The organism is Anaerotaenia torta (assembly GCF_050433395.1).
Taxonomy (GTDB): domain Bacteria; phylum Bacillota; class Clostridia; order Lachnospirales; family Lachnospiraceae; genus Mobilitalea; species Mobilitalea torta.
In genome coordinates this window covers 1-57,671 of sequence record NZ_JBNPXH010000017.1, presented here as the reverse complement: position 1 = coordinate 57,671, position 57,671 = coordinate 1, and the positions used below count along the sequence as shown (strand labels likewise).

Here is a 57,671-nt window from a genome sequence, read left to right as displayed (position 1 = left end):
TTACCAGGGCTTCCAGGACTTTTACAGCATGGAGGACTTAAACCAGGATGAGATGATTGGCATGGGTATCTCGGATAAGTCTATGTTCGGGCAGCTGGTACCGATACTTCGGCAGCAGACTTCCAGATTCTTTACCTTTGCCATTACCCTGTCGAATCACCATCCCTTTGATATTGATGAGCAGTATCGTACGCTGACCTTGGCGGAAGAGGACGAGAACACCAAGTTCGGGGACTATCTGCAGTCCGTGCATTATACGGATGAGGCTATCGGTCAGCTGATTGCGGATCTGAAAGAGGCCGGACTGTACGAGGACACGATAATTGCCTTATACGGAGACCATCATGGTCTGAATTGCGGAATGGATGAGGTTACGGCGCAGATGAATGCTTTCCTTGGCCGTACCTATGATTATGATGAGATGCTTAATGTACCTCTGATTATACACGTGCCCGGCAGCGGAGTGCGGGAGACCATCCATACGACAGGCGGTCAGGTGGATTTCATGCCGACAATGGCCAATATTATGGGACTGTCCCTGGATGATACCTTCATTGTAGGACAGGATCTGTCCAATGCCAAAGAGGGCTTTGTTGCTTTCACCAGCTATCTTCTTGAAGGGTCCTTTGCCACCAATGATATTATATTTGAGATTTCCAGGGGAGGGATTTTCGAAGGAAGCCGTGCCTGGAAAATCGGCACCAATGAGGAGGTTGATGCGTCCCTCTACCGGGAGCAGTACGAGAGGGCTATCCTGCTCAAGACCACTTCGAAGGAGATATTGGGGCAGAATTTAATGGCCAACTTTATTACCAATGAGGTGACGGAAACAGAAGATGAGGCACCGGAGGCTGTGAAGGAAGAGGAGTAATTCTGCTTCTGTGAATAAAGATGAAGATAAGAGCTTGTATTCAAGGCCCGGGCAGGGTGTTGGATGCAGGCTCTCATATTTTTCTTGACAAATCATGAAACTTGGAATAATGTATAAATAAACATTTAAAAGTATAAATATAAGGAGGATCATATGAATTTAAAAGGACGGAGCTTACTCACATTAAAGGATTTTACACCGGAGGAGATCGAATACCTCATTGATCTGGCGGGAGAATTAAAGGAGCAGAAGAAGCAGGGAATTACGGGAGATCGCTTGAAGGGTAAGAACATTGCCCTGATTTTTGAGAAGCCCTCCACAAGAACCCGCTGTGCTTTTACGGTGGGCTGTGTGGATGAAGGAGGCCATCCGGAATATTTGGGCAAGTCAGATATCCAGCTGGGCCATAAGGAGAGTGTGGAGGATACCGCCAGGGTTCTTGGCAGGATGTTTGACGGAATTGAATTTCGGGGCTTTCAGCAGGAGACTGTGGAAAAGCTGGCAAAGTACAGCGGCGTTCCCGTGTGGAACGGCCTTACGGATGAAGACCATCCCACACAAATTCTTGCGGACTTCTTGACTTTGAAAGAGCAGTTTGGTAAGCTAAAAGGGTTAAAGCTGGTGTATGTCGGTGACGGACGCAACAATATGGCCAACAGCCTTATGATCGGTTCTTCCAAGCTGGGAATTGATTTTACCATATTATCTCCGAAGGAGCTGTGGCCGGAAGAAGCGTTAACCGCTGTCTGCCAGGAATATGCCAAGGTCTCCGGCAGCAGGATCGATATATCGGACCAGCTCACTGCGGTGGAGGGAGCAGACGCAATCTATACCGATGTCTGGTGCTCCATGGGCGAAGAAGACAAGGCAGCTGAGCGGGTTGCTCTTTTGAGGCCTTATCAGGTAAATGATGAATTGTTCAGCCTGACAGGGAAGAAGGATACCATATTCCTGCACTGTCTGCCGGCAGTAAAGGGGAATGAGGTGACCGCAGAGCTGTTTGAGCGGTTTGCCGAGGTGGTATTTGATGAGGCGGAGAACCGTATGCATACCATTAAGGCGGTTATGGTGGCTACATTAGGAAATAGATAAACTGAGGTGAAAAGTGTGGGCAAGCTGAAGGCGCAATGGAAGAGATTCATGTCAAAAGACAATGCATCCAACCGGATGGATTTGTTTAATACGCTGGCGGGAATCGCTTTGATTGTTTCACTGGTTCTGGTGTTCTATAACCCAAGCAACCGTTATGCCATTCTCTCCATCTGTCTGTTCGGCGGTCTGGTTAATATTTTAAACGGATTAAAGAATTGGAAGAATCCGAAACGAAAGACGATGGGGATGACTTTCTTTATGATGGGAATCATTGTGATCGTGTTAGGATTTATTATTATGGACATGCTATAAAAGCTTAACAGGGAAGGAAGACGGATATGGAGCAAGAGCAGGCTGTGCTATGTGCCAGCAGCGCCTATGAGAAGAAATTCTGGTTTAATCATGAGTTTGATGCCCTGCCGGAGCAGATCAAGCAGGAGCTGAAGATAATGTGCGTATTGTTTACGGAGGAAATCGGCGGAATACTATCGCTGGAGTTTGAAGAGGACGGTACGCTGATGATGCGGGTGGATTCCCGGGAGGATGATTTCTTTTATGATGAAATCGGCAGCGCACTGAAGATGAAACAGCTTCAGAGGGACAAGGAGGAGCTGCTGGAGGCTTTAGAATTGTATTACAAGGTGTTTTTTCTTGGGGAAAATGCCTCGGAGCTTTTATAACACAGCACAAAGTCAGCGCCGTATACCGGCGTCTGGTACGATGGTTTTACGGAGGGGTTAAATATGTTATTAGTGATTGATGTTGGAAATACCAATATAACCTTAGGGGTATTTGAAGAAATGAATTTGAAGGCCAGCTTCCGCCTGACCACCAGTACAATCCGCACCTCGGATGAATATGGCCTGGTGCTGTATGATCTGCTGAAGGCAAAGCAGATCCAGATGGAAGAGATTACGGCAGTTGCCATTGCCAGCGTGGTGCCGAAGCTGATGCACTCCCTTACCTCCGGGATTATTAAGTACCTGGGCCTAACCCCCCTGATCGTGGGAATCGGAACCAAGACCGGCATTAAGATCGGAGCGGTAAATCCCAAGGAGGTGGGGGCTGACCGTGTGGTGGATGCGGTGGCTGCTTATGAGATCTATGGCGGACCGGTCCTGGTCATTGATTTCGGAACGGCCATTACCTATGATCTGATTACAGAGGATGGAACCTTTATTGCTGCGGTAACCAGCCCTGGCCTACGCCTCTGTGCTGACGCATTGTGGAACGGAACAGCCAGGCTTCCGGAGATCGAGATTGCCATGCCGGATACTATCCTGGCGAAGGATACGGTGACCAGCATGCAGGCGGGTCTGGTTTTCGGCTGCATCGGTCAGACGGAGTATATTATTAAAAGGATGCTGAAGGAAGCAGGAATTGAGAAATGCAGGGTGGTTGCAACCGGAGGTCTGGGAAAGATCATATCCGAGGCGACGGATGCCATTGAGATATATGATCCCAATCTGACGCTTAAGGGATTGAAGATCATCAATGATAAAAATAAAGCACGCTAGGTTTTGCTTGTATGCTGCGGTTTGGCCTGCTTTGCCGGACGGCCTGCAGCCGCTATATATCTGCGCGCCTGGATGTTGGTTCAGGAGCAGCAGGAAGGAAGATATTGGTATGAGCATATGCTGAATGCCAATATCTTTATTTATCGTATTGGTTATTAGGATGAATGACAGGAAGGACATGGAGATTTCATGAGTTTGCAGATAGGTAACGTGAAGCTGAAGGGAATATTGTGCCTGGGGCCCATGGCAGGAGTGACAGACCTGCCTTTTCGCATATTATGCAAGGAACAGGGAGCGGATCTTGTATATACGGAAATGATCAGTGCCAAGGGGGTTCAGTATAATAATAAGAATACGGAAAGCCTTCTCCAGATAGCGGAGGAGGAACGTCCGGCGGCCCTTCAGCTCTTCGGGGAGGATCCCGGCATACTGAGAGAGACAGCCAGAAGGCTGGAGCACCGTAATTTTGATATTCTGGACATTAATATGGGCTGCCCGGTTCCCAAGGTGGTCAACAACGGAGAGGGTTCCGCCCTTATGAAGAAGCCGGAACGGATCGGCGAGATTGTCCGCGAGGTGGTCAGGGGCTATAGCAAGCCGGTAACCGTAAAGATACGCAAGGGCTTCAATGAAGAGAGCGTTAATGCGGTGGAGGTGGCAAAGATAGCCCAGGAGAATGGCGCGGCGGCAATTGCCGTACATGCCAGAACCAGGGAGCAGTACTACAGCGGCAAGGCGGACTGGGAGATTATACGTCAGGTGAAGGAAGCGGTGTCAATCCCCGTTATTGGAAGCGGAGATATTTTTACTCCCCAGGATGCCGGGAATATGCTTCGGCAGACAGGCTGCGACGGACTCATGATGGCAAGGGGAACCCGGGGGAATCCCTGGCTGTTTGCTGAGATAAAGGCTTACCTGGAACAGGGTATCCTGCTCCCCAGACCTGAGTTTCGAGAGGTCAGGGAGATGATTCTTCGCCACGCGGCCATGTCGGTGGATTATAAGGGAGAATTCACCGGAATTCGGGAGATGCGCAAGCATGTGGCCTGGTATACCACAGGTTATCCCGGTTCTGCCAGACTGCGAAGCCGGGTCAATGAAATTGAAACCATGGACGATCTTCAGCGGTTGCTGGAGGAATACGAAAAAAATAACCAAACAGAGGAACCTGCCGGGAATTAACTTATATAATAGTAACAAATCTTCGGATTTCTGAGAAAAAGTGTTGATTTTTTTGAAAATTAGTATATAGTATATTTACAGCGAAGACAAATGTATGTCGTACGAGAACAAAGGGAGGAAGTATAGAATGGGCAAATTAAGAGTAGGTATCCTTGGAGGAACCGGTATGGTGGGACAGCGGTTTATTTCCCTGTTGGAGAACCATCCCTGGTTTGAGGTGGTTACGGTGGCAGCCAGCCCCAGAAGTGCAGGGAAGACTTACGAGGAGGCAGTGGGCGGACGCTGGAAGATGCAGACTCCGATGCCGGAGAGCGTAAAGAAGTTAATTGTAATGGATGTAAATGATGTTGAAAAAGTGAGTGCCGGTGTTGATTTTGTCTTCAGTGCGGTAGATATGACCAAGGAAGAGATCAAAGCCATAGAGGAAGCTTATGCCAGGGCAGAGGTTCCGGTGGTATCCAATAACAGCGCCCATCGATGGACTCCCGATGTTCCCATGGTAGTTCCGGAGATCAATCCGGAGCATCTGGATGTGATTGCCGCACAAAAGAAGAGACTGGGAACCGAGAGAGGCTTTATTGTCGTGAAGCCTAACTGCTCCATTCAGAGCTACACGCCTGCCCTTCATGCCCTGCGCCAGTACGGGCCGAAGCTGGTAGTGGCTACTACCTACCAGGCAATTTCAGGAGCAGGCAAGAACTTTGCTGATTGGCCGGAGATGGTGGACAATGTAATTCCCTATATCGGCGGAGAAGAAGAGAAGAGCGAGCAGGAGCCGCTGCGTATATGGGGTAAGGTAGCGGACGGACAGATCGTGAAGGCGGATGGCCCTGTGATCACCACCCAATGCATCCGTGTTCCGGTAACGGACGGACATACAGCCGCGGTATTTGTGAATTTTGAAAAGAAGCCGGAGAAGGAAGAGATACTCAAGGCTTGGGCGGAATACAGGGGACTTCCCCAGGAGCTGGAGCTGCCCAGCGCCCCGAAGCAGTTTATCAAATATTTTGAAGAAGATAACCGTCCCCAGGCAAAGCTGGACCGGGACTATGAGAACGGCATGGGAGTCTGCTGCGGAAGACTTCGGGAAGATTCGGTTTTTGATTATAAGTTTGTGGGCTTGTCTCATAACACAGTCCGCGGTGCCGCCGGCGGTGCGGTTCTCACTGCGGAGTTGCTAAAAGCGCTGGGACATATCACAGCAAAATAAAAGGGAAAACCCAATGAGCATGAAGATAAGAAAATTGTATCTGTATGGTCAGCGGGAGTGAGCATTCATGAGCGAAGTGCCGCAGCATAAATATTTGTGTTTATGTTGCGGCATTTCGTATATATGCTACTAATAACTGAATGATGCAACAAAATAATATTCCTTAAAATCATCGGTCTTTACATAAACTATAGTATTTGTTACGATGCAATACTCTCCGAAAGGAAGTGCTCCATACAAATAATGTCCAATCATAATCCATTGTTTTAGCATCACTGTCTCCTATAGGATATCCTTCGTCAGCAACGATATATTTTCGGGAATCAGAGGAAGGGTATATCACTTTTCCACTTTTCGCTAGTTGTTTATTTTATCGATTGCTGTAGCAATTTTTATATGATAAAATTATAGTAAAGTTATTAGGGAACATGTCTGAAACTTAGACATATTTCTCAAATAAGGAGGTAATATTATGAAGAAAATTATGGATCTGTTTAAAGGAGCAGTAACAATTTTGCTCATATTGTCCCTTATTAATATACCAATGCAAGTGGCGAGAGCTGGGGATAATGTGGATGTAATAGGTAATGAGTATGGTGAAATGTTCTATACCCATGAAACAGAAGAGTATAAGGCAAATCCTACTGACAGTTTATTGATTTATAAAGCCTTATTATATTTTGGAGATTCTACCGATATGGTTTCTGTAACAGGTAGTTATGTATTTGATAAAAAAGGTAATGTGGATGAAAGTTCATGTGCTGAAAATGTGGTAATACCAGAGACTGTGACATGGAATGGAAAAACTTATAAGGTAGTAGCTACTAATGAAACTTTCAAAGGCAAACGAATGTTAAAAAAGGTGAGTTTACCAAATAGTATTATAAAGATTAGAACAGCAACATTTTCAATGACAGGAATTTTTGAAATTTATATTCCTAAGAATGTTACACTAATTTATGACACAGCTTTTTTATGTTGTACTGAACTAAAAAAGATTGCTGTTAGTGAAGAAAATTTGCACTTTAAAACTGATTCAAAAGCACTTTATTCCAAAGATGGAAAAGACTTGTTATTTACTATCAATTTGAACCGCAAGACCATAACTATACAAGAAGGTGTAGAAAATGTGTACTCTTGTGCATTAAGTACTAATATGTATTTTGAAGGTACTCATGAATATGGTGATTATGTTGAAAAAGTTATATTTCCTTCAACAATTAAACTTATTGGTTCTGGAGCCCTTCCAATTTCTACAAAAATTGTAGAATTTAAAGGGAAAACTCTTCCAAAAGTAGGATGTGATTTATCTTATGCTATAATTAAAGTTCCAAAGGGTTACGAGAAAATATACAAAAAACTCTCCCATTCAGCCGGAAAACTTGAATCTTCTCAAGTTATATCATCAATAAAAAATCTTTCGGCAAATGAAAAGGTTATTAATGCTTTAGTAGCTAAAGAAGATTTCAAGGCAATTAAACCTACCGATCTTACAAATAAACAGTGGAAGGAAATGAAAAACTTAGCAGAAAAATTGACAAAGGATTGCAAAACACAAGAGGATAAAGCACTAGCTATTTATAGATGGGGAATGGAAAATATAGTACTTAATGAAGATCTATTTAAATATGGTTTTGGTAATCCTAAATATGCTAGTGATTATGGGCGTCTTTAAGTACAGAATTGGAACATTCAATGGTATCGCAAACTTTATGATGACTATGTTAACAGCTGTTGATATAGAATGCTATAAAATCATGTATACTAAAGATGAAAAGCGATCTCAAGAATACATGATTAATATTGCAATAGTTGATAATAAAGCAATAATTATGGATTTGGCCGCTGAATCAATTTGTAGTCCTATTATGAAAGATAAAGATCTAAAACTAGATTTAGATATCAAAAAATTTGAATATTACGATATATCTCTTGACGTTGCATCATTAGATAAAAAATTTTTAAACTAGTTTAAAATTATGATAAACAACATACCAGCAAATTGCGGTTCTATAATAAATGCTGGTTCAGAGTCAATAGTTGGGTTGTATAATTCTAAAAATTGTTAGAACTGAAAGAATAGGAATGAATTTTAATTTGGATCTTTATCAAGTAATGGAGCGGGATTCTATGAATGATATTATTTGTAACAACATAATATCACGCCACTTTTTATTAGTTGTTTAATATTGATTTTGTAAAAATTTTTATATAATAAAATTATAGCGAAGTTATTAGTTGAAGAGTCTGAAACTTGGACATTATCCAAATAAGGAGATTATATTATGAAAAAAATTATGGGGCGGCTCAAAGGAATAGTAGCGATTTTACTTGTATTATCCCTTATTAATATACCAATGCAAGTGGCGAGGGCTGGGGATGATATAGATGTAATTGGTAATGAGTACGGTGAATCTTTTGACAAGGATGGACTAACTTACAGACCTTTACTTGATTTCGGTGACCCTACCGATATGGCTGTAGTAAATGGTAGTTATAGCATCGATAAAAAAGGTAAAATTGACAGAGAATCTTGTGATGAAGAAGTAAGCGTACCTGCAACAATAACATATGAAGGAAAAACCTATAAGGTAGTGGCCATTGATTGGGCCTTCGAAGGCAAAAAGATGTTAAAAAAAGTAATACTGTCTGATAACATTATAAAAATTAGATGGAATGCTTTTGCTTATTCTGGTATAGTAGAAATCTATATTTCTAAAAATGTAAGTGTTATTTATGATAATGCATTTGCATACTGTGAATTCTTAGAAAAAATCACTGTGGACATTTTTAATCCTTACTTTAAAACTAGTGAAGAAGGTAAAATTCTTTATACAAAGGATGGAAAGGAACTAATAATTGCACTTGTATCAAGTAATTCTTTTGTTGTAGAAGAAGGTGTTGAAATTATTCGTGCTTCTGCATTTTCATGTAATTATTTTTCCATTAACTCTATAAGCAATGGCTATTATATCTCTAAACTTACACTGCCACAAACCATTAAGCGCCTATCTTCTATCCCAAAAACTTTAGACATAATAGAATTTAAAAGTAAGAATCCTCCTATAATTGATTGTGTAGTTTTATCAAATCCGGTTGTGGTTCCAAAAGGTTCTGAAAAAGCTTATAGTAAAATATCATACAACTTACAAGACATTTTACCATCTATTGTAAGCTCTGTTAAGACATTAAAGTACAATGAAGATTTCATTAATAAAATTTCACAAAAAGACTTTAATAACAGTTTAAAAAGAACTGTTTCAAAAGATGTAAAAAAAGTCGCACAATCCATAATGAAAATGTACAAGACAGATAAAGAGCGTTACATAGCTATACACCGTTATATAGTAGAAAACTTAACTGAAGATCCATCCATGTACCTTTATGGCTATGGTGATTCTAAATATTCGACTGCATCAAAAGTTTTAAAATACAAAATATTTACAATAGAAGGTGTTGAAGATTTAAGAGCACAATTACTCATAGCATGCAATATAAAGAACTTAGTTATTCCATATTCTAAAGATGGACGTACGGATAAACAATATTTATTAAATATTGCTATTATCGATGGTAAACGTGTACTTTCAGATGTAACTTTTGAAAATGCTTGTTTAAGTTCATTCAAGGATAAGAAACAGAATCTTGACTTAAGTTATATAAACGTCTATAAAGGTTGTTTTGTAACTCCAGAGTTTATAACTTTAATGAATTATAAACTAGGCAAGTAAGAATATAAATTTTCTTGCCACAAGAGGGGCAGAAACGGCTTTTGCAGTGAAAAGCAACATATTTAAGGTCACCATAAAGAGGGCAGCCCCAGAAGACGCCGTCATAGGAAGGGTCTCCGCAATGGATCATCTTATCAACATTTTCAAGAACGGAAGACCTGGGATGAAGTTGGTAGAGGATATGTTCATAATAATCGGAAAAAATCTCTTGAAGTATGTTCATAGGAGTATTTTACAATAGAGTAGCACAAAAAGAAAGCCCCTTCCCCTCATGATTGAGGGGTCAGGGGAGTTGAGAGTGCCGAAGGCACTTCGTTAGCTCTTTATACTGATGTGTCCATCATTTCCTATAGAAAAACCGATTACTCATTAAAAAGCATACGCAGAAATTCTGCCGCATTATCCTTATGCTCCGCATTGGCCACGATTCCCAGGAGATATGGCTCGGGACTGACGGAATTCTCCGAGAAGAGCTTTGTGCTGGTCAGATAGATGCCGTAGACACTCTGCCGGTCGGGCTCTGCTTCCGTGTCGGACTGGAACATGTATTCCGCCAGGCTGGCATAGAGATCCGTAGGTATACGGTCTGTCAATTTGTCCATATAACCGCTGTAAGTGAGAGACTTAAAGCGGGACTCCGGAGCAATGATTACATCTATCTCACGTGCGGCAACACGTGCGGCAAACACCTGCTGCATATTCATCGCATATTCGCCGTCGCTGCTCAGGTAGAAGGAGGAATTCAACTGTATCTCCTGAAGTTCGGGATTCAGATCCAGATATTCTTCAAACTGGGCCCGGTACTGTTCCCACACTTCATCGCTGACGGGGCTGTCTATGATTGCCGCCTGGAAGAGGGTCTCGATATCGGGTGTCACAATCTCATAGATAATATAGGCTATCAGTGCGATGGCGGCAATAGCAGCCAGGGCATGGATACGGTAATATTCCCATAGATATGCCAGCTTTTCCTGATTGGACATATCTTTTAGTTTTTGCTTCTCTGTTAGTTCTTGCCTCTGCTGATAGATTACCGCGTCATCAGCAAGTCTGGTTTCCTTCGGCATGTTTAAAACCTCGCTTTATATCATACTGGTTCCTGTGTCATATAGTCTATCATATTTACAAGGATAAAAAAAGAAATTAATTATAAAATATCTCTTAAAAATGAGGTTGGTTATAACAAATCAGCCGACGGCAGGGAGCACCATGCCCTCCTCCCTGCCGCCGGCTGATCTGTTACGGTTTTTGTTGAAATGGGGGCGGAGGTATAATATAATGTGGGAGGAGAGTATAAGCTGCAATGCAAAATAGTTATAAGGAGGTATTATCTATGCAATTTGGATATTTTGACGATTCCAGGAAGGAGTACGTAATCACCACACCCACGACTCCCTATCCATGGATCAATTACCTGGGCTCTCAGGAGTTTTTCTCCCTGATCTCGAATACGGCGGGGGGCTACAGCTTCTATAAGGATGCCAAGCTCAGAAGAATAACCCGTTACCGGTATAATAATGTGCCCCTGGATCTTGGAGGCGGACGCTATTATTATATCAATGACGGGGGTGACGTGTGGTCACCGGGATGGGCTCCGGTGAAAAAGGAGCTGGATCATTATGAATGCAGGCATGGTATGGGGTACACCAGGATTACCGGCGCGCGGGGAGGCGTGGAAACAGAGGTAACCTTTTTTGTTCCCATGGATACCAATGCGGAGGTTCATAAGGTGACGATCCGGAACACCTCGGATCAAAGGAAGCAGGTGAAGCTGTTCTCCTTCCTCGAGTGGTGTTTGTGGAATGCCCAGGATGATATGACCAATTTCCAGAGGAATTATAATACAGGTGAGGTAGAGATCAAGGGTTCTGTAATCTACCACAAGACGGAATACAAGGAGAGAAGGAATCACTATGCCTTTTTCTCTGTCAATGCTCCCATTGCCGGTTTTGATTCTGACCGTGAGAGCTTTCTGGGAACCTATGAGGGCTTTGAGCGCCCGCAGGCAGTGTTGGCGGGGAAGAGCGGTAATTCCGTTGCCGACGGCTGGCATCCCATCGCCTCCCATTGCCTGGAGGTGAATCTGGAGCCGGGTGAGAGCAGGGATTATGTATTTGTATTAGGATATATCGAGAATGCTTTTGAAGAGAAGTTTGAATACAACCTTACTGGTGATGTGACTGGCAAGAATGTAATCAATAAGAAAAAGGCGGAAGAGATGATTGCCAGATTTTCTGATGCTGAGGCGGTGGACAGGGCGCTGGAAGAGCTTGGCGCGTACTGGGATCAGCTGTTATCCAGATATAAGGTCATTTCCTCCGATGAGAAGCTGAACCGCCAGGTAAATATATGGAGCCAGTATCAGTGCATGGTCACCTTCAATCTATCCAGAAGCGCCTCCTATTTTGAATCCGGTATTGGACGGGGAATGGGCTTCCGGGATTCCAACCAGGATATCCTGGGCTTTGTGCATCAGATTCCGGACCGTGCAAGGGAAAGAATTATTGATCTGGCCTCCACCCAGCTTCCGGACGGCGGCGCCTACCATCAGTATCAGCCCTTAACCAAGAAGGGAAATGATGAGATCGGAGGCAATTTCAACGACGATCCGCTATGGCTGGTGCTTGCGGTTACCTCCTACATAAAGGAAACCGGTGATTTCTCCATCCTGGAGGTTATGACTCCCTTTGATAATGATGAGACCACCAGCACGCCTCTGGCTGACCATCTGAAGCGTTCCATGGATCATGTGCTGAACAATCTGGGACCCCACGGACTTCCGCTGATCGGAAGGGCGGACTGGAATGACTGCCTTAACCTGAATTGCTTCTCCACTGAACCGGGAGAATCTTTCCAGACCACTACCAGCAAGGACGGCAAGGTTGCCGAATCGGTGATGATTGCCGGTATGTTCTGTTATATTGGCGATGAATACGCGGCTTTGATGAAGAAGACCGGCAATGAGGCGGAGGCGGAGCGCATACAGAAGGAAACCGGAAAGATGCGCGAGGTTATCATGAAGGATGGCTGGGATGGCTCCTGGTTTATCCGCGCCTATGATGATTTTGGAAGAAAGGTCGGCAGCGAAGAGAATGAAGAAGGCAAGATCTTTATTGAATCCCAGGGCTTATGCATTATGGGTAATTGCGGTATGGAGGACGGCAGAGCTATTCAGGCACTGGACGCGGTGGAGGAACGGCTCGGAACGAAGTATGGCCTGGTTCTTCAGAATCCTGCCTATACAAAATATTATGTGGAATACGGCGAAATCTCTACTTATCCGGCGGGTTATAAGGAGAATGCCGGGATCTTCTGCCACAACAACGCCTGGATTATGATTGCGGAGGCACTGGTGGGCAGAGGGGATAAGGCCTTTGATTATTACACCCGGATTGCTCCGGCCTATACGGAGGAATATTCGGAGATCCATCGTATGGAGCCCTATGTATATTCTCAGATGGTGGCCGGCAAGGATGCAAAGCGCCATGGTGAGGCGAAGAACTCCTGGCTGACGGGAACGGCATCCTGGAACTTCGTGGCAATCTCCCAGGCGATTCTGGGAATTAAGCCGGATTATGACGGCTTGCAGATAGATCCTTCCATCCCCGGAGCATGGGATGAGTATAGGGTAATCCGTGAATTCCGGGGGAGACAATATCATATCACAGTGAAGAACCCGAATCATGTATCAAAGGGTGTGGTTAAAATGACAGTGGATGGCAAGGAAGTGAAAGGGAATCTTATTCCGTTGGAAAATGCAGCGTCCCTTGCAGGAAATAAAACGATTCATGAGGTAGAGGTTGTACTTGGCTGATCAGGGCATTTGGGATTCTGATGGAGTTCTGATACGCCGTTGGAGCTTGTAATACCGATTTTGATATTGAAATCGGAACAAGAGGTCGTTGTAAAATGGATTTTTTGAATCCCATTGTACAGCGGCCTTTTTTTGTTTCTTTTCGCTCATGCAAATGCGGGTTATATAAAAAAAGAAAGGGAGATACTATGGAGGTGAGAAAAATATATTATAAATCAAATATAAAAAAGCAATATAGAGAAATCTTTTGATGCAATTCTAACAAGATTGAAGTAGAATTGTTTTTTTTGTATTGTTAAGATAAGATATCGAAGGTGACGAACGGATACCTGTATAGGAAAGACAAGATAGTTTGAGAAAGGGCATGGTCATTATTATGAAAGTGATTATTTTAGGAGCAGGCGGACGCGGAAGAAACTATACACGATTTTGCAGACAATACAATGCGGATATCGTTGCTGTAGCAGACCCTGATAGAAAGAAATTAAATAAACTGGCGAAGGATTTTAAAATCCCGGAAGAAAGATTATATAGCGATTGGACACAGGTCCTGTCAAAAGAAAAATTTGCGGATGCGGTTATTAACGCGACTCCCGACAAGGTGCATTATTCATCAACAATAGCCGCCCTGGACAAAGGATATCATGTACTGGTGGAAAAGCCAATGTCTGATTCAGAGCAGGAATGCATTGATATGGTGGAAAAGGCGGAGGAAAAGAAGTTAATTCTCATGGTATGCCATGTATTGCGTTATGCTCCTTTTTTTGAAAAGCTGAAAGAGCTCTTGGAGGAGGAAAGAATAGGCCGTCTGGTGAATATGGAAATGACGGAAAATTGCGCTCACTGGCATTTTGTTCATTCCTATGTAAGGGGAGTTTTCAGGAATGAGACCATTTCCAGCCCGTTTATACTGGCAAAATCATGTCATGATCTGGATCTGATCGGTTATCTGACAGGAAAGAAGTGCTTATCCGTAGTTTCGGAAGGAGGTCTCACCTACTACAAGGAAGAGAATGCTCCGGAAGGCGCACCGGCTTTCTGTCTGGAAGGATGTCCTTATGAAACCTCCTGTCCCTATTTTGCGCCCAGACTTTATTTGAATCAGATCACCCAGGTGGGATGGCCTACGGAAAGCATCTCTGCGGATACCTCCTTTGCCGCCCGGTATGAGGTGTTGAAAAACGGTCAATATGGACGCTGCGTGTTTCACTGTGATAATGATGTCTGTGATCATCAAAGCGCGATCTTTGCCATGGAGGATGGCTTGACCGTATCCTTCAATATGACGGGCTTTTCCAGTGAGAACACCAGAACCATGCGTATCTTCGGCACAAAGGGAGACATCAGAGGACATCTGGACCGCGGCGAGATTGAAGTATACGATTTCCTGACGAAGGAAAAGAAGCAGATTTCCATCCAATCCGAAACAATTGTTTCCAGCCATGGAGGCGGAGACGCCAGACTGCTGAAAGATTTTTTGGATGCGGCCGGCGGGAAGGGCGGTAATAGGAAGACACTGGCCCGTCTGTCCCTGCAAAGCCATTTAATGGCCTTTGCTGCGGAGAAATCGAGAAGAGAAGGAAAGAGGATTCATCTGTAGGGAGGAATATCTTATGGAGATAAAAGAGCTGGAGAGCTACAGTCCTTCTCATTTCTATGATATAAAAAGCCAGTTAAAGGATTATGTGTATCATAACACCCTGATGAATCTGGAAAAGGGAAGACTTGCCCGCCGGCAGATTCATACCAGGGAGCAATTGCAGGAACGCCAGTCCTTTGTAAGAAAGCTATTTATAGAAGCATTGGGCGGAATTCCATCCTGTGGGACACCTTTAAATTCCCGGGTGACGGGGATAATAAGGGGTGACGGCTTCCGAATTGAGAAAGTGATTTACGAATCGAGACCGGATTGTTTTGTAACGGCCAATTTATATATACCGGATTCTGTCCGTCAGCCTTCCGGAGCGCTGTTGTTTCTTTGCGGGCATGATCCCCTGGCGAAACAGAGTGCTGAGTACCAGACGGTATGCCAATATCTTGTGCAAAGCGGCTTAATCGTCCTGGCAATGGACCCTGTGGGCCAGGGAGAACGGCTCAGCTATTATGAAAATGGAGCAGAGGTAATCGGCCGGGGAACAACAGAACATACTCATGCCGGACTCCAATGCCTGGCAACCGGATATCCCTCCGCAAGATATTTCCTTCATGATGCGGTGCGTGCCATTGATTACCTAATCAGCCGGCCGGAGGTGGATCCCCGCAACATAGGGGTGACCGGCAATTCCGGAGGGGGAACGCAGACAAGTATGCTGATGCTCTATGATGAAAGAATCAAGGCCTTTGCACCGGGGACTTTTATCACCGGCTACGGGGAGAATATACGGACCGGCGTTCCGCAGGATTCGGAGCAGAACTGGCCGGGGCTGATGGGATACGGGTTTGACCATGAAGACATTCTGCTGAGCGTGGCGCCCAAGCCGGTTGCCATTCTTGCCGCTTCCTATGATTTCTTCCCCATTGAAGGAACCAGAACCACCTTTAAAAATGCGTGCAGATACTGGGAACTGTGCGGGGAACCGGAGAAGCTTACCTATATGGAGGACGCTGTAAAGCATTCCTACTCCGTCCGTCATGCTAAATTTGCAGCCGATTTCTTTGTAAAGGCATTGGAGGTTGCTTCCTCAAGAGCTTCTCTTGAAGCAGAGGAAATTGAAATAAAGCTTTTTGAACCGGAGACACTCTGGTGTACGGGTGCAGGTCAAGTCAAAGAGGAAAAAGCGGACGCAAAAATTATTTTTGATGAAAATCTCAAGATACTGGATCAGCTTCAAAGAGATCGCAATGCATTAGAACCGGAAGAGAAGAAGAAACGGGCTTATCAATGGCTGAGGGAGAAGGTTTTTTTGGCACGTTATCCTGGTGCGGTGAACCTGAGGGAAGTTACGGAATTTCAATATGAGGATTTGACAGTAACATCTTATATTTGGAATTCCCAGGAAAGACTCATGAACCACTGCTTTGCAATAAAGCGGAAAGGCCTTGAGGAACCGGCCGCATCGCCGGTAATCGCCATATGGGACGGCGGCACGTCGAGACTGGAAGAGCATATGGAGTGGATACGGCAGGAATGTGGGAAGGATGCCGCAGTCTTTGTCCTGAATACTTCCGGTGTGGGTGGAATTGCCCCGTATCAGTTTGGAAACCGCGGGATATCCGAATTGTTCGGTACCACCTATAAATTAGCGGATGATCTGATACGCATGGGAGACAGCCTGTGTGCCCTCCGAACCTATGATGTTATACGGATGCTTGATATGCTGCAGGATTTAAAAGGAATTAACAGAGAAGAAATACGTATTTATGCACATGGTGATCAGGGGATGTATGGCCTTCTTGCAGCCTTGCTGGACGAACGAATCCAACATATCACGGTTCAGGGAAATCTGCCTGATTTTTCAGAATGGGTTGGTTCGCGGTATTATACCAGGGAGGATGTAATGAGTACCATGTTCCCGCAGGTGCTTCAATATTTTGATCTGAGCGAGTTATCCGGATGGCTGCAGAACGACAGCAGATTGGATTACCGGCAGGATTGATCGGGACAGCCGGATGGCTGCATGAGGACAGAATTGGCAGGAGGAAGGATTGGAAATGAAAAAATATGTTATCGTAGGTGCAGGTATGCGCGGCTATTACATGTATGGCAAGAGAATATCTGCAGAGGAATATAAAGAGGACGCATCCATCGAAGGAATTTATGATATCAATCCGGTGAGAGCGAGAGAATTTGCAAAGGACTGCGGCGGTTTTCCGGTTTATGATAATTTCGACAGGATGCTGGAAGAGGTAAAGCCGGACTATGTGATTGTTACCACGGTGGATTGTTATCATCATGAATATATCATCAAAGCGCTGGAAGCAGGCTGTGACGTGATTTCAGAGAAGCCCATGACCATTGATGAAGAGAAGTGCAATGCGATCCTGGAGGCGGAAAAGAGAACCGGTAAGCGGGTCCAGGTTACCTTTAATATGAGATTTATGCCTTATATGCAGAAGGTGAAGGCGCTGGTGAAGAGCGGAATCATCGGCAGGGTTCTTTCCGTTGACCTGGAATGGCATCTGGACACGAAGCATGGCGCGGATTATTTCAGAAGATGGCACCGGAATATTGAAAAAAGCGGAAGTCTCCTGCTCCATAAGTCAACGCATCATTTTGACATTATAAACTGGTGGCTTGATTCCTATCCGGAAGAAGTAAGCGCATTTGGCACCAGGAATTTCTACGGCCCCACCAGAAAAGAGAGAGGAACCAGGTGTCTCACCTGCCAGTACAAGGATACTTGTGAATATTACTGGAATATCGAAGACGGCGGAGATCCTTTTTACAAGCGTTTCTATTATGAAGCGGAGCAGGAGGACGGCTATATCCGGGATTCCTGTGTGTTTGATGAAAGCATCAATATCTATGACAGCATGGCGGTCAGTGTGAAGTATCAAAGCGGAGCATTGCTGAGCTATTCTTTAATCGCCCACAGTCCCTATGAGGGCTGGAAGGCCACCATCAGCGGCGAGAAAGGAAGGCTTGAGGTCGGAGAAATCTATACGGGACACGGGTCGGAGGATCCCTGTAATTATATTAAATTCTATAATCGCGAGGGGGAACTGATTACCTACCGCATTCCTAAATTAAAGGGAAGCCACGGCGGCGGGGATGATAAGCTGATCCGGATGCTGGTGAAGGAGGAGACGAAGGATGAATTAGGAGTTCTGGCAACCTCCATGGACGGCGCCATGTCCCTGCTCATCGGTGCAGCTGCAAACATCTCTATTAAAAACAAAGAAGTGGTTTCTATTGAAAACTTGTTGAAATGCCAATGATATTTATATCAAGGCTTTCATATAAAAAAACATTTTAAATGAAGGAGAAGAAAAGTATGAAAAAAAAGTTAGTTAGTGTAGTTCTTGTCTTAGCTATGTTAGTAACTGTATTGGCGGGTTGCAGCTCTTCTGAAAAGAAAAATGACACAACACCGACAAAACCGGCGGAGCAGGGAGGGCAGACCGAGGAACCTACGGATGCACCGAAGCTGGACCCCGTTACATTAAAGCTGGGGTTACCGGGCGGATACGATGTAACAAGCAAGGAAATTATTGACGGGTTTATTGCGGCATATCCTGAGATTACCGTAGAAATTGATGAAGCACCCTGGGGAGACTTTACCAAAAAGATCACCACTCAGATTGCAGGCGGAAACGCACCGGATATCTGGTTCCAGGAGAATGCGGCAGTACTTGGCTACGGAGCCATGGGTGCGGCAGAGGATTTAACTCCTTATATTGCAAGAGATCTGAATACGGCCGACTATTCTTCCGCACTGTTCTCAGCGCAGGACGGGGACAAAGTATGGGGCGCTCCTCATGGAGGAAATCCCATTGCTCTGGCATATAATAAGGATTTATTTGATGAGGCAGGAATTCCTTATCCTACGGACAGCTGGACCTATGAAGACATGATTAATGCGGCAAAAGAGCTTACAAAGGATAAGGACGGAGACGGAACAACAGATGTCTATGGTATGATAACAGGCTTTGGAATTACAGACGGATGGTTCCCCTGGATCAAATCCGCCGGCGGACAGGCATTGGATGAAACAAAGACCAAGGCAGTGTTCAATGATGAAAAATCTTTAAAGGGTATTACAGAATGGTTTAATACGGTAAATACCTATAAGGTAAGTCCCTCCAGAGCCGCTATGAATGAGCTGGGCGGATCGGCTCAGCTGTTCGGCAATGGTATGGGCGCTATGATGTTCTTACAGTATAGCCAGGGAGCAACCGTATTGAATGTGAACTTCCCTGATTTAAACTATGATACCGTTAAGATTCCTTCCGGATTTGACGGCAGCCCCAGAGTTGTTCCCAACATATGTAACAGCTGGATCATCTACTCTAAGGCAAAAGCAGAAAATAAAGAGGCGGCATGGACTTTCCTGAAATACTATTTAAGCTATGAGGCACAGAAGATTGTCGGTTCCAGCGGTTCCACACTTCCGGTTAACAACCAGGCTCTTGCGGAGCTTGACAACACGGGAACCAATCCCCTGAATAAAAGAGCTTATACGGAGGGTGTTGATGAAGCCGGTGTGACCATGGATGAAAACAAGTGCTGGAATGAATGGAGAACAGCTGCACAGCCGACCTTTAATGATATCGTTGACGGAAATATTGATGCGGCAACAGGATTAAACGATATTCACAATAATGTACAAAAGGTTTTGGATGATAATTTTAATTAATCAATTTATGATAACTCGATTATGAATTACATTGTGGGGGATGGAGCGTTAAATTGAAATCCCCCGCTTGTAATTATAGATTGGGAAAGGAGGAAGAATGAGAAAGAGTAATTTTTGGGGTCTGTTCTTTGTGTCACCGTTTATCCTTGGAATTCTGGTGTTTTTTACATTTCCCGTTCTGTTTTCAGGATATATCTCCTTTACAAAATGGGATATGTTTAACGCGCCCAAATGGGTTGGCTTAAAGAACTGGATTGATTCGGTAAAGGATCCTGTCACCTGGATTTCCTTTAGAAATGTCTTTTATTTCGCCTTGATATTTGTTCCTCTTCAAACGGTACTTGCCCTTATCATTGCCCATTTTTTAAATCAAAAAATAAGGCTGAAGGGATTCTTCAGAGCCTGCTATTTCCTGCCCAATGTTACCCCCTGGGTAGCGGGAGCCATTGTATGGAAGTTCCTATATGGATACGAATTCGGATTGTTGAACTACATCTTACGGGTACTTGGCTTCCAGGGCTCCCGTTGGTATGACAGCGGCTCCTGGTGGATTGCAATCGGAAGCCTTGCCATTATGAATGTGTGGAAGGGCATGGGTCAGACCATGGTTATCATGCTGGCCGGCATGCAAGGCGTACCGGCTGAAATCATCGAGGCGGCGAGAACGGAAGGAGCCAGTAAAAGAAAGATCTTTTGGAAGGTCACGGTTCCCCTGATTTCTCCCACTGTATTTCTGACCATGATTCTGTCGACCATCGCTGCCTTTACGGCATTTGATGTGTTCCTGACCATGTTTGATGTGTTCTCCCTGCCGGTTCAAAACAGCGTGGTTAATCTTACGGTATACCGTCAAGCATTTGTTTACGGGAAGATGGGCCCTGCGTCCGCTACGGCCTGGCTGCTGTTTCTGGTTATATTAGTTATAACCCTGGTGCAAAAGAAGTTAGAAAAGAGGTGGGTATATTATGACAACTAGAGTTTTGAAAAAGACGGTGAGCTATGTTCTTCTGACAGCAGGCGCGTTTGTCATGCTGATCCCATTTTTATGGGTGCTTTCCAGTTCTCTTAAAACGGCTTCCAATGTGCTGAAGATACCCCCTCAGTATATTCCTAACCCTATAACCTTTGAGAACTTCAAGACCGTGCTGGATAAGCTGTCCTTTATGAAGTACCTGGGAAACAGTTTTTTTGTGGTTTCCATGGATCTGATTGGGGCAATACTGTCTTCGGCAATGATTGGCTTTGGATTTGCCATGTTTAACTTCAAGGGAAAGACCCTGCTGTTCACCCTTATGCTGGCAACCTTGATGATGCCGGGCCAGGTAACGATGATTCCGGTTTATTTCATATGGTCAAAGCTTGGCTTTCTGGACAGCTATATACCGCTCATTGCGCCCAGCTTTCTGGGTCAGGCCATGGGTATCTTCCTATTCCATCAAAATTACAAGAGTATGCCCGGAGTGCTGTATGAATCAGCGGTAATTGACGGATGCAGCCCCATCGGTATCCTGTGTAAAATATATTTTCCGCTGTCGAAGCCGACCACAATGACTTTGGTTATTCTTACCTTTATAGGCGCATGGAATAATACCCTGGGACCGTTATTATATTTACAGACAAGAGAAAAATATACTCTGATCATGGGACTGCTGACCTTAAGCTCTTCTCCCACGGCACAGGCCAATATGGGAGTAAGCATGGCAGGCGCGGTGATTACAATGGCGCCGGTTATCGCTGTTTTCATTTTCGCGCAAAAATACTTTGTCCAGGGAAATATCGGTGCAGGTATTAAGGGCTAGTTCATTCGATTCTCTTCCGGAAGGCGCTGGGCGTGCATTGGTAATCTTTCGTAAACAGATTGATAAAATGCCCGATGCTGTTAAAGCCAACGGCATGACAGACCTCGGTTATATTCAGGGAGGAGTAGCGTAACAGTCTTTCCGCTTCAGACAGGCGCTTTTTATTAATAAAATTGACTACAGTAACTCCTGTGATTTCTTTAAAGGTATGGCTTAAGTAGAATTTGCTGATATATAGATTGCTGCAAATTTCCTCAAGGGTGATGGGCTGTGTATAATTATCGTTAATGTACCGTATGACCTTATATACCAGCTTGTCCTTTGGAGAAAGCTTCGGAGTTGATGTTTCATAAATTTCGTCGGAGGACAGATCTAAAATAGTAATGAAAAGCTCGATCAGAGCACACAGCATAGCGATTTTTTTATAGTCGGAGGTTATGGTCCGGGAAACATTATAAAGATGCATAACACCATGATCCAGAAGCTTTTTACTCTTATCATTGCGAAAGGAAACCTTTCTTTTGGATGAGAAGATCTCCTGCATTTTATTCGACAGTTCTTCACTGTATAAGCTGATCTGCTGAAGGATTTTCGGATGAAACAGGATAAGAATACGGCTTCTTTCATTTTCATGCTGATAAACCGTGCGGTGAAAGAGGAAGGGCTGGATAAAGACCAGATCATTCTCACGGACAGTGTATACTTCATTATCTATGAAATAGGTCATTTCATTTCCGAGGTAGTAGTACATTTCATAAAAGTCATGGTAGTGATCCCATCGTTTCGATGAGTCAACATGATTATTTGCTTTATCAACAAGCAGATATTCATCAAAAGTCTTATGGATATAGGGATCGTACAAGGATTAACACCAGCTTTCTATGAGTAATGGATTGCTTTATTATATATTAATTCAGAAACAAAGTAAAGAAGGGCATCATGATTGATCAATACGGAGGTAAAACAAAATGAATATCAGAAGATTAAAGGATTCAGCAGAATTAGGGAAGGAGGCCGCGAAATTATCGGCTGAAATTATAAAGAAGGCAATTGCTGAGAAGGGCAGGGCAAGAATTGTACTTTCTACCGGTGCCTCTCAATTTGATACATTGAAGGCATTAACTGAAACAGATGTTGACTGGAGTAAGGTTGAGATGTATCATTTAGATGAATACAGGGATCTGCCGGAAACTCACCCGGCAAGCTTCCGCAAGTACCTGAAGGACCGTTTCATCAGCCAGGTTAATCTGGGACAGGCCCATCTGGTCTGCGGAGAGGGTGATGTAACGAAGAACATTGCAGAATTAACCAAGAGCATCCGGGAAGCGGAGATTGATCTGGGACTCATCGGTATCGGACAAAATGCGCATATTGCTTTTAATGATCCGCCGGCAGACTTTCTGACAGAAGAGGCTTATATCATTGTTAATCTGGATGACGCATGTAAAAAACAGCAGGTTTCCGAGGGATGGTTTGCGACCATTGACGATGTACCGAAGCAGGCTGTCTCCATGACGGTATATCAGATTATGCAGTGTAAAAACATCATTTCCTGCGTACCTTCCAAGGTGAAGGCAAATGCAATAAAAAGTATGATAGACAATCCGGTCACCAATCTTATACCCGCGACCATGCTGAAAATGCATAACAGCATGACGCTTTTCCTGGATGAAGAATCTGCCTCATTGCTGTAGAAACCATACGCAGATAAAGGAAGGGAGGAATGGATATAATCCATGGATACAATCATGAGAATATTATTTAAGAATGCAAATATAATAAGTGCCGCGGGGATAACCCCCGGTGAACTCCTGGTGGAAGGCGATAAGATAAAAAGGGTCGCGTACAATGAGACCATAGATATGCCCTGTGATCAGGTAGTGGACGTTCAACATAAATATCTTTCTCCCGGATTTATTGATCTGCATACCCACGGCGGAGGCGGGTCTGATTTTATGGACGGAACCCTGGATGCCATCTATCATGCTTCCAGGGAACATCTGAAATACGGAACCACCTCCATTGTTCCGACGACTTTGACAAGCACCCGGGAAGATCTGCTTGAATTTCTGGATTTATTTAATCAGGTGGAGCTTACGAAGGAAGGCTGTCCCAATATCTTAGGCCTGCATTTGGAAGGACCGTATTTCTCCTATAACCAGAGAGGGGCACAGGACCCCAGATACTTGAGAAATCCGGATAAAGAGGAGTATATGGAAGCGCTGCGGAGGACGGACCGCATTATCCGCTGGTCCTTTGCCGTGGAATTAGACGGTTCCAGGGAGTTTTTAGCCGAACTCAGAAAGCATGGTATCGTCAGCTCCCTGGCCCATTCCGACGCAACCTGTGCAGAAGTGATTGACAGCTATGAAAACGGACTGGCAGCATTGACTCATTTTTATTCCTCCATGTCCACGGTAATCAGAAAAAACTCCTACCGGATTGCGGGAGCTGTGGAAGCAGGCTATCTGATCGACGATTTGTTTGTGGAGGTCATAGCTGATGGCAAGCATTTGCCAAAGGAATTACTGCAGCTGATCTATAAGATGAAGGGTCCGGATCGGATCTGCCTGGTGACAGATTCCATGAGAGGGGCAGGAATGCCTGACGGCCGGTCGATCTTAGGCAACAGGGACTGCGGAATGGAAGTAGTGATCGAGGACGGCGTGGCGAAGCTGCCCGACAGAAGCGCTTTTGCAGGCAGCGTGGCAACTGCCGACAGGCTGGTAAGAACGTTTTATCAGTTAACAGGCGCTCCCCTGCACGAGGTGGTGAGGATGATGACCTTAACCCCCGCTAAGCTGTTAAAAATCGATTCTCAAAAAGGCTCTATTGCAGAAGGAAAAGATGCGGATCTCATTATTTTTGATGAAAATATTAATGTGGATTTTGTAATGGTAAGCGGTTTGATTAATCAGATGACATGAGTGAGCGGAATAATACGGAAATGGGGGAACATATGAAGGAGAGCCAGGCTTTTTTGAAAGAGTTTACGAGGAAGATTGATTTCCCGGAAGAGGCGCAGGAAGTATATGAAAGTATTCTTCAGAGAATTCTCACGGAATCTGACCATGTGGGCGGGATCATTTCATCGGTGGATTTATTCGGGAATCAAAAGTATAAAGAGGCCTTTGACGCGGCGGATCAATTGGCGGATGAGATGGGGGTTCACAGGTATACCCTATCCATGCTGCTGCTGATATTGTGTGCGGAGCCGCTGCTTTTGCAGTATCGTGAGAAAGGGGTTCCGGAGGAGATCTATTGGAATTCGATGAAGGATCTGTGCTATAAGCTGCTGGAATGCCACAAGGTATATGGTATCTGGGGAACCTTTGTGCGTGATTGGTATCCAAGGTTTTATCAGGTAGACCGGTTTGCTTTGGGACGTATCCAATATGAATTTTCTGTATTGCAGTTAGAGGATTATGAAATAAACGGAATTAAAGTTAAGACGGGGGACAAAGTGCTCAATATGCACATCCCCTCCAGCGGAGCGTTTACGGAAGAGATGCGGTTGGACTCTTATAAGAAAGCCTACGCGTTTTTTAATAGTGAGTTTGGCGGGAAGGCGATCCCCATGGTGTGCTCTTCCTGGCTGCTGTACCAGGGCAACAAGGAATTCTTGCCGGAGAATTCCAATATTCTCGGCTTCATGGATGATTTTACTTATATCAAGAGTACAACAGAAGAAAAATTTCACGATGCCTGGAGGGTGTTTGGCAAGGATGCTGAAAAGGGGCCGCAGGGCTGGCCGCGGAAGAGTACTCTGCAGAAAAGACTGGCGGAATATCTGGAAAGAGGCGGAAAGACCGGAAGCGGATATGGAATATTCTTGTTTGACGGTGAAAAGATTGTAAGATAGCATACCGGATAACGAATGATTTGTAAGAATTTCAGATTCAGAACAGTAAAAAAGGTTAAGATTTCTGCAAAGCAGAGCTTAACCTTTTTGGATGGAAGGATGGTTTTAAGAGTTATTCTTATATTTTTCCTCTTCTATTGGACGTTATGAGCTATATAATGGTTCCATTTCATTCCTTGTTTTTGTAGTTGGCAGAAGGGAGGAATGATGTTAAAATGGTTCCAACAATTAAGATAAGGATGTGCACAATTTGAGGAAAATTATAGGTTACCTGAGAGCAAGTGTTGTACCGTTTTTGGCGGCATTGGCAATTATGAGTGTTGCGATGTTCTGTTTTCAAAGTATTTATCAAGTGATGCTTGCGCTATATATAAGAATATCCGGAGGGCCGGAGAAATCCTCAGAGGGTGAGGCGCTTTTCCAGGAAGTGATCTCCGGGATGTCCGGGGATGTGAATTATTTCATATCGGTTTCCTCTGTTTTGATCTGCGGGATCGTGTTTTACTTCTGGTACCGCCGTGAGATGTCCGGACAGCAGAGGAGAAGGCTTCTATCCATTATTAAGGGAAAGAATTTATATTTTTTTGTGATGCTGGGCATTGGCTGCCAGCTGTTCTTTTCGGGGGTGATGAGCCTGCTTCAGCCTGTATTTCCGGAACAGTTTGAGGACTACAGTGAGACCGTGGGGAGTATCCTTGGAAGTAACCCGCTGCTGGTGATTATTTATATGATTGTCATAGCCCCGGTTGCGGAGGAGCTGATTTTCCGAGGGGTGATACTGGAAAGAATGAGAAAGACGGTTCCCTTTTTGGGAGCCAATCTGTTGCAGGCGCTGTTCTTCGGAATTTATCACGGGAATATCATTCAAGGGATTTATGCCAGTGCTATGGGCTTTTTACTGGGCCTGTTCTGCCATAGATTTCGTTCCCTTTCTGCCTCCATATTGCTGCATATGATAATTAACAGCAGTGTAGTTGTTGTCATGCTGTTCCCTGCGGCTGCAGCCAGCTATATTATTATGGCTGTTGCCGGGGCGGGGGCCTGTGTGCTGAGCTTCCGCTGGTTGGAGCTGTGGAAGGAAGGGAGTATACAATAGAACAGGGGGAGGGGCAACCTGTCTCCCTATGCCGAAGCAGCACATATTGCCTGTGCCAACCGGAACTGGAAGACCCTGGGCGCAAAGTCTTTATGTATTGGAAAGGATAACTATGAAGAAGCCAGCGAGAAAGAAGGTATTTCTCTTCATTCGGAAATTTACAGGAAAGGTTTGCCAATGGAAAATTTTTCAATCTAAAACTCCTTTTCCACTATTGATTGTATCAATGGTTTATGAGGTTGGGGACAAGGTTTTTACAGAAGGTTTTTTACAAACACTTGACTTTGACGTCGTGTCGTAGTTTATCATAAATATAAAACAGGGGAGGGGGATTTAAATGTCTATTGAAAACCAAGCAACATTTTATTTCCGTAATGTTTGCGATTACGATCCAAGCATAAAGAGTGATATTGCTTTAACCGATTTTATGGTTAGAGGGTTTACCGAATTCAGCGCCCTTTTACGCACGATATATCTAGATTGGAAGTCTTATGAAATATCAACAATTCCATGTGAACAGACGAAAATTGGGATCATGGCCGATGATCTTGAAAATTATCATAATTTAACTGATACATTGGACTGCCTTTATGCCATTGCCACAGTTGGTGAATTATGTTCTGAAGGTGAATTCCCATATTTATTTGCCGGTAAATCACTTTTCAAAAGCGCATACAAAAAGTCTGTCACGTTCTCATTTGGAATGCTTAGAAAATATGGGTTTTGCTTTAAGTATTATAAAGATGATAAAGAAACAGCAGATTATAAACGATGTGACTCTTTTAGAATTTATTATGAAAATGATAAGTATTTAATTGAGGCAATTAAGTTTGCCGCAGATCGGCTGATGCATCTGGAAAAGAAAAAAGAAATGCCTGAAAAAGTAGCTTTTATGCTGTCCGACTATTATTTCATACTGACCGGACAAATCAACCAAAATCCTCTGCAGGAAAGTATTTTAAAAACATTGGGCTCGTTAAACGGTTTATGGAAACAAATTGTCCGTGCAGTGCAGGACGATTGCGGGCTTGTTGCGGATTCATCCTTCAACCCCTATGTCTTTCCCAATAGGGTTGTAACATACAAACGGGGAAAAAAGACGATCTGCAAATTCGGAATTACTGCGGACCGCTTGAATGTGCGATTACCGCTGCTGTTTGAAGCAGCGAAGGCTTTGATTATGAAGAGAAAAATTTTGCCTCAGAGTATTAATCAAAATATTGATGGGTTTGGTTGTGTTGGCTGTGGGAAATGCGAAGCTCAAAGTAACATCATGATGGTTGAAGGTGTGCCGGTTTGTAATCTTCCTTACAGTAATTTTGTGACGGAAGATTCCAGATGCCTGTGCTTTGACATATCACGCAAAGAAGAAGTGGATGTTATCTGGGATATTATTAAAAATTATGCAGTTGAATTATGACAAAAACTACATGCATGATACGTCAATAAAAGCTTTTCCCATTAAGAGGAATATATGCCTTTCTTTATATTGGAAAATATGTTACTATAAACTTAAACTTAACGGTATCATGCGGATAAACGGGAATTGGGAGGTTGCCGAGCAGAGATCATAGGATATTATTAACCCGGATAGAAAGCCAAAATCTATCCGGGTCTTTTAACCTATGGAACACTAGAATTCAATTTCAGAAAGTAATACCGGACGGTTTTCCTCCAGGGACTTCTTCGCAGCCTTGGCAATCAGTACCGGCTGTAAGCCGTCGTTAATATTAACGGGAACCTCGGTATCATTGATAACCGCCTGGACAAACAGGGACACCTCCTTGGAGAAGGAAGCCATATAGCGTTCCAGGAAGAAATACAGGGGCTTCTCGCCGGTAACTCCGTCCGCAGTGCTGAGAACGGCGGTAGAGCCGGTATCATTGGTGACTGCCACCTGACCCTTGGAGCCGAAGACTTCCGCACGCTGGTCATATCCATAATCAGCCTGGCGGGAATTATCGATTACAGCCAGAGCACCGTTGGACAGCTTCATGTTGATAATAGCGGTGTCGATGTCGCCTTCCTTGCGGATTGCCGGATTCACCAGGGCTGTTCCGCTGGCATATACCTCTACCACATCGCTGGAGGTCAGATAACGTACCATATCGAAATCATGGATGGTCATATCAAGGAACATTCCGCCGGATACTCTGACATATTCCAACGGAGGAGCCTCCGGATCTCTGGAGGTAACCTTTACAATATGGACATCGCCGATCTTTCCCTCTTCCACCGCTTTATGTACGGCTTCAAAATTATGATCAAACCGGCGGTTAAAGCCAACCTGGAACTTCACGCCGGATTGCTCCAGGGCTTCCATAACCCCTTTGATTTTAGCCAGGTCCTGGGAAACAGGCTTTTCACAGAAAACATGCTTCTTTGCCTGAATGGCTTCTATTGCTATGTCTGCGTGGGTATCTGTAGAGGAGCAGATCAATACAGCCTGAATATCGCCGTCCTGAAGGATGTCCTTATAATTTGTATGGATCTTTTGAATTCCCAGATTCTTTGCCCATGCGGCAGTTGCTTCGTTCATAAACGGATCCGCAATTGCGGTAACCTGAGCGTCCTTTACGTGATATGTAATACTTTCTGCATGTACTTTACCGATTCTTCCGGCACCAATTATACCGATATTTAACATGGTTTCATATCCTTTCCTATGGAGTGGTATGGGTTATTAATGTGATTTGATTATAGCATGATGTTGACAACAATACAATTAAAATATAACAATAATATAATGAAAACATATCAAGAATAGCGGATGTTTATTAAAAATTATTGATTTATTATTAAGATATGGTATAATGTCCACGATAAGCAGAATGGATAAGTGCAGCGTGAATGAAAGGACGCAGCCTTTGAGTTCCTAATCTGCGGACATGATATACTGGAACAAAAGGGTTACAATCGTTTTAACAAGGGAGATTTGTATGGGAATGAAGTCGATTCGAATCAAGCAGATGGAGCAATATATTCTGGAGCGCGATCTGGTGTCCATGGAGGAGCTGCGGGGCAAATTCGGGATATCTATGAACACGGTTCGCCTGGATGTAGCTCAGCTTGTGAATAAAGGAGTGATTCGTAAGGTATACGGCGGTGTCTGCAGTAACCAGAAGGGGAATCTGATTCCTTTTGAAGAGCGTCAGGCCAGGAACATCCAGGGCAAGATTGCAGTGGGCAAAGCGGCTGCGGGACTGGTGGAGGAGGGCGATATTATCTATATCGATTCCGGAACAACCACCATGTATCTGGTGGATTATCTGTTATCCTGCAATTCTGTTACCGTGATAACCAATAATCTCAATGTGATTAACCGGGCGGTTGCCATACCGAATATCAATGTCATTTCCCTTCCGGGAACACTGGAGAGGAAGACGAATTCCTTCGCCTCTGCGGATACGGTGCGCGCCCTGGAGAAATATAATATAAGAAAGTCCTTCATGGCTTCCTCCGGCATCACGCAAGGGGGGATGATTACCAATTCCTCGCCTCTTGAATATGAGATCAAGAAGGCTGCCATCGCCGTAAGCGCAAAATCCTATCTGATGATTGATTCTTCCAAATACGGAAAGAGCGGAATGCTGACCTATGCCGATATGGCGGAGATGGATAAGGTGATTGTCGATGAGAATGTGAATCCCAATCTGCTGGCTTTGCTGGAGAAAAGGAATGTGAGTACCGTAATTGCACCTCTTTCCGAAGAAGAATAAGAATATAGATTGAAGCATTGTCTTCCCGATTCAGTGAATTTTTGTTCGCTGGATCGGGTGTTTTTTGTTTCAAAACAATTGACTACCAATGATATTTGTGGTAACTTAATGTTAAATGGTTGGTAAGTTATAATTATATCCCAGTGTTAGAACAGAAAGGTGAGTGCACTAGTGTCATTAGTCAGTTTGAAAACTATTTTATCGGAAGCGGAGCAGGGGAATTATGGGGTGGGTGCTTTCAGTGTTGCCAATATGGAGATGGTGATGGGAGCCATTGAGGCAGCGGAGGAATGTGCTTCCCCGATTATCCTGCAGGTGGCTCAGGTGCGCCTTCTCTATTCACCCATCCGTCTGCTTGGGCCCATGATGCTTGAAGCGGCAAGACAGACAGCGGTTCCTGTTGCGGTTCATTTTGATCATGGATTAGATCTTCCGGCAATCGAGGAGTCTTTGAAGCTGGGATTTACCTCGGTTATGATCGATGCTTCCCATCTGCCCCTGGAGGAGAATATAGAACTTACGGCAAGGGTAAAGAAGGCAGCAGACTGCTACGGAGCCTCGGTGGAAGCGGAGGTAGGCCAGCTGGGCGGCAGTGAGGATGGTCTGACGGATCAGGGAATGTACTTTTCGGATCCGGAAGAAGTAAAGCGGTTGTACGAGAATACGGGAGTGGATGCCATTGCCCTATCAATCGGCAATATCCATGGTCTCTATAAGGCGGAGCCACGGCTCAATTTTTCAATTCTGGAGAGGACAAGGGAAGAGGTTGGGGTTCCCCTGGTTCTGCACGGAGGCTCGGGAATCAGCAGTGAAGATTTCAGACATTGCATCCGTCTGGGGATTCGCAAGATTAATATAGCCACAGCTAATTTCCTGTCAGTGGAGGGGGCAGTAAGAGAGTATTGCCGGGAGGCCCGGAGGGACTACTTTGCCATGAGTGAGGCCATGGTTCAGGGAATGAAGAAGAATGTAATGGAGCATATCAGCATATTTCAAAGCAATAATAGAGTGTAAAGGCTTTGCACTGCTGTAAGACAGCAAAAGGGAGGATTATAATGGGATACATAGAATTTGCAAAGGAAAGACCTCTGGATATCGTACCGATTGGAAGGATTGCCATTGATTTTAACCCCGTTGACTATTACAAGCCCCTTTCCGAGAGTACCACCTTTAAGAAATATCTGGGCGGTTCTCCGGCAAATATCGCGGTAGGGATGGCCCGCCTGGGTAAGAAGGTAGGCTTTATCGCCAAGGTATCGGCGGATCAGTTCGGCGATTTTGTGGTAAATTATTTTGACAGGGAGGGAATCGACACCTCCCATATCAGCAGATGCCGGAACGGGGAGAAGCTGGGCCTTACCTTTACGGAGATATTAAGTGAGACACAGAGCAGTATATTGATGTATCGGAATGAAATCGCGGACCTGCAGCTGGAGGTATCGGATGTGGATGAAGAATATATTAAGAACACCAAGGCAATCCTGATCTCCGGTACCGCCCTTGCCATGAGTCCCAGCAGGGAAGCGGCGCTGAAGGCCATGTATCTGGCGAAGAAGCATGGGACGGTCATTATATTTGATATCGATTACCGGCCTTATAACTGGAAGAATGAAGAGGAGATTGCGATTTATTATTCCACGGTTGCGAAGAACAGTGATATTATCCTCGGTTCCAGGGAGGAATTTGATCTGACTCAGAGGTTTCTCGCGCCCGGCGCCGGGGATGAGGCAACAGCCGCTTACTGGCATGAACAGGGAGTGAAGATTGTTGTGATCAAGCACGGCAAGGAAGGCTCCAGGGCTTATACCAACGATGGGAGCAATTACGGGATCAGGCCATTCCCGGTAAAGCTGCTGAAATCCTTCGGCGGCGGTGACGGCTACGCATCTGCGTTCTTGTACGGCTTGCTGGAGGGGTGGGAGATGATTGACTGTCTGGAATTCGGCAGCGCTTCCGCGGCTCTGCTAGTTGCCAGCCACGCCTGTTCCGAGGATATGCCCTCCGCGGAGAAGGTTTCGGGCTTTATCAAAGAATGCAAAGAGAAATACGGAGAGATGATAGCTAGGGTATAAAAGGAAGAATAAAATTCAGCGAGAAAGGGCGAGTTATTCCTATGTTTGATTATCCGGCATTTAATGAAGAGGGAAAAAAGATAGTATCCAGAATAGATGGCATCAACCGGGAAATGTGGATGGATATTACTGTTTTCCGGATGAAGAAGGGACAGGAATATGAATTTTATGAAAACGGCAAGGAGATGGCGCTGCTGCTTCTTGGCGGTTCTCTGGAATATGGTTGGGCATCCGGAACGCATACCGCAAGGAGGAAGGACGTATTCACCGATGCGCCCTATTGCCTTCATGTCTGCCGGGACAACAAGGTAATTGTCCGTGCAAGGGAGGACAGTGAGCTGCTGGTGCAGGCAACGGATAATGAAAGAAGCTTTCCGGGGAGGTTATACGGGCCGGAAGACTGCAAGATAGAGTTGATGGGAGAGGCCCAGTGGGAGGGAACCGCCAAAAGGGAAGTGCTTACCATCTTTGATTATCATAACGCACCCTATTCCAATATGGTGATGGGGGAAGTAATTACGAAGGCCGGACGCTGGTCCAGTTATATTCCCCACAGTCATCCCCAGCCGGAGGTTTATTACTATAAATTTGAGAGACCCCAGGGCTTTGGGGCATGTTTTATCGGAGATAATGTTTATAAAGTGCTGGACGGCAGCGCGGCGTCGATCCCCGGCGGACTGACCCATCCCCAGACGGCAGCTCCGGGTTATCATATGTATTATTGCTGGATGATACGTCACCTGGAGAATAATCCCTGGACAACACGGGACAATGATCCGGCGCATGAGTGGCTCATTTCTCTGTGAACAGGAACCGTGTGAGTGACGGTTGAAAGAGGAAGAAGGGAGAGATATATATGGGAAAGACGAGGATGACAGTCGGGCAGGCTCTGGTAAGGTTTTTGGATAACCAGTATGTAAGTCTGGACGGCCGGGAAGAGAAATTTGTAGATGGAGTATTCACCATCTTTGGGCATGGCATTGTATGCGGCCTGGGACAGGCGCTGGAGGAGAATCCCCTGGGGCTGAAGGTATACCAGGGACGGAATGAACAGGGAATGGCCCATGCGGCGGCAGGCTTTGCAAAGCAGAGCAACCGAAGGAGAATTATTGCCTGCGCTTCCTCCGTGGGACCGGGAGCCGCCAATATGGTTACCGCCGTGGCGGACGCCACGGCGAATAATGTGCCCTTGCTGGTATTTACGGGAGATACCTATGCCACCAGGCAGCCGGATCCGGTGCTCCAGCAGATTGAGCAGTTTCATGATGCCTCGGTCACGACCAGCGACGCGTTCCGTCCGGTATCCAGGTACTGGGACAGAGTGAGCCGCCCGGAGCAGCTGATGACGGCAATGATCAATGCCATGAGAATACTCACCGATCCGGAAAAGGCGGGGGGCGTATGCATCAGCCTGCCCCAGGACGTTCAGGGGGAGGCCTTTGACTATCCTGATTACTTTTTCAAAAAAAGAGTCCATCGTATTGCCAGAATACAGCCGGATGAGGAGGAAGCCGAGGAAGCCGCGGCGCTGATTCTCAGAAAGAAGAAGCCCATGGTTATCGTCGGCGGCGGCGTGCGCTATTCCGAAGCCGGAGCAAGGCTGCTGGAATTCTGTGAGAAATATAACATCCCCTTTGGAGAGACCCAATCGGGAAAGAGTGCCGTTGCTTCCTCCCATCCCTTGAACCTGGGAGGGATCGGAGTGACCGGCAATTCGGCCGCCAACTGCATCGCTTCCCAGGCGGATCTGATTATCGGTGTCGGCACAAGGTTAACGGACTTTACCACCGGCTCCAAGGAGCTGTTCCGGAATTCGGAGGTGGAGCTCCTGCTGGTGAATGTATCAAGCTATCATGCGCAGAAGCTGGATGGGATTCCGGTGGTCGCGGATGCCAGAAAGGGCCTGGAGGTAATCATGGCTCTGCTGGACAGAACCGGATACCGCACTGTATACGGGGAGGAGATCCGGCTTGCCAGAGAGGGCTGGGAGCGGGAAATGAAGCGGTTGACCGGGCTTTGCTATGACGAAAATTATCAATCCCTGGTGGAGGCGAAGGAAGAGGGCGTGGAAGAAGACTTTATCCGGGCTACGGGCGGAACGCTGGTGCAGACAACGGCAATCGGTATTATTCGTGAATTGATTGAACCGGATGCCATTGTGGTTGGCGCGTCGGGAAGCCTGCCGGGTGATCTTCAGAGAATGTGGACCACGGATGCGAAGGATTCCTACCATATGGAATACGGATATTCCTGCATGGGCTACGAGATCGCGGCGGCCCTGGGCGCGAAGCTGGCTCAGCCGGAGCGCGCGTCTTATGCCATGGTGGGTGACGGAGCCTTCATGATGATGCATTCGGAGATCGCCACCGCCTTGCAGGAGGATAAGAAAATCACGGTGCTGCTCTTTGATAATTGCGGCTTTGGATGTATTAACAATTTGCAGATGGGAAAAGGCATGGGAAGCCTTGCCACCATGTTCCGCTATCGTGACAAGGCCAGCGGAAAGCAGAATGGCAGGCTGATAGAAACGGACTTCGCCATGATAGGCCGGGGCTATGGAATGACCGCCTATACCGCCAGGAATGAACAGGAGCTGAGAGAAGCCCTGGAACTGGCGAAGAAGTCGGAAAACAGCGTGCTCATTGATATCAAGGTGCTTCCCAAATCCATGACGGACGGTTATGATGCCTGGTGGCATGTAGGGATCGGGGACAGTGAGACCAATGAGAAGATCAAGGCTGCTTATACGGACCGGATGGAGCATCTGGAACGGGCCAGGATGTATTAGATCAAAGCAGACAAGAACAATCGGAAGAGTTAGGAAAGAAATGGAATGCATATATTTTATTGCTGCAAATGCGGCGGATGGAGGATAAAGGATGGACAAAAGTAAGATTATGCTGGGGATTGCGCCGATTGGCTGGACCAATGACGATATGCCGGCCCTGGGCGGAGAGAATACCTTTGAGCAATGCATCAGTGAGATGGCGCTGGCGGGATTTACCGGCTGCGAGGTGGGCAACAAGTATCCAAAGGATACAAAGGAGCTGAAGGAAGCGCTGGATCTCAGGGGAATGAGAATTGCAAGCAAATGGTTTTCTTCTTTTCTGGCTGTGAAACCTTACGAGGAGACAGAGAAAGAATTTATTAAGGAGCTGGATTATCTGGAGGCATTGGGTGCCAACCGGATTAATGTCTCGGAACAGAGCCATTCGGTTCAGGGCAATGAGGAGCTGTCGATTTACGACCACAAGGTACATTTTACCGGGGAGGAATGGAAGCGGCTCTGTGAAGGGCTGGACAAGCTGGGCAAGCTGGCGAAGGATCGGGGTTTTAAGCTGTGCTTCCATCACCATATGGGAACCGGCGTGCAGACCGTTGCAGAGACAGAGCGGCTGATGGAGAACACGGATAAGGAGCTGGTATTCCTGTGTTATGATTCGGGACATTTTACCTTCTCCGGAGAAGATCCTTTGATTATATTGAGAAAATATCCTGAACGGATCGGGCATGTACATCTGAAGGATGTAAGGCCGGAGGTGCTGAAGAGGGTGACGGAGGGCAGATGGTCCTTCCTTAAGGCAGTCAGAGAGGGGACCTTTACCGTGCCCGGGGATGGATGCGTTGATTTTAAATCCATTTTTGAGGAACTGGATAAGAGCGGTTATGAGGGCTGGCTTCTGGTGGAAGCAGAGCAGGACCCTGCTAAGGCAAATCCCTTCCGGTATGCCAAGATGGCCAGGAGCTACATCAGGGAGATGATCAATATCTGACCCGGCCTGACCGGATACCCGGTATATTGCGTCGGTGAGCTGTTTTCAGGAATCCGGCCGGATATGGATCAGATCCATGCCGTTGGAACGGCAGAAGGAGGATGAAATGGAAAAATTAAAATATTTTGCAGGCGGTCAATATAGAGAATCCCGGACGGATCAATATAACGAGGTCTACAATCCCAGTACCGGTGAGGTAACTGCTATGGTTCCCTGCTGTACGGCAGATGAGGTGGAGGAAGTAATCGGGATTGCCAAGGCGGCCTACAGCCGGTGGTCCAGGGTTCCTGTAGTAAAGCGTGTCCAGGTGCTATACAAGCTGCGCAGTCTAATTGAGGCGCATATGGACGAGCTGACCAACCTGGTGGCACAGGAGCACGGTAAGGTATGGGATGAGGCCATGGGCGATGTGCTCAAGGCAAAGGAAGGAACGGAGCTGGCCTGCTCCGCACCCAGTTTAATTCTCGGAGAGGCCCTAATGAATGCCTCCGCAGGCTTTGATACCGTATTATACCGCGAATCCATCGGTGTTTTTGCCGGGATTGTCCCCTTTAATTTCCCTGCCATGATTCCCATGGGATGGATGGCGCCCCTGTGTATTGCGGCAGGCAATACCATAGTGCTGAAGGTATCCAGCTCCACCCCCAGAACGGCGCTGCGATTTGCAGAGCTTTATAAAGAGGCGGGACTGCCGGATGGTGTGTTGAATATTGTAATGTGCAGCCGGAAGGAAGCAGAAATATTCCTGACCCATCCGGATGTTAAGGGAATTTCCTTTGTAGGATCAACTTCCGTCGGCAAGCATATCTACTCTGTGGCAGCAGCTCATGGCAAGCGGGTACAGGCTCTGTGTGAAGCAAAGAACCATGCGCTTGTACTGAAGGATGCGCCCATTGACCGTACCGCGGCAGGGATTATCAATTCTGCTTTTGGCTGTGCCGGAGAACGCTGTATGGCATTGCCGGTGGTAGCTGCGGAGGAGGAGATTGCGGATGAGCTGGTTGCGAAGCTGGTGGAACTGGCAAAGGGTTTGAAGCTGGGCCCTGCGTATGACAAAACCTCGACCCTGGGTCCTGTGGTTGATCAGAAGCATAAGCAGAGCATCCTGGGCTGGATTCAAAAAGGAATTGAGGAAGGCGCAAAGCTGGCGCTGGATGGCAGGGATGCTGTTGTTAAAGGCTATGAGAACGGCTTTTACCTGGCTCCGACGATCTTTGACCATGTAACGGAGGAGATGTCCATAGGTACTGCGGAGATCTTTGGACCGGTACTATGCATTAAGCGGGTGAAAAGCTTTGAGGAAGGGCTGGAGGTCATGAATAACAATCCCTTCGCCAACGGCTCCGTTATCTTTACCCAGAACGGTTATTATGCAAGAGAATTTTCGGCAAGAACCCATGGCGGCATGGTTGGAATTAATGTGGGCATTCCGGTGCCTGTCGGCGTCTTTCCTTTCTCAGGGCACAAGGATTCCTTCTTCGGCGATCTTCATTGTCTCGGCAAGGACGGCATCCGCTTCTATACGGAGAGTAAGTGTGTGACTGCCAGATGGTTTGATGAGGAAGAGAGCAGGAATACCAGGGTATCTACCTGGGACGGAACGATTTAGGAAATACCGCTGGTGAATAGAATTCGGGCTTTAAAATCAGGCATCCCAGACCTTAAACGGAATGGGATGCTGTTTTTTGTAAAAAGAAATCGGGAAAGTGTGATATTATGTATTAAATGACTCGGAAAAATGTGAAGGGTTGCATTGTATTTTTGAGATTTTTGTGATATGCTAACGACATATCTCTGAAAGGATGGTGATCTTACTTGAAGCGCAATGCATTGCAGGATTTAATCGAGTGGAAGAGCAGTGAGGAGCGTAAGCCCCTTGTGCTGAAAGGCGCACGGCAGGTCGGTAAGACCTGGCTCATGAAGGAGTTTGGTAAGAACTATTACGAGGATTATGTCTACTTTAACTTTGACGAAGAGGATGAACTAAAATCCATCTTTGAGACGAACAAGAATCCGCAGAGGATTATTGAGCTTCTTTCTCTGATTGCCGGAGTCAAAATTTTGCCGGAGCAGACCCTTGTCATCTTTGATGAGATTCAGGAATGTCCGGAAGCCCTCAACACGCTGAAATATTTTAAGGAAAAGGCAAATGAATATCATGTGATTGCCGCCGGGAGTTTGCTGGGAACCCTGCTTGCGCAGCCGAAATCTTATCCTGTTGGGATGGTCAACCTCTTAACGATCTATCCGTTGATGTTTGACGAATTCCTTGCTGCAACGGATGAATCGCTGTATGCCTACTATCTCGGCATTAAAAAGGAACAGCAGATCGAGACGATTTTTCATAACAGGTTTCTGGAGGCTTATAGCAATTATTTAATTATTGGAGGCATGCCCGAATGTGTTGCCTCATGGGTGAAGAATAAAGATCCGAAAAAAATTGCTCAGATTCATCATGAGCTTATTACTGTATACGAGAATGATTTTTCTAAGCATAACGGGAAAGTCAACAGTGGACGCCTTCTGATGGTATTTCGCAGCATCGTTTCACAGCTTGCAAAGCCAAATGAAAAGTTCATGTATGGAGCGGTTCGGGAAGGCGGGCGCGCAAGGGATTTTGAGGAGGCCATTGAATGGCTTGTTTCAGCAGGTATGCTTCATCGTGTCTACAATGTTTCCAAGCTGGAGCATCCGCTTGCCGCCTTTGACAAATTGGATTGTTTTAAGCTTTTTGTATTTGACACCGGGTTGCTGAAAGCGATGGCAGGCATCGATAACGGTGCAATTCTGCTCAAGACGGATTACCAGTTTAAAGGACCTTTGACTGAAAATTATGTCCTGCAGCAGCTTCAGGGACAGTTTGAGCTTTCACCGCGCTACTATGCCGACAAACATGGAGAAATTGATTTCGTACTACAGTATGGCAGATCGATTATCCCCATAGAGGTAAAGGGGGGTGAAGAGAAGTCCGCACCGTCTTTTAAACGATATGTAAGAGAAAATGGACCGGAGTGTGCCATCCGGTTTTCAAAACGGAGTTACTTAAAAAATGGCCTAATCGTCAATATCCCGCTTTATCTTGCGAGAAAGACAAGAGAGCTGCTGTGATTGCAGTATTTGCATTTATGAAAAGATAGTGGTATAATGACCACGATATATAAACAAAGTAGTCCATGTGGCCTAGAGAATAGATCTGGCTTACCGGAAGCAATGGTAACACGTTGACGGCAACGGATATACTACCGGCCGCGTAGCGTTATATGGATAAATGCAGCATGAGCGAAGTCCCTGGGACCGAGCCGTAGTCTGTGTACAGCAGTGCAAGGAAGGTGCTGCGAGGAGTAGAATTATATGGATACCATAATCATAAAAGCGGAGGATCAGAAGCTGTCTTCCGAAGATCTGGAGGCAGCAGCCCGAATACTGCGGGAAGGGGGGCTGGTGGCCTTCCCCACAGAGACGGTGTATGGCCTGGGGGCCAATGCCCTGGATGCTTCCGCCGCCAGAAAGATATACGAGGCAAAAGGGAGACCCGCGGATAATCCCCTGATTGTCCATATCCCGGAAGTGAAAGACCTTGAGACACTTGCCCGGGAGATCCCGGATAAGGCATACCAACTGGCACGGGTATTCTGGCCGGGGCCTCTGACCATTATATTAAAGAAAAGGGATTGTGTTCCCTATGGAACCACAGGCGGGCTGGATACGGTGGCAATCCGTCTTCCGGCGAATCAGATCGCAAGGAGCGTGATCGCCGCATCAGGAGTCTATGTGGCGGCACCCAGCGCCAATCTGTCGGGCAAGCCAAGCCCCACGAAGGCAGAGCATGTCATTAAGGATATGAGCGGAAGAATCGATATGATCATTGACGGGGGAAAAGCAACCCTGGGATTGGAATCGACGATAGTGGATTTATCCGGCGAGCATCCGGTTATCCTGCGTCCGGGCTGTATTACCAGGGCCATGCTGGAGAATGTGATCGGCGGGCTGGAGGTTGATCCTGCCATCCTGGGTCAGAAGCCGGATCCCCAGATGGCGCCCAAGGCTCCCGGCATGAAATACCGCCATTATGCTCCGGAAGGAAAGCTGACGATATACGAGGGAGCAACCGGATTGGTGGTTGAGGCCATCAATCAGAAAGCGAAGGAAAAGCAGGAGAGCGGCAAATGCGTAGGCATTATTGCTACGGATGAAACCCGGAATTTATACAGGTATGGAACCGTTAAGACCATCGGCTCCAGGAAGGACGAAGCCTCCATTGCCGCGGGGCTTTATGAAATGCTCCGGGAATTTGATGACCTGCATGCCGAATATATTTATACAGAGAGCTTTGCGGACAACAGCCTGGGGTATGCTATTATGAATCGCTTGCTGAAGGCGGCAGGCTATCGTGTTGTGAGAGTTGGAGAGGATGAATGCTGATACCCGGATTCCTGGGAGGTCTGGCGGAAAGGAGCGATGGATGGGAAAATTTCAGAAGATTATTTTTGTATGTACCGGAAATACCTGCAGAAGCCCCATAGCGGAAGCAATTTATAAGAATCTGGAAAAGGTCAGCGACAGGAAGGTAATCTCCCGCGGTCTGGTAGTGCTGTTCTCCGAACCGATCAATCCCAAGGCGGAGGTTGTATTGAAGAAACATGACCTGGAATTGCCGAATCACATGGCGAAGGGATTAAAGGCGTCGGATATCGATGATCAGACCCTTGTTCTCACCATGACCATGAGCCAGAAGAAGAAGGTTCAGGAGCTTTATCCGGAGAGGAAGGAAGTATATACCATCAAGGAATTTGCCGGAGAGATGGGGGATGTGGTGGATCCTTACGGCGGAACCTTAATGGATTATGAGGAATGCTATATTGAATTGGGACGTTTGGTAAAAAAGACGGTTTATAAATTGAATGATTTGAATTAAGGAGGAAACGATTTTGATCGCATTAGGAAATGATCATACCGGATATGCAATGAAGAAGGCCATTATGGAATACCTGGATCAAAGAGGAATAGAATATAAAGATTTTGGCTGCGGAGACATCAGTTCCAGCAATTATCCCGAATATGCCAAGGCAGTAGGCAGGGCGATCCAGAAAAAGGAGTGCGACAGAGGTATCCTGATCTGCGGCACGGGAATCGGAATATCCATTGCAGCAAACAAGATGAAAGGGATACGTGCGGCTCTCTGTCACGACTGTTTCAGCGCGGAGGCAACCCGGCTGCATAATGACGCCAATGTATTGGCTATGGGCGCCAGAGTAATCGGTATCGGGCATGCTTTAAAAATCGTGGAGACCTTCCTGGACACAGGCTTCTCCAACGAGGAGAGGCATTTAAAAAGAATTCAAATGCTGGAAGAAGAGGCATAAGGGCGGGAGTGTCTGCCTGACAGGAGATCAGAGAAGTTCTGCCTGGTTGACCGGCTCCTGCAGGGTGTGGAACTCTCCTCCGTATACAATCTTCAGAAGGGAGTTGGCAGTGCGAAGGGCATGGTTGGCCTCCTCCTGTGAGATCAGTTTACTCTCCAGCGCATCAGCAAGCTCATCCAGATCCACAATATGAATACGGCCGTCTTCATAGAGAACAAGATCAATCAAAAGATCCTCGATGATGACGGTATTTTTTTCGGAATCTATCTTGTGCTGGATAATATCGCAGTACCAATAGACAACCTGGTTCTGGCTGTTATAAAGCTTGCTCACCTTGAAACCGCGATCCAGATAGTAAGCGGAGGCACCCCTGGAAATATCACTTCTGGGATGCAGTGTCTGCCATTTGGTAATAATCAGATTTGGTTCAAGAACTAATATGATATCGTCCTTCAGACAGATTAATTCGTCTGGGATAAAACGTCTCCGATACAGCGTGGGCTTTGTCATGCAAAATCTCCTTTCGATGGCAGGGCCGGATGCGGATGAAATGGCTCGGTTCAATTTGCTTTACAAAAATATAGGTCATTGCTATAACATGGATAAAAACCTATGCTTGCCCTAATTATGTACTAAGAAATGATTATCCCGGACTTCGCAGATCAAGGATAATCTTTTTTTGTTATTCATCTGTTGACCTTCTCCTGTTACCATGGGGATATTTTAACATAAGAATGAAAATATGTCGATATGATATGAAATTTAGTTGTAAAATCATTACCTATGAACAATCAAATTACATGTAATGGTTTTGCTGCCGCTATCTTTTCCAAAATCCTCAAAATTGGCATAAACCTCTGAAAACTGGGAAAACTATTGGTTGAAATAACAGGACTGTTAAATCGGAGGTTGATTTTTTTGAAGGATATAAATTGGGATAGAATAATTGAGAACTTTAGAAAGACAATATCGCTGAAACGTACAAAAGCCGCCTTATATATGGCAATGGTCTTATGGGCTGCGGTGGCAACCCAGCTACTTGTCAACCATATGTTTCAAAAGGGGGTACAGATAACAGAAGCTTTTGTAAAAACCAATACGGATGAAATGCAGAGCAGTGTTGAAATTGCTGCAGAGTACCGTTCCGGAATGCTGACGGACGAGGACAAGAAGGCCTTGATCTGTAATCTGGCCGCAAAGATAGGATTGACGATAGACAAAGGGATTTCAGTATGGGAGGAAGGCTCCAGGAGCGAGTACTATTTCTACAAACGGGCCAAAAAAGCCATTTCCGAAATAAAGGTAATTAGTGTGGGTCAAGAGGAAGAGGGTACGCCCCAGAAGAATTACATCATCGTGCGTCTGTCTATACAGGATGGAATTGCGGGTATCGATAAATATAAGAAGATTTTGGAGCAGGCTCTTGAAAAACTGGAAGTAAAGGATATGCAGGTTACCTTAAAATACGAGGGTGTCCGGGAGGAAAATCTGGATTCCCAGCAGAAGAAAGAAGTGGCTCGGCTGCTGGTGGATGAACTGCAGGGAGAAATTGCCCTGGAATATGATGAAGGCGATATGTATACGGTCTATGCCTATACGGGAATGCTGAAGGAGTATGTCACCAGCATGAATACAAAAATCAATATTCAGGTTGCAATATCTTATAATGAAGTAACGGGTAAGACCCGGATTACTCTGGCTACGCCGATTTTGAATGATAGCTGGTAGACAGACACAAGCACCGCCGCATCCTTCGATGCAGGAAACGATTCTGCATCGGCTGAGAGCGGAGGTGAATTGACTTAAAAAAACCCAGGGTCATAGGGATATCCCATGTACCCTGGGCTTTCTTACGACACAGTTCTTGTGAGGACTTCTTAAAACCATCGATTTCTGCTGCGGTAACGCCTTCTTCGATGGAATATTTCGGATAACAGAAGAAGACTGACCACATCACGCAGATAATTCTCCCTCCTCCTGGGCGGATAGAGGTAAACGCTGCTGGTTTCCACCAAAGGCTCCTCTTCGTTCTGACCAATCCTTTCGTAAATACGGTCAACCAATCTTTCAAGATACTCTTTATCAGGATATTCGTCAAACATCACGCTTCCGTCGTACTCCATTTTGTCGCATTCGATATCGATTTCTTTTTGAATCGCTCTCGCCGTACGAGGGTAGAGGCGCTTCATATATTCCACATCCCGGTCCATATCAGTGCTGTTATCATAGCCGTATAACGGAAACATAGGAACACCGGCAGGTGTGTCAAAAGGAGAGACCTCAGGAGTATATGGGGTATATGTGTTTGGCACAGCCTGGAAGGGCGGATAATATATATTGGGCTGTGTTCCGGGGGGTGTGGAAGGTGCTTCGGGCATGGCGCCCGGTACGGGGGGAGCCATAGGGATATTATCTGATGGTGCGGAAGGCATTATATACGGCGACCCGGGCACGGGATTGTAGGGCTCATACACCTGAGGAGGGGTACCAGGAACCGTTCTGGGGACAGCACCGTTGCCGATCTGAGGAGGGGTGCCAGGAGCCGTTCTGGGGACAGCACCGTTGCCGTTCTGAGGAGGGGTGCCAGGAGCCGTCCTGGGCATAACGCCGGATCCGGGAGTCATATTGCTGCCGGTGCCATTGCCGGTGTTGGGGGTGGTTCTAGGCATAACGCCGGATCCGGGAGTCATATTGGTGCCGGTGCCATTGCCGGTGTTGGGGGTGGTTCTAGGCATAACACCGGATCCGGGAGTCATATTGCTGCCGGTGCCATTGCCGGTGTTGGGGGTGGTTCTAGGCATAACACCGGATCCGGGAGTCATATTGGTGCCGGTGCCATTGCCGGTGTTGGGGGTGGTTCTGGGCATAACACCGGATCCGGGAGTCATATTGCTGCCGGTGCCATTGCCGGTGTTGGGGGTGGTTCTGGGCGTAGCGCCAGTTCCCGGAGCCATATTGTTACGGGGGTCGGAGCCTGCGTTGGGAGCTGTCCTGGAAGGAGTGCCGGTACCGGAGATTATGTTGCCGCTGGTATTTACTTCCCGATTTGAGGAAGCTTCCGTGTTAGTCTTTGGAGGAGGTATGGTACCTGTACTTGGATTAATCCGGGTTCCAATACCGGAGGAGGTTCGCGGTGCCGTACTGGTGCCGGTGACAGTCTGCCGGTCTGCCCCAGGGGAAGTTGTACCCCTTCCCGATGTCAGGGAACTGGTCGGAGCTGCCTGGTTTGATTGGGGTGAAACGCTATAATTGGGCACACGGTATCGACTGTCGACACCGCTGCGTCTGCCATTTACATAAGCCATATAAGTACTCCTAAGCTTTTTATTACCAATATATGCAGACGGAATTGATTGTGTAATAGAAGAATAGGCAATATTAAGATAAAATTAATAATAAACGGGTTGTACAATCATGGAAAAGACATTAAAATAGATTAGAGCGGATATCAGTAAAAAACTCTCATTGGAATGGATGAAAAGAATGGACAATGCAATTATAAAAGTTTTTAATGAAGCCTTAGATATAGATTTACTTCAGATAATCATCAGCAATTCAGCCGACAAAGATAGAATGATCAAGGTCAGGATACGTCCGGTAGTTATAAAGGAAGAGTTGCTGTATCAGGCCTCAGAATACATCGGGCAGCAGATTTTTCACTGTAATTATGGGAAGGAAGAGCTGCTGGATAAGCTTCCGGACTGGTTTGAGGGATTATTCCGCCAGGCGGAGATTACAGCCAGGAAGAGGAAGACGACGGTTTTAATCAGTAAGAAGGGGAAGGTGACCGTAATCAATAAGCAGGTTAAAGCCCCGGCAGAGGATGCCGTTCCCTCCCATAATAAAAAGAAAAATTATATTCTTGCAGAAGGAGCCCCCCTTCCTTTTTTAGTTGATCTGGGCGTGATGACAGGGGATGGAGCGGTTGTGAAGTCCAAATCCGATAAATTTCGCCAGATCAATCGTTTTCTTGAATACATTGAGGATGTTTTACCGTTCTTGAATAAGGAGAAGGAATTGACGATCCTGGATTTTGGATGCGGCAAATCCTATCTCACCTTTGCCATGTATTATTATTTGAAGGTTTTAAGGGGATACCGGCTTCGTATCATCGGCCTTGACCTGAAGGCGGAGGTCATACGCAAATGCAATGAACTGAGCAAACAATACGGGTATGACCGGCTAAGCTTTCAGGAGGGGGATATTGCGTCCTATGAGGGAGGCAGTGAGGTGGATATGGTGGTAACCCTCCATGCCTGTGATACGGCGACGGACTACGCTTTATATAAGGCGGTCAGCTGGGGAGCACAGGTTATACTTTCGGTGCCCTGCTGCCAGCATGAGCTGAACCGTCAGCTTCACAACGATGTATTAAAGCCCATACTTCAATACGGGATTGTAAAGGAACGGATGTCGGCATTGATCACGGATGCCTTAAGGGCTGAGCTATTGAAGGAAAAGGGGTATAAGGTGCAGCTGCTGGAATTTATCGATATGGAGCATACACCAAAGAATATATTGATTCGTGCCGTGAAGCGTACCAAGGCTGGAAATGAGACGGAAAGCGGGAATGAGAACGGGATGGAAAGTAAGGAATTGAAGGAGTGCATGGAGTTTCTGCAAGCGGAGCCCTGTCTTCTTCGGTTGTTTTCAAAGGGCATAACAGAGGAATAGCGCAGGAATATTGGAAAAGGAATGGCAGGAGGTTCCGAAGTTGAAATATATTTACCGGGTGATAATTTTGATTGCGGTTTTTATAGGGGCGCTTTATTACTTCAGCGGTGATATCAAGGTTGTCGTATTTGATGCAGACAACACCACTGAGATGGAGGACGCTACCTTTCCTTTGGTTACAATAAAATCAGGTGACAACAGAATCAATCTCCTGCATGGCTACAGCACGAATCTCGCTGCCAATAAGCTGAGAGAATCCGTTACGCCCCTGGATATGGACAAAACCTTTGAAGTGATCATAAGAGAAGAAGCTTATAATATAAAGAAACTGAATTATGAAGTCCGGGAGTTTGTGGGGAATGCCCTGATTGAAACAGATTCCATCAGCGTATTTGAGGAAAACGAGGGGGAGAAGACAGCCAAGATCAAGCTGAAGGCAGAGCTTTATAAGGGCAGGGAATATGCGGTAAAGCTGACGCTGATCTCCAGTAAAAGCGAAAAGATGTATTATTACCAGCGGATTAAAATTTATGATAATGCATTTCTGAAAGAAAAGCTGGATTTTATCATGGACTTTCATGAATCAATCATGGACAAATCCAGGGCCGAAGGAATGATTAAATATCTGGAGCCCATGAGATCGGCGGATAACAATACCCTTGCCTATGTTAATATTAATTCCAGTTTTGAACTGGTGAGCTGGGGCAGTATAAAGCCGGTGGTGCTGACAGAGATTATTCCGGTAATTAAAGAAATTTATACGGACACGGCTTCTGTTACACTGGATTACTATATTGAGGCTGAGATTGCAGGAGAGATGGAAAGATATCATGTGCTGGAGTTCTACCGGATCCGTTATTCCCCGGACCGGATGTACCTGCTTAACTATGAAAGGCACATGGAGGCAATGTTTGATATCAATAGGGCAAGCATATCCCAGAGCCAGCTGAAGCTGGGAATTACCTCTGAAAAGGAGGTATCGGCCATTACCTCTCCGGATGAGAAAAAGCTTGCTTTTGTGAGAAACAGGGAGCTCTGGTTTTATGATCTGGAGAAAAACCGGATTGCCAAGGTATTTTCCTTCCGGCAGGATAAGACGGAGGATCTGAGGGAATTATATGATCAGCATGAAATCCGCATTCTGAATATGGATGCGGAGGGAAATCTGGACTTTATTGTTTACGGATATATGAATCGGGGTCAGTATGAAGGGCGGGTAGCGATCCTGCTGTACCGCTATATCCGCGGAGAGAACCGGGTGGAAGAGCGGGTCTATATTCCGGCAGAGGAACCCTACCAGATGCTGAAGGAGAATCTGGGAGAACTGGCTTATGTCAATTCCATGGAGAATTTCTATTTCCATGTGTATAATAATATTTATTCCTATAACCTGATTACAAGGGAGCTGACGGAAATCGCCCATGGCATTCCGGCAGACAAGGTGGTGGTGTTAAAGGGGCTAAATTATGCCGCCTGGCAGGATAATGCCAGCCCGAGGCTGAATAAGGGCATACGGATCATGAATCTGGAAACAGGAGAGACGGATACCATCAATGCTGAGCCCGGTCACACTATAAGGCTGATGAATGTAATTGATAATAACCTGATCTATGGAGACGTGGCGGAAGAGGATGTATCCTCCATGATGGATGGAAGTGTCCTGGCGCCCCTTCGTACGGTAAAAATTGCATCAGTTGACAAAAATGTGTTAAAAAGCTATAGTAAATCCGACTACTACATTTCCAGCCTGGAGGTTAAGGATAATATCATTGAACTCCGCAGGGTCCAAAAAATCACAGCAAAAGGACGTACAGCCTATACCCTGGCTCCCGCGGATTATATTATGAATCAGGTGAAGCCGGAAGTAAAGCCGGTCAGCACCGTTTCACGGGTGACGGAGCAGGCCTTGACGGAATACTACCTGTCCCTTCCCAAGGGTTTTGGCATGGAGAGACTTCCGGAGGTTGTCTATGCCGTCAGTACCATTATCAGTCAGGATCCCACAGTTCGGCTTCCTATTTCCGCTCAGGAGCAGATTTATTATTATCCCTATCTCAGTGACGGAATAGCAGGAGCATATGAAAGTGCGGCGGATGCCATTGCCATAGCCAGAGACAGGATTGGTGCGGTGTTCAGCAATAAGCAGGAGCTGATCTGGGAACGAGGGGTGAAGACCGTCAAGAATACAATACAGGAGATGGAAACCATGACCTGGCAGGTCTCCCAGGAGGATACGGTGGAAGCCTGCATCAAGCTGGTGCTGGATTACCAGAAGGCCGGAGCGGGCTTGGAGCAGTTGTCTGTTAAGAACCGATCTGCCTATGATGTGCTTAAGGAGTATTCCGAATATACTCCCGTGCGCCTGACCGGAATTACTCTGGAGGATGCCCTGTATTATGTATCCAAGGGCAGGCCCGTCATTGCCATGACGGATGTTACCAATGCGGTAGTGATCTACGGTTATGACTCGTTTAACATTATGGTAATTAATCCGTCCAGCAGCAGAACCTCCAGAATTGGCATCGGTGACAGTGCCAAAATGTTTGAAGATGCGGGTAATGTATTTTTATCCTATCTGGAGCAGTAACTGGTGGTCTGCCCGACATATTTGGATACAGGATATTGCCCGGTAACAAGCTTCCCGCTCGATATCCTGTATCCAAATATGCCGGGCAAATCATCATATTATAAATAAATTACAAGGAGAAAAAGTTATGGATGAGAGAATTAAGGTATTAGCGCACAATTTAGTGAATTATTCTATGAGAGTAAAGCCGGGAGATAAGGTATACGTTCATTATATCGGTGCATCGACCCAGGATCTGGCCCGTCAGCTGGTGAAGGAGGTCTATAAGGCGGAGGGAATTCCTTTTGTACATTATACCGATCCGAAGCTGCAGAGAGAGCAGCTCCTGCACTGTACCGAGGAGCAGATGTCTCTGATGGCGAAGATCGACGGTGCGGAGATGGAGCAGATGGACTGCTATGTTGCGGTTCGCGGAACGGAGAATGTATCCGAGCTGGCCGATGTACCTTCCGATAAGATGAAGCTCTATGAGACCTACTATTCGACACCGGTTCATCACAACATCCGTGTGCCCAAGACAAGGTGGGTTGTTCTGCGTTATCCCAATGCATCCATGGCACAGCTATCCAATACCAGTGTGGAAGCATTTGAGGATTTCTACTTCAATGTGTGCAATCTGGACTATGCAAAGATGGGTGAGGCCATGAAGCCCCTGGTTGAATACATGAACCGTACGGACAAGGTAAGAATCGTAGGACCTGGAACGGATCTGAGCTTCTCCATCAAGAACATTCCTGCCGTACCCTGTGACGGAAGGTGCAATATTCCCGATGGTGAGGTGTATACGGCTCCCGTGAGAGATTCTGTTAACGGAACCCTGAGCTATAATACTCCCGCAGTATTCCAGGGCTATACCTATGAGAACATATCTTTTACCTTTGAAAACGGCAAGATCGTAAAAGCTGCCGCAAATGATACGGAGAAAATCAACCGGGTGCTGGATACGGATGAGGGAGCGCGCTATATCGGCGAATTCGCCATCGGTGTCAATCCCTATGTGCTAAAACCGATGAAGGATACCCTGTTTGACGAGAAGATCATGGGCTCCTTCCATTTTACCCCTGGCAATTGCTATGAGGAGGAAGCGCCCAATGGAAATCACTCTGCCATCCACTGGGATCTGGTTTGCATCCAGACACCGGAATACGGCGGCGGAGAGATCTATTTTGATGATGTGTTAATCCGTAAGGACGGACGTTTTGTAGTAAAAGAATTAGAGTGTTTGAATCCTGAAAATCTAATCTAGGGAAGGGAGAAAGGCCGGAGGGGAGACAGCGCCGGCCGGGAAAAAACATGAAGCTATTGACAGCAGCAATTCCCTGCTATAATTCGGCGGAGTACATGAGTCATGCCATTGACACATTGCTGACCGGCGGGGAGGAGATGGAGATCATCATTGTCAATGATGGCTCCGTGGATGATACACAAAAGATTGCGGAGGATTACCAGGCCAGATATCCCAGTATTGTCAGAGTCATTCGGCAGGAAAACGGCGGTCATGGCGAAGCGGTGAATACGGGGCTGGCCAATGCTACCGGATTGTATTTTAAGGTAGTGGACAGTGATGACTGGGTGAATGAGAGAGCATTGGCCGAGGTAATGGAGACTTTGAAGAAACTGGTGGCGGATGGCAGCAGCCCGGATTTGTTTCTCGCCAATTATGTATATGAGAAGGTGGGAGCGAAGAAAAAGAAGGTAATTAATTACCGCAGGGCGTTGCCGGAGAACCGTATCTTTACCTGGGATGAGATTATGCATTTCCGCCAGAGCCAGAATATACTCATGCATTCCACAATCTATCGCACCAATTTGCTGAAAAGCTCTGGAATTCAGCTGCCGAAACATACCTTCTATGTGGATAACATCTTTGTATACCAGCCGTTGCCCTATGTGAAGACGCTGTATTATATGGATGTGAATCTGTACCGGTACTTCATCGGCAGATCGGACCAGTCCGTGAATGAACAGGTTATGATTAAGCGGATCGACCAGCAGCTGCGGATTACGAAGATCATGATGGAGTCCCATGATGTACATCAGATTAAGAGTAAGAAGCTTCAAAAGTACATGGTGAAGTATCTGGCTATGATGATGGCAGTCAGCAGTGTCTTCCTGATTAAGGAAGGGACGGAGGAAAGCCTTGAGAAGAAGCAGGAGCTGTGGGATTACCTCAAGAAACATGATAAGAAGCTTTATTATCGGATCCGGTCCCATATTCTGGGACAGTCGATGAATCTTCCGGGAAAGTTTGGACGGAAGGTAGTAGAACTGGGGTATGATATCCTCCGGAAGATATATGGGTTTAATTAGAGGCAATCTTGAGATCAGAGGCTGCTTCGTGATATAGAGTGTGATGCGGGTGCCATGAGTCAGAGGGAAAGAGATGACTTATGGCACCCGGTCTGGTGTCAGGCACCGGCCTTATTTATGATTGATTGAGACTCCATTCTGTGGTAATCTATTATAACCAATTCGCAAATTCCAAAGGTATCCGTTGCCGTTACCTTTGGCAAAGTGAAACCGAAGATTAAGAAGAGCGGTACAGCTATTTTCAGATTAAAGATATTAAAAAATACTATCTTTTTGGCAATAAGCCTGCTATAATGATGCCGTTTGGAAGAAACGCTGTCTCTGAAGCACGGGTGGAAAGGTACGGAAAAAGTTATGATGATGGAGAGCTTTAATACACAGGATACTTGGCAGATCGGGTATGAATTAGGGCTTGGTGCGCAAAAAGGGGATGTTTTTTGCCTCAGCGGGGATCTGGGAGTAGGAAAGACGGTATTCACCCAGGGCTTTGCCAGGGGACTTGGGATAGAAGATGCGGTAAGCAGTCCCACCTTCACCATAATCCAGGAATACGAGGGCGGAAGGCTGCCCCTGTATCATTTTGACGTATACCGGATTGCCGACCCGGAGGAGATGGAGGAGATCGGATACGAGGATTATTTTTATGGAGACGGGGTCTGTTTGATTGAGTGGGCGGAGCTGATCGAGGAATTGCTGCCGGAGAACAGGAGAACGATTTCCATACGCAAGAAACTGGACAAGGGCTTTGATTATCGGGAAATCACAGTAGAATAGTGTGAAAAGTTTCACACGGGAAGAAACCCAGAATAGTCTCCAGTGGGAGTCCATTCCGGTTTTCTTCCGGGATTTGTGCCGCCGGGGCGGCAGATGGAGGTTATATGAAGATATTGGCGCTGGACAGCTCGGGGCTGGTTGCTTCCGTGGCTGTTGTGACGGAAGAGGCAACTCTCGCGGAATATACGGTTAATTATAAGAAGACTCATTCCCAGACACTTCTTCCTATGCTGGATGAAGCCGTCAAAATGATAGAGCTTGACTTAGCAGAGGTGGATGCCATTGCCGTTGCCGCCGGGCCCGGTTCCTTTACAGGACTGCGTATCGGCAGTGCCACGGCCAAGGGTCTGGGTCTGGCTCTGAAAAAGCCCATCATACCGGTTCCTACCCTGGAGGGGCTGGCCTATAATCTCTATGGGACGGATAAAATAATCTGTCCGTTGATGGATGCCAGGAGAAACCAGGTCTATACCGGCTTATACCGCTTCTGCGGCAGTGAGTTCCAGGTAAGAAGGGACGGAGCGGCGTTGGTGCTGGAGGAGCTTTTGGAAGAATTAAATGAGGCCGGGAGAGAGGTTATTTTCCTTGGGGATGGAGCTGCCGTATACCGGGAACAGCTTCTTGAGGGCCTGAGAATTCCTTATTCCTTTGCCCCGGTGCATCTGAACCGGCAGAGGGCGGCGGCCATTGGCGCCCGCGGGCTGGAATTGTATCAGAACAATATTTGTGAAGATGCCGCGGCACATGAGCCTGTGTATCTGAGAGTGTCCCAAGCGGAAAGGGAACGGGCGGCCAGGCTGGAGAAGGCGGAGAAGGACAGATAGCATGAATATTCGTAAAATGACCGCAGCCGATCTGGAGCAGGTCTGTGTCATAGAAGAAGAGACTTTTTCGGATCCCTGGAGCCGGGAGGATTTTCAGAATGCGCTGCTGGATGAGAAGAATGAATACCTGGTAGCGGAGGCAGGGGGCCGGATAGCCGGTTACTGCGGCTTCTGGGGCGTGGTCGGAGAAGGGGACATCTTTAATGTTGCGGTAAAGAAGGAATTCAGAAGACAGCATATTGGGGAGAGAATGCTGAAGGAACTCATCGGCCGGGGGATTGCAAGGGGTATCACCTCCTTCACCCTGGAGGTACGCAGTTCGAATGAGGCGGCGATCAGGCTGTATGAAACCCTTGGTTTCACCAAGTCGGGCCTTCGCAGGGACTTTTATTCAAAGCCCAGAGAGGATGCTGTTATTATGTGGTTAAACACAATACAGTAATTCCCACTGTAAAAATCTCGAAGAACATATTATAATAGAACATAGTGAAGATCATGAACGCGATTTTGTTCATGATATATATAGAACGGACTGAAGCTCATGAACACGGGTTTGTTCATGATATAAAAGAGCGTAGTGAAGATGATCTTTATAAGTTTGAGAGAGATGCGTGCATTTATCAGGAGGGATAAGAGTTGAAGATAGCAGAGAACGGGGATAAAAGCGGGGAAGTTCTGATTTGTTGTAATTCTTGTGGAAAGGTATTGAAGGTCGAGAACGGTATTCTCAGGGAAGATGCCTTTGAGGCGACCAAGGAGTGGGGATATTTTTCCGGAAGGGATATGGAAGTGCACCATTTTAATCTTTGCGAAGAATGCTATGATAAAATGATTTCAAAATTTATGATTCCAATAGAAATACGAAAAAAACTGGAAGTATTATAAACCGGACAAGCTATGGGTATCTGCAGAACACCGCGGATCGCATGGCTTTTTTCTTTTAAAATGTTAATTAAATAAGAGGAAAGTGTTTGCCGATATAGAAGAAGATACCGGAAATTCTTTTCACAAAAATCCTTTAAAGGAACAATTATCTGGACAAACAGTTGGAAATACTGTTAAAATAGTATTTATGGTTTCAAAGGGAACAAAATAGTGATAAAATATAGATAGAAGGGCTGAATCAATGTTAGATGTATGTTTATTAGGAACCGGAGGAATGATGCCCCTGCCAGGCAGATGGCTGACGGCGCTGATGACCAGATATAATGGAAGCAGCCTGCTGATTGACTGCGGGGAAGGCACACAGATTACGATACGGGAAAAGGGATGGAGCTTTCACTCCATTGATATCATATGCTTTACCCATTATCATGGAGATCACATCAGCGGGCTTCCGGGGCTGCTGCTGTCCATGGGCAATGCGGACCGGACGGAGCCGGTGACTCTCGTCGGCCCGAGAGGCCTGGAGCGGGTAGTGAATTCTCTTCGGGTAATCGCTCCGGAGCTGCCCTTTCCTCTTGAATTTATTGAACTTTCCTCGCCGGAGGAGGTTCTGGAGCTTAATGGATACCGAATTAAGGCATTTCAGGTAAAGCATAATGTGATTTGCTATGGCTACAGCATATATATTAAGCGCGGAGGTAAGTTTCATACGGAGAGAGCAATGGAGAATCAGGTGCCTCAGAAGTTCTGGAATCGTCTTCAGAAGGGGGATACCATAACGGACGGAGAGATTACTTATACTCCGGATATGGTCATCGGACCGGAGCGGAGAGGGATTAAGCTTACCTACTGTACGGATTCCCGGCCTACCAAAATGATCTCACAGAATGCTTCGGCTTCGGATTTGTTTATTTGCGAGGGTATGTACGGGGAACAGGATAAGGACAGCAAGGCAAAGGAATATAAGCATATGACCTTTCGTGAGGCGGCAACCCTTGCCAAAGAGGCTGAAGTAAAGGAATTATGGCTGACTCATTACAGTCCGTCCCTTACAAGACCGGAGGACTATATTGGGGAGGCAAGAAGCATATTTGCCAATGTACGGGCAGGAAAAGACCGCAAAAGCATAACCTTGGAATTTGATAAAGATGAATGATGCCTGCAAATAAGACCCTCTCTTACTTGCGGGCGCCCTGAGAAACAAAATGGTATCCAGGAAGGGGAAGCGTGTATGCACAAAGCAAAGAATCGCACAACAGTTACGGTGATCACGATGCTGGTGGTTGCTCTTGGAATCCTGTCATTTTATTTTTACTGGTCCTTCCGAAGTGTTCCGCTGGAAGGTACCTCCGAAAAAAATATGACGGAGACGGAGAGACTTTTGAACCTGGATCTGGAGGAGGCTTATCCCGAAACGCCCAGAGAGGTTGTCAAATTGTTTGGCGGCATGATAAAGGTGATTTATGATAATCCATCGGATGAGGAGGTAAAGGAGCTTGCCATAAAGATCCGGGAATTATATGATGACGAATTTCTGGCAATCAATCCGGAAGAAACTTATCTTATGAATCTCTATTCCGATATTGCTGCCTGGAAGGAGAAGAAACGGAGGATTTCCACCTATTACCTGGTGAAGCAGGATCAGGAGCAGAGAAAGGAACTGGAGGGCAGGGAGTATGCCACGGTTTTTATCTCTTATACAATACAGGAAAATACAAAAATTTCAGAGACCTGGAAGGTAATGCTGCGCCAGAACGAGAATCATCAATGGAAAATTCTCGGCTGGCAGATTGAGTCCGAAGAGTAGCAGGGCGTTATGAAAGAAAGGCATGGTTATTAGCATGGCAGAGGATGTTTTAATTTTGGCGATTGAGACCTCCTGCGATGAAACTGCGGCGGCAGTGGTGAAGAACGGCAGGGAGGTACTTTCCAATATCATATTTTCTCAGATTGAGCTGCACAAGTTATACGGGGGCGTGGTGCCCGAGATAGCTTCCAGGAAGCATATCGAGAAAATCAATCAAGTAATAGAAGAGGCTCTTGACACGGCGGGAGTAACCATGGAGGAGCTGGATGCTATCGGCGTAACCTATGGGCCGGGGCTGGTGGGAGCCTTGCTGGTAGGGGTTGCAGAAGCGAAAGCAATCAGCTTTGCCGCGGGAAAACCATTAATCGGAGTCCATCATATCGAAGGACATGTTTCTGCCAATTATATTGAGAATAAAGAATTGGAGCCTCCTTTTCTATGCCTGATCGTATCGGGGGGGCATACCCATCTGGTGCTGGTGAAGGAGTATGGGATATATGAGATTATCGGCAGAACCAGGGACGATGCGGCAGGAGAGGCCTTTGATAAGGTTGCCAGAGCCATTGGTCTCGGTTATCCGGGCGGCCCGAAGATTGACCGGCTGGCGAAGGAAGGGAATAAGGCGGCGATTGCATTTCCCAGGGCACAGATTGAAGGCTGCCCTTATGATTTTAGCTTCAGCGGCTTAAAATCCGCGGTATTAAATCATATTAACAGCTGCGAAATGAAGCGGGAGGAGATAAACCGGGCGGATATTGCCGCCTCCTTCCAGGAGGCAGTGATCGATGTGCTGGTAACCAAAACCATCCGGGCCGCAAAGGATTACAATAGGAAGAAGGTTGCAATAGCCGGAGGAGTGGCGGCTAATTCTTCCTTGTTGGCGACAATGAAAAAAGCCTGTGAAGAGAATCAGTTGGAGTTCTATCATCCTTCTCCTATCCTATGCACGGACAATGCAGCTATGATTGGTGCGGCAGCATACTATGAATACCGTAAGGGTACCAGGGCCGGATTGGAGCTGAATGCCGTGCCGAATCTGAAAATTGGGGAACGATAGAAAGGAAAAGGTAATAAGTGTGAGTAAGGTCACGGCCATCGTACTGGCTGCCGGTCAGGGAAAGCGCATGAATTCCTCCGTTGCAAAACAATTTCTGATGCTTCAGGATAGACCGGTGGTTTACTATTCTTTAAAAGCCTTCGAGGAAAGTATCGCGGATGAGATAATTCTTGTCACCGGAGAAGGCCAGGTGGAGTTCTGTAAGAAAGAAATCGTTGATTTATACCGGATAAACAAGGTGAAACAAATCGTGGAGGGCGGTAAGGAACGTTATGATTCCGTATACCGGGCCCTTCAGTCTGTTTTAACTGCAGATTATGTATTAATTCATGACGGAGCAAGACCCTTTATTACCGTTAATTTAATTAATAGAGTCATTGATCAGGTGAAGGAGTGTCAGGCTTGTTTAATCGGGATGCCGGTGAAGGAGACGATTAAGATGGTAGCAGAAGATGGAACAGTCCAGACAACTCCCAGGCGCAATATACTTTGGGCGGCTCAGACTCCCCAGGCCTTTGCGTTTCCCTCCATTAAGGCTGCCTACGAAGCATTATATCTGGAAGAGAACCGGGAGGGGCTGGCAATTACGGATGATGCAATGGTATATGAAGCTTATGGGAAGCTGCCGGTTAAAATGCTGGAGGGAGATTATAATAATATAAAGCTCACAACTCCCGAGGATTTGATTCTGGCGGAACAGATGTTGAAACGCATCCGGAGCCATTAATTATTAATTATTGTTTGAAAAAAATCAAAAAAAGCAACAATTTATTTCAAGAATCATATAAAACCACTTGACAGGGGTTACATGAGGTGATATACTAGCTAAGCGACGTTTGGAGAACTGCATGGAGAGATGCCCGAGCGGCTTAAGGGGCTGGTCTTGAAAACCAGTGATTCTGCAAGGAACCGTGGGTTCGAATCCCACTCTCTCCGTCTTAAATACAATCAACAAGGTATAGTGTTTCCAAAATTGTTAGACAATATAGATAGTACTTTTATGGAGAAATACCCAAGAGGCTGAAGGGGCTCCCCTGGAAAGGGAGTAGGTCGTTAATAGCGGCGCGAGGGTTCAAATCCCTCTTTCTCCGTTCTGCTTATTCAATGCTTTTACGGATCGGAAACTCGGTTTAATCCGCAGATTTCATAGGATAAAAGATCAATAAAAAATAAATTGAAAAAGTGGTTGACAAGATAGCTGATGCGTGATAAGATAGTCAAGCTGGTGTTGAGAAACACAGCAAATAACGGCATCACAAGTACAATGCACCTTGATAACTGAACAGTGAAACAACCCTGAAATTCTAAAAAAATTGAAGTGTCACATGCACTTCAAGGGTCCAAAACAGAACACCG

The 57,671-nt window shown here is 46.1% G+C and carries 51 protein-coding genes, 2 tRNA genes and 1 pseudogene (1 of these 54 running past the window's edge); 48 read left to right on the top strand and 6 right to left on the bottom strand.

All coding sequences use genetic code 11. The annotated features are described in order from the left end of the window. The 10 genes from HNQ56_RS22300 to HNQ56_RS22255 all read left to right on the top strand — a co-directional run. Nucleotides 1–871 carry the 3' portion of an LTA synthase family protein gene (locus tag HNQ56_RS22300; RefSeq protein ID WP_429150557.1) on the top strand. 1,019 nt of this gene lie to the left of the window's left edge, so the window shows 871 of its 1,890 coding nt (coding positions 1,020–1,890); the start codon falls outside the window, past its left edge; it ends in the stop codon at nucleotides 869–871. Nucleotides 872–1,024: 153 nt separating this feature from the next. Then, nucleotides 1,025–1,963: an ornithine carbamoyltransferase gene (gene argF / locus HNQ56_RS22295; protein ID WP_429150556.1), complete on the top strand. Its 939-nt coding sequence runs from the start codon at nucleotides 1,025–1,027 to the stop codon at nucleotides 1,961–1,963. Between the two features lie 48 nt (nucleotides 1,964–2,011). Next, nucleotides 2,012–2,275 carry a DUF6637 family protein gene (locus HNQ56_RS22290; RefSeq protein WP_429150555.1) on the top strand — a complete coding sequence of 88 codons (264 nt, stop codon included), beginning with the start codon at nucleotides 2,012–2,014 and terminating at the stop codon, nucleotides 2,273–2,275. Nucleotides 2,276–2,301: 26 nt separating this feature from the next. Then, the gene (locus HNQ56_RS22285; protein WP_429150554.1) at nucleotides 2,302–2,643 is read left to right on the top strand and encodes a DUF6145 family protein; all 342 of its coding nucleotides are present in this window, start codon (nucleotides 2,302–2,304) and stop codon (nucleotides 2,641–2,643) included. 63 nt (nucleotides 2,644–2,706) lie between these two features. After that, entirely contained in the window at nucleotides 2,707–3,480 is a 774-nt protein-coding gene (locus tag HNQ56_RS22280; protein ID WP_429150553.1) for a type III pantothenate kinase, read from the top strand. Nucleotides 3,481–3,669: 189 nt separating this feature from the next. Next, on the top strand, nucleotides 3,670–4,662 hold the full coding sequence (gene dusB / locus HNQ56_RS22275; protein WP_429150551.1) for a tRNA dihydrouridine synthase DusB: 993 nt from the start codon (nucleotides 3,670–3,672) through the stop codon (nucleotides 4,660–4,662). 127 nt (nucleotides 4,663–4,789) lie between these two features. Next, the gene (asd, locus tag HNQ56_RS22270) at nucleotides 4,790–5,872 is read left to right on the top strand and encodes an aspartate-semialdehyde dehydrogenase (RefSeq protein WP_429150550.1); all 1,083 of its coding nucleotides are present in this window, start codon (nucleotides 4,790–4,792) and stop codon (nucleotides 5,870–5,872) included. A gap of 472 nt (nucleotides 5,873–6,344) precedes the next feature. Then, nucleotides 6,345–7,547 (top strand): leucine-rich repeat protein, encoded by a 1,203-nt coding sequence (locus HNQ56_RS22265; protein WP_429150548.1) that lies wholly within the window; start codon nucleotides 6,345–6,347, stop codon nucleotides 7,545–7,547. A gap of 37 nt (nucleotides 7,548–7,584) precedes the next feature. After that, nucleotides 7,585–7,842 (top strand): hypothetical protein, encoded by a 258-nt coding sequence (locus tag HNQ56_RS22260; RefSeq protein ID WP_429150546.1) that lies wholly within the window; start codon nucleotides 7,585–7,587, stop codon nucleotides 7,840–7,842. Nucleotides 7,843–8,157: 315 nt separating this feature from the next. After that, nucleotides 8,158–9,603: a leucine-rich repeat protein gene (locus tag HNQ56_RS22255; protein WP_429150545.1), complete on the top strand. Its 1,446-nt coding sequence runs from the start codon at nucleotides 8,158–8,160 to the stop codon at nucleotides 9,601–9,603. Nucleotides 9,604–9,613: 10 nt separating this feature from the next. On the opposite strand, the pseudogene HNQ56_RS22250 reads toward HNQ56_RS22255, so the two are convergent. After that, nucleotides 9,614–9,826: pseudogene (locus tag HNQ56_RS22250) on the bottom strand (transposase zinc-binding domain-containing protein); the annotation flags it as partial. Between the two features lie 139 nt (nucleotides 9,827–9,965). Then, nucleotides 9,966–10,670 carry a hypothetical protein gene (locus HNQ56_RS22245; protein ID WP_429150544.1) on the bottom strand — a complete coding sequence of 235 codons (705 nt, stop codon included), beginning with the start codon at nucleotides 10,668–10,670 and terminating at the stop codon, nucleotides 9,966–9,968. A 266-nt stretch (nucleotides 10,671–10,936) separates the two neighbouring features. Between HNQ56_RS22245 and HNQ56_RS22240 the strand changes: the two genes are divergently transcribed. The 7 genes from HNQ56_RS22240 to HNQ56_RS22210 all read left to right on the top strand — a co-directional run bounded on the left by HNQ56_RS22240 (nucleotide 10,937) and on the right by HNQ56_RS22210 (nucleotide 21,512). Further along, nucleotides 10,937–13,417 carry a glycoside hydrolase family 94 protein gene (locus tag HNQ56_RS22240; protein WP_429150542.1) on the top strand — a complete coding sequence of 827 codons (2,481 nt, stop codon included), beginning with the start codon at nucleotides 10,937–10,939 and terminating at the stop codon, nucleotides 13,415–13,417. A 376-nt stretch (nucleotides 13,418–13,793) separates the two neighbouring features. After that, entirely contained in the window at nucleotides 13,794–15,017 is a 1,224-nt protein-coding gene (locus tag HNQ56_RS22235; protein WP_429150541.1) for a Gfo/Idh/MocA family protein, read from the top strand. Nucleotides 15,018–15,030: 13 nt separating this feature from the next. Continuing rightward, nucleotides 15,031–17,013 (top strand): alpha/beta hydrolase family protein, encoded by a 1,983-nt coding sequence (locus HNQ56_RS22230; RefSeq protein WP_429150539.1) that lies wholly within the window; start codon nucleotides 15,031–15,033, stop codon nucleotides 17,011–17,013. Nucleotides 17,014–17,068: 55 nt separating this feature from the next. Further along, nucleotides 17,069–18,295: a Gfo/Idh/MocA family oxidoreductase gene (locus tag HNQ56_RS22225; protein WP_429150537.1), complete on the top strand. Its 1,227-nt coding sequence runs from the start codon at nucleotides 17,069–17,071 to the stop codon at nucleotides 18,293–18,295. Between the two features lie 56 nt (nucleotides 18,296–18,351). Then, nucleotides 18,352–19,713, top strand: coding sequence for an ABC transporter substrate-binding protein (locus tag HNQ56_RS22220; protein WP_429150535.1), 1,362 nt, complete (start codon nucleotides 18,352–18,354; stop codon nucleotides 19,711–19,713). Nucleotides 19,714–19,810: 97 nt separating this feature from the next. Then, complete coding sequence (locus tag HNQ56_RS22215) at nucleotides 19,811–20,689, top strand: carbohydrate ABC transporter permease (RefSeq protein WP_429150534.1); 879 nt, start codon at nucleotides 19,811–19,813, stop codon at nucleotides 20,687–20,689. Further along, nucleotides 20,679–21,512, top strand: a complete 834-nt coding sequence (locus tag HNQ56_RS22210) for a carbohydrate ABC transporter permease (RefSeq protein ID WP_429150533.1) — start codon at nucleotides 20,679–20,681, stop codon at nucleotides 21,510–21,512. The genes HNQ56_RS22215 and HNQ56_RS22210 overlap by 11 nt, the downstream gene beginning before the upstream one ends. A gap of 1 nt (nucleotide 21,513) precedes the next feature. Here HNQ56_RS22210 and HNQ56_RS22205 read toward each other — a convergent pair whose 3' ends face one another. Beyond that, nucleotides 21,514–22,374: a helix-turn-helix domain-containing protein gene (locus HNQ56_RS22205; protein ID WP_429150531.1), complete on the bottom strand. Its 861-nt coding sequence runs from the start codon at nucleotides 22,372–22,374 to the stop codon at nucleotides 21,514–21,516. 106 nt (nucleotides 22,375–22,480) lie between these two features. Here HNQ56_RS22205 and HNQ56_RS22200 point away from each other — a divergent pair, with 106 nt between their 5' ends. The 5 genes from HNQ56_RS22200 (at nucleotide 22,481) to HNQ56_RS22180 (ending at nucleotide 27,890) form a co-directional block, all read left to right on the top strand. Further along, nucleotides 22,481–23,206, top strand: a complete 726-nt coding sequence (locus HNQ56_RS22200; RefSeq protein ID WP_429150530.1) for a glucosamine-6-phosphate deaminase — start codon at nucleotides 22,481–22,483, stop codon at nucleotides 23,204–23,206. 54 nt (nucleotides 23,207–23,260) lie between these two features. Next, nucleotides 23,261–24,439 carry an N-acetylglucosamine-6-phosphate deacetylase gene (gene nagA / locus HNQ56_RS22195; RefSeq protein WP_429150528.1) on the top strand — a complete coding sequence of 393 codons (1,179 nt, stop codon included), beginning with the start codon at nucleotides 23,261–23,263 and terminating at the stop codon, nucleotides 24,437–24,439. Continuing rightward, nucleotides 24,436–25,374, top strand: coding sequence for an acyltransferase domain-containing protein (locus HNQ56_RS22190; protein WP_429150527.1), 939 nt, complete (start codon nucleotides 24,436–24,438; stop codon nucleotides 25,372–25,374). The genes nagA and HNQ56_RS22190 overlap by 4 nt, the downstream gene beginning before the upstream one ends. 250 nt (nucleotides 25,375–25,624) lie before the next feature. Beyond that, on the top strand, nucleotides 25,625–26,470 hold the full coding sequence (locus HNQ56_RS22185; protein ID WP_429150526.1) for a CPBP family intramembrane glutamic endopeptidase: 846 nt from the start codon (nucleotides 25,625–25,627) through the stop codon (nucleotides 26,468–26,470). A 337-nt stretch (nucleotides 26,471–26,807) separates the two neighbouring features. Then, nucleotides 26,808–27,890 carry a hypothetical protein gene (locus HNQ56_RS22180; RefSeq protein WP_429150525.1) on the top strand — a complete coding sequence of 361 codons (1,083 nt, stop codon included), beginning with the start codon at nucleotides 26,808–26,810 and terminating at the stop codon, nucleotides 27,888–27,890. A gap of 213 nt (nucleotides 27,891–28,103) precedes the next feature. On the opposite strand, the gene iolG is transcribed toward HNQ56_RS22180, so the two are convergent. Further along, the gene (iolG, locus tag HNQ56_RS22175) at nucleotides 28,104–29,117 is read right to left on the bottom strand and encodes an inositol 2-dehydrogenase (RefSeq protein WP_429150523.1); all 1,014 of its coding nucleotides are present in this window, start codon (nucleotides 29,115–29,117) and stop codon (nucleotides 28,104–28,106) included. Nucleotides 29,118–29,409: 292 nt separating this feature from the next. Here iolG and HNQ56_RS22170 point away from each other — a divergent pair, with 292 nt between their 5' ends. The 11 genes from HNQ56_RS22170 (at nucleotide 29,410) to rpiB (ending at nucleotide 41,397) form a co-directional block, all read left to right on the top strand. Further along, entirely contained in the window at nucleotides 29,410–30,189 is a 780-nt protein-coding gene (locus HNQ56_RS22170) for a DeoR/GlpR family DNA-binding transcription regulator (RefSeq protein ID WP_429150522.1), read from the top strand. Nucleotides 30,190–30,360: 171 nt separating this feature from the next. Next, complete coding sequence (locus HNQ56_RS22165) at nucleotides 30,361–31,203, top strand: class II fructose-bisphosphate aldolase (RefSeq protein WP_429150521.1); 843 nt, start codon at nucleotides 30,361–30,363, stop codon at nucleotides 31,201–31,203. Between the two features lie 41 nt (nucleotides 31,204–31,244). Further along, nucleotides 31,245–32,261: a 5-dehydro-2-deoxygluconokinase gene (gene iolC, locus HNQ56_RS22160; protein WP_429150520.1), complete on the top strand. Its 1,017-nt coding sequence runs from the start codon at nucleotides 31,245–31,247 to the stop codon at nucleotides 32,259–32,261. Between the two features lie 41 nt (nucleotides 32,262–32,302). Beyond that, nucleotides 32,303–33,067, top strand: a complete 765-nt coding sequence (locus HNQ56_RS22155; protein WP_429150519.1) for a 5-deoxy-glucuronate isomerase — start codon at nucleotides 32,303–32,305, stop codon at nucleotides 33,065–33,067. Nucleotides 33,068–33,117: 50 nt separating this feature from the next. Then, nucleotides 33,118–35,049: a 3D-(3,5/4)-trihydroxycyclohexane-1,2-dione acylhydrolase (decyclizing) gene (gene iolD / locus HNQ56_RS22150; RefSeq protein ID WP_429150517.1), complete on the top strand. Its 1,932-nt coding sequence runs from the start codon at nucleotides 33,118–33,120 to the stop codon at nucleotides 35,047–35,049. Nucleotides 35,050–35,140: 91 nt separating this feature from the next. Then, nucleotides 35,141–36,034, top strand: a complete 894-nt coding sequence (gene iolE / locus HNQ56_RS22145; protein ID WP_429150516.1) for a myo-inosose-2 dehydratase — start codon at nucleotides 35,141–35,143, stop codon at nucleotides 36,032–36,034. Between the two features lie 106 nt (nucleotides 36,035–36,140). Continuing rightward, on the top strand, nucleotides 36,141–37,643 hold the full coding sequence (locus HNQ56_RS22140) for a CoA-acylating methylmalonate-semialdehyde dehydrogenase (protein WP_429150514.1): 1,503 nt from the start codon (nucleotides 36,141–36,143) through the stop codon (nucleotides 37,641–37,643). Nucleotides 37,644–37,849: 206 nt separating this feature from the next. After that, nucleotides 37,850–39,142 (top strand): ATP-binding protein, encoded by a 1,293-nt coding sequence (locus tag HNQ56_RS22135; protein ID WP_429150512.1) that lies wholly within the window; start codon nucleotides 37,850–37,852, stop codon nucleotides 39,140–39,142. 243 nt (nucleotides 39,143–39,385) lie between these two features. Then, nucleotides 39,386–40,456, top strand: a complete 1,071-nt coding sequence (locus HNQ56_RS22130; RefSeq protein WP_429150510.1) for an L-threonylcarbamoyladenylate synthase — start codon at nucleotides 39,386–39,388, stop codon at nucleotides 40,454–40,456. A gap of 40 nt (nucleotides 40,457–40,496) precedes the next feature. Next, entirely contained in the window at nucleotides 40,497–40,949 is a 453-nt protein-coding gene (locus HNQ56_RS22125; protein ID WP_429150508.1) for a low molecular weight protein arginine phosphatase, read from the top strand. A 13-nt stretch (nucleotides 40,950–40,962) separates the two neighbouring features. Next, nucleotides 40,963–41,397, top strand: coding sequence for a ribose 5-phosphate isomerase B (gene rpiB / locus HNQ56_RS22120; RefSeq protein WP_429150506.1), 435 nt, complete (start codon nucleotides 40,963–40,965; stop codon nucleotides 41,395–41,397). Nucleotides 41,398–41,424: 27 nt separating this feature from the next. On the opposite strand, the gene HNQ56_RS22115 is transcribed toward rpiB, so the two are convergent. Beyond that, nucleotides 41,425–41,907 (bottom strand): DUF402 domain-containing protein, encoded by a 483-nt coding sequence (locus tag HNQ56_RS22115; protein WP_429150504.1) that lies wholly within the window; start codon nucleotides 41,905–41,907, stop codon nucleotides 41,425–41,427. A gap of 408 nt (nucleotides 41,908–42,315) precedes the next feature. Here HNQ56_RS22115 and HNQ56_RS22110 point away from each other — a divergent pair, with 408 nt between their 5' ends. Continuing rightward, on the top strand, nucleotides 42,316–43,125 hold the full coding sequence (locus tag HNQ56_RS22110; protein ID WP_429150503.1) for a YwmB family TATA-box binding protein: 810 nt from the start codon (nucleotides 42,316–42,318) through the stop codon (nucleotides 43,123–43,125). Between the two features lie 149 nt (nucleotides 43,126–43,274). Here HNQ56_RS22110 and HNQ56_RS22105 read toward each other — a convergent pair whose 3' ends face one another. Then, nucleotides 43,275–44,702: a hypothetical protein gene (locus HNQ56_RS22105; RefSeq protein ID WP_429150501.1), complete on the bottom strand. Its 1,428-nt coding sequence runs from the start codon at nucleotides 44,700–44,702 to the stop codon at nucleotides 43,275–43,277. Between the two features lie 178 nt (nucleotides 44,703–44,880). Between HNQ56_RS22105 and HNQ56_RS22100 the strand changes: the two genes are divergently transcribed. From HNQ56_RS22100 to HNQ56_RS22035, 14 genes are all read left to right on the top strand, one after another. Beyond that, entirely contained in the window at nucleotides 44,881–46,071 is a 1,191-nt protein-coding gene (locus HNQ56_RS22100) for a class I SAM-dependent methyltransferase (protein WP_429150499.1), read from the top strand. A 40-nt stretch (nucleotides 46,072–46,111) separates the two neighbouring features. Next, nucleotides 46,112–48,658, top strand: a complete 2,547-nt coding sequence (locus HNQ56_RS22095; RefSeq protein ID WP_429150497.1) for a hypothetical protein — start codon at nucleotides 46,112–46,114, stop codon at nucleotides 48,656–48,658. 127 nt (nucleotides 48,659–48,785) lie between these two features. Next, nucleotides 48,786–49,904, top strand: a complete 1,119-nt coding sequence (locus HNQ56_RS22090; RefSeq protein WP_429150495.1) for an aminopeptidase — start codon at nucleotides 48,786–48,788, stop codon at nucleotides 49,902–49,904. Nucleotides 49,905–49,951: 47 nt separating this feature from the next. Next, entirely contained in the window at nucleotides 49,952–50,968 is a 1,017-nt protein-coding gene (locus HNQ56_RS22085) for a glycosyltransferase family 2 protein (RefSeq protein ID WP_429150493.1), read from the top strand. Nucleotides 50,969–51,322: 354 nt separating this feature from the next. After that, nucleotides 51,323–51,742 (top strand): tRNA (adenosine(37)-N6)-threonylcarbamoyltransferase complex ATPase subunit type 1 TsaE, encoded by a 420-nt coding sequence (gene tsaE, locus HNQ56_RS22080; protein WP_429150637.1) that lies wholly within the window; start codon nucleotides 51,323–51,325, stop codon nucleotides 51,740–51,742. Between the two features lie 104 nt (nucleotides 51,743–51,846). Further along, complete coding sequence (gene tsaB / locus HNQ56_RS22075) at nucleotides 51,847–52,566, top strand: tRNA (adenosine(37)-N6)-threonylcarbamoyltransferase complex dimerization subunit type 1 TsaB (protein ID WP_429150491.1); 720 nt, start codon at nucleotides 51,847–51,849, stop codon at nucleotides 52,564–52,566. A 1-nt stretch (nucleotide 52,567) separates the two neighbouring features. Continuing rightward, nucleotides 52,568–53,008: a ribosomal protein S18-alanine N-acetyltransferase gene (gene rimI / locus HNQ56_RS22070; protein ID WP_429150490.1), complete on the top strand. Its 441-nt coding sequence runs from the start codon at nucleotides 52,568–52,570 to the stop codon at nucleotides 53,006–53,008. 194 nt (nucleotides 53,009–53,202) lie between these two features. After that, on the top strand, nucleotides 53,203–53,451 hold the full coding sequence (locus tag HNQ56_RS22065) for a hypothetical protein (RefSeq protein WP_429150489.1): 249 nt from the start codon (nucleotides 53,203–53,205) through the stop codon (nucleotides 53,449–53,451). A 241-nt stretch (nucleotides 53,452–53,692) separates the two neighbouring features. After that, nucleotides 53,693–54,607 (top strand): ribonuclease Z, encoded by a 915-nt coding sequence (locus tag HNQ56_RS22060; protein WP_429150488.1) that lies wholly within the window; start codon nucleotides 53,693–53,695, stop codon nucleotides 54,605–54,607. Between the two features lie 75 nt (nucleotides 54,608–54,682). Next, nucleotides 54,683–55,258 (top strand): DUF6715 family protein, encoded by a 576-nt coding sequence (locus HNQ56_RS22055; protein WP_429150486.1) that lies wholly within the window; start codon nucleotides 54,683–54,685, stop codon nucleotides 55,256–55,258. A 34-nt stretch (nucleotides 55,259–55,292) separates the two neighbouring features. Further along, nucleotides 55,293–56,315: a tRNA (adenosine(37)-N6)-threonylcarbamoyltransferase complex transferase subunit TsaD gene (gene tsaD, locus HNQ56_RS22050; RefSeq protein ID WP_429150485.1), complete on the top strand. Its 1,023-nt coding sequence runs from the start codon at nucleotides 55,293–55,295 to the stop codon at nucleotides 56,313–56,315. Further along, complete coding sequence (ispD, locus tag HNQ56_RS22045; RefSeq protein ID WP_429150483.1) at nucleotides 56,302–57,042, top strand: 2-C-methyl-D-erythritol 4-phosphate cytidylyltransferase; 741 nt, start codon at nucleotides 56,302–56,304, stop codon at nucleotides 57,040–57,042. Before tsaD ends, ispD begins: the two co-directional genes overlap by 14 nt. Before the next feature lie 123 nt (nucleotides 57,043–57,165). Then, nucleotides 57,166–57,251 (top strand) — tRNA-Ser (locus tag HNQ56_RS22040). A gap of 66 nt (nucleotides 57,252–57,317) precedes the next feature. After that, nucleotides 57,318–57,406 (top strand) — tRNA-Ser (locus tag HNQ56_RS22035). Nucleotides 57,407–57,671: the final 265 nt, after the last annotated feature.

Bases quoted from the DNA above. Each gene is read 5' to 3' on its own strand.
- argF (WP_429150556.1), top strand. From the start codon at position 1,025: ATGAATTTAAAAGGACGGAGCTTACTCACATTAAAGGATTTTACACCG.
- HNQ56_RS22290 (WP_429150555.1), top strand. From the start codon at position 2,012: ATGTCAAAAGACAATGCATCCAACCGGATGGATTTGTTTAATACGCTG.
- HNQ56_RS22285 (WP_429150554.1), top strand. From the start codon at position 2,302: ATGGAGCAAGAGCAGGCTGTGCTATGTGCCAGCAGCGCCTATGAGAAG.
- HNQ56_RS22280 (WP_429150553.1), top strand. From the start codon at position 2,707: ATGTTATTAGTGATTGATGTTGGAAATACCAATATAACCTTAGGGGTA.
- dusB (WP_429150551.1), top strand. From the start codon at position 3,670: ATGAGTTTGCAGATAGGTAACGTGAAGCTGAAGGGAATATTGTGCCTG.
- asd (WP_429150550.1), top strand. From the start codon at position 4,790: ATGGGCAAATTAAGAGTAGGTATCCTTGGAGGAACCGGTATGGTGGGA.
- HNQ56_RS22265 (WP_429150548.1), top strand. From the start codon at position 6,345: ATGAAGAAAATTATGGATCTGTTTAAAGGAGCAGTAACAATTTTGCTC.
- HNQ56_RS22260 (WP_429150546.1), top strand. From the start codon at position 7,585: ATGATGACTATGTTAACAGCTGTTGATATAGAATGCTATAAAATCATG.
- HNQ56_RS22255 (WP_429150545.1), top strand. From the start codon at position 8,158: ATGAAAAAAATTATGGGGCGGCTCAAAGGAATAGTAGCGATTTTACTT.
- HNQ56_RS22245 (WP_429150544.1), bottom strand. From the start codon at position 10,670: ATGCCGAAGGAAACCAGACTTGCTGATGACGCGGTAATCTATCAGCAG.
- HNQ56_RS22240 (WP_429150542.1), top strand. From the start codon at position 10,937: ATGCAATTTGGATATTTTGACGATTCCAGGAAGGAGTACGTAATCACC.
- HNQ56_RS22235 (WP_429150541.1), top strand. From the start codon at position 13,794: ATGAAAGTGATTATTTTAGGAGCAGGCGGACGCGGAAGAAACTATACA.
- HNQ56_RS22230 (WP_429150539.1), top strand. From the start codon at position 15,031: ATGGAGATAAAAGAGCTGGAGAGCTACAGTCCTTCTCATTTCTATGAT.
- HNQ56_RS22225 (WP_429150537.1), top strand. From the start codon at position 17,069: ATGAAAAAATATGTTATCGTAGGTGCAGGTATGCGCGGCTATTACATG.
- HNQ56_RS22220 (WP_429150535.1), top strand. From the start codon at position 18,352: ATGAAAAAAAAGTTAGTTAGTGTAGTTCTTGTCTTAGCTATGTTAGTA.
- HNQ56_RS22215 (WP_429150534.1), top strand. From the start codon at position 19,811: ATGAGAAAGAGTAATTTTTGGGGTCTGTTCTTTGTGTCACCGTTTATC.
- HNQ56_RS22210 (WP_429150533.1), top strand. From the start codon at position 20,679: ATGACAACTAGAGTTTTGAAAAAGACGGTGAGCTATGTTCTTCTGACA.
- HNQ56_RS22200 (WP_429150530.1), top strand. From the start codon at position 22,481: ATGAATATCAGAAGATTAAAGGATTCAGCAGAATTAGGGAAGGAGGCC.
- nagA (WP_429150528.1), top strand. From the start codon at position 23,261: ATGAGAATATTATTTAAGAATGCAAATATAATAAGTGCCGCGGGGATA.
- HNQ56_RS22190 (WP_429150527.1), top strand. From the start codon at position 24,436: ATGAGTGAGCGGAATAATACGGAAATGGGGGAACATATGAAGGAGAGC.
- HNQ56_RS22180 (WP_429150525.1), top strand. From the start codon at position 26,808: ATGTCTATTGAAAACCAAGCAACATTTTATTTCCGTAATGTTTGCGAT.
- iolG (WP_429150523.1), bottom strand. From the start codon at position 29,117: ATGTTAAATATCGGTATAATTGGTGCCGGAAGAATCGGTAAAGTACAT.
- HNQ56_RS22170 (WP_429150522.1), top strand. From the start codon at position 29,410: ATGGGAATGAAGTCGATTCGAATCAAGCAGATGGAGCAATATATTCTG.
- iolC (WP_429150520.1), top strand. From the start codon at position 31,245: ATGGGATACATAGAATTTGCAAAGGAAAGACCTCTGGATATCGTACCG.
- HNQ56_RS22155 (WP_429150519.1), top strand. From the start codon at position 32,303: ATGTTTGATTATCCGGCATTTAATGAAGAGGGAAAAAAGATAGTATCC.
- iolD (WP_429150517.1), top strand. From the start codon at position 33,118: ATGGGAAAGACGAGGATGACAGTCGGGCAGGCTCTGGTAAGGTTTTTG.
- iolE (WP_429150516.1), top strand. From the start codon at position 35,141: ATGGACAAAAGTAAGATTATGCTGGGGATTGCGCCGATTGGCTGGACC.
- HNQ56_RS22140 (WP_429150514.1), top strand. From the start codon at position 36,141: ATGGAAAAATTAAAATATTTTGCAGGCGGTCAATATAGAGAATCCCGG.
- HNQ56_RS22130 (WP_429150510.1), top strand. From the start codon at position 39,386: ATGGATACCATAATCATAAAAGCGGAGGATCAGAAGCTGTCTTCCGAA.
- HNQ56_RS22125 (WP_429150508.1), top strand. From the start codon at position 40,497: ATGGGAAAATTTCAGAAGATTATTTTTGTATGTACCGGAAATACCTGC.
- HNQ56_RS22115 (WP_429150504.1), bottom strand. From the start codon at position 41,907: ATGACAAAGCCCACGCTGTATCGGAGACGTTTTATCCCAGACGAATTA.
- HNQ56_RS22105 (WP_429150501.1), bottom strand. From the start codon at position 44,702: ATGGCTTATGTAAATGGCAGACGCAGCGGTGTCGACAGTCGATACCGT.
- HNQ56_RS22100 (WP_429150499.1), top strand. From the start codon at position 44,881: ATGGACAATGCAATTATAAAAGTTTTTAATGAAGCCTTAGATATAGAT.
- HNQ56_RS22090 (WP_429150495.1), top strand. From the start codon at position 48,786: ATGGATGAGAGAATTAAGGTATTAGCGCACAATTTAGTGAATTATTCT.
- HNQ56_RS22085 (WP_429150493.1), top strand. From the start codon at position 49,952: ATGAAGCTATTGACAGCAGCAATTCCCTGCTATAATTCGGCGGAGTAC.
- tsaE (WP_429150637.1), top strand. From the start codon at position 51,323: ATGATGATGGAGAGCTTTAATACACAGGATACTTGGCAGATCGGGTAT.
- tsaB (WP_429150491.1), top strand. From the start codon at position 51,847: ATGAAGATATTGGCGCTGGACAGCTCGGGGCTGGTTGCTTCCGTGGCT.
- rimI (WP_429150490.1), top strand. From the start codon at position 52,568: ATGAATATTCGTAAAATGACCGCAGCCGATCTGGAGCAGGTCTGTGTC.
- HNQ56_RS22060 (WP_429150488.1), top strand. From the start codon at position 53,693: ATGTTAGATGTATGTTTATTAGGAACCGGAGGAATGATGCCCCTGCCA.
- HNQ56_RS22055 (WP_429150486.1), top strand. From the start codon at position 54,683: ATGCACAAAGCAAAGAATCGCACAACAGTTACGGTGATCACGATGCTG.
- tsaD (WP_429150485.1), top strand. From the start codon at position 55,293: ATGGCAGAGGATGTTTTAATTTTGGCGATTGAGACCTCCTGCGATGAA.